50 protein-coding genes and 2 pseudogenes (1 of these 52 only partly in view) are annotated in these 57,671 nt (G+C 40.1%); 19 read left to right on the top strand and 33 right to left on the bottom strand.

Going from position 1 to position 57,671, the window contains the following annotated elements:
* Window positions 1-967, top strand: partial view of a tetratricopeptide repeat protein gene (locus tag ACSAZL_RS09160; RefSeq protein ID WP_440948371.1) — the 3' portion only. Its footprint begins 269 nt before the window's first position; 967 of the gene's 1,236 nt are visible here — the last part of the coding sequence; its start codon lies beyond the left edge, outside the window; it ends in the stop codon at window positions 965-967.
* A 377-nt stretch (window positions 968-1,344) separates the two neighbouring features.
* Here the strand turns inward: ACSAZL_RS09160 and ACSAZL_RS09155 are convergent, their stop codons facing one another.
* Both ACSAZL_RS09155 and ACSAZL_RS09150 read right to left on the bottom strand, forming a co-directional pair.
* The gene (locus ACSAZL_RS09155) at window positions 1,345-2,451 is read right to left on the bottom strand and encodes an inositol-3-phosphate synthase (RefSeq protein WP_440948370.1); all 1,107 of its coding nucleotides are present in this window, start codon (window positions 2,449-2,451) and stop codon (window positions 1,345-1,347) included.
* 402 nt (window positions 2,452-2,853) lie between these two features.
* On the bottom strand, window positions 2,854-3,126 hold the full coding sequence (locus ACSAZL_RS09150) for a DUF1294 domain-containing protein (RefSeq protein WP_440948369.1): 273 nt from the start codon (window positions 3,124-3,126) through the stop codon (window positions 2,854-2,856).
* Window positions 3,127-3,465: 339 nt separating this feature from the next.
* Between ACSAZL_RS09150 and ACSAZL_RS09145 the strand changes: the two genes are divergently transcribed.
* Window positions 3,466-4,533 carry a lysylphosphatidylglycerol synthase transmembrane domain-containing protein gene (locus ACSAZL_RS09145; RefSeq protein WP_440948368.1) on the top strand — a complete coding sequence of 356 codons (1,068 nt, stop codon included), beginning with the start codon at window positions 3,466-3,468 and terminating at the stop codon, window positions 4,531-4,533.
* A gap of 61 nt (window positions 4,534-4,594) precedes the next feature.
* On the opposite strand, the gene ACSAZL_RS09140 is transcribed toward ACSAZL_RS09145, so the two are convergent.
* The 3 genes from ACSAZL_RS09140 to ACSAZL_RS09130 all read right to left on the bottom strand — a co-directional run bounded on the left by ACSAZL_RS09140 (window position 4,595) and on the right by ACSAZL_RS09130 (window position 6,409).
* Complete coding sequence (locus ACSAZL_RS09140) at window positions 4,595-5,077, bottom strand: serine protease (protein ID WP_440948367.1); 483 nt, start codon at window positions 5,075-5,077, stop codon at window positions 4,595-4,597.
* Between the two features lie 96 nt (window positions 5,078-5,173).
* On the bottom strand, window positions 5,174-5,803 hold the full coding sequence (locus ACSAZL_RS09135) for a methyltransferase family protein (RefSeq protein WP_440948366.1): 630 nt from the start codon (window positions 5,801-5,803) through the stop codon (window positions 5,174-5,176).
* 201 nt (window positions 5,804-6,004) lie between these two features.
* The gene (locus tag ACSAZL_RS09130) at window positions 6,005-6,409 is read right to left on the bottom strand and encodes a DUF3795 domain-containing protein (protein WP_440948365.1); all 405 of its coding nucleotides are present in this window, start codon (window positions 6,407-6,409) and stop codon (window positions 6,005-6,007) included.
* A gap of 144 nt (window positions 6,410-6,553) precedes the next feature.
* On the opposite strand from ACSAZL_RS09130, the gene ACSAZL_RS09125 reads away from it, so the two are divergent.
* A complete protein-coding gene (locus tag ACSAZL_RS09125) occupies window positions 6,554-6,817 on the top strand; it encodes a hypothetical protein (RefSeq protein WP_440948364.1) in 264 nt (87 codons plus the stop codon).
* Window positions 6,818-6,836: 19 nt separating this feature from the next.
* On the opposite strand, the gene ACSAZL_RS09120 is transcribed toward ACSAZL_RS09125, so the two are convergent.
* Together ACSAZL_RS09120 and ACSAZL_RS09115 are read right to left on the bottom strand one after the other, a co-directional pair.
* Window positions 6,837-7,268 carry a PKD domain-containing protein gene (locus tag ACSAZL_RS09120; RefSeq protein ID WP_440948363.1) on the bottom strand — a complete coding sequence of 144 codons (432 nt, stop codon included), beginning with the start codon at window positions 7,266-7,268 and terminating at the stop codon, window positions 6,837-6,839.
* Between the two features lie 847 nt (window positions 7,269-8,115).
* On the bottom strand, window positions 8,116-8,361 hold the full coding sequence (locus tag ACSAZL_RS09115; protein WP_440948362.1) for a hypothetical protein: 246 nt from the start codon (window positions 8,359-8,361) through the stop codon (window positions 8,116-8,118).
* Between the two features lie 892 nt (window positions 8,362-9,253).
* Between ACSAZL_RS09115 and ACSAZL_RS09110 the strand changes: the two genes are divergently transcribed.
* Window positions 9,254-10,555, top strand: a complete 1,302-nt coding sequence (locus ACSAZL_RS09110; RefSeq protein ID WP_440948361.1) for a phenylacetate--CoA ligase family protein — start codon at window positions 9,254-9,256, stop codon at window positions 10,553-10,555.
* Window positions 10,556-11,008: 453 nt separating this feature from the next.
* Window positions 11,009-11,995 carry a tetratricopeptide repeat protein gene (locus ACSAZL_RS09105; protein ID WP_440948360.1) on the top strand — a complete coding sequence of 329 codons (987 nt, stop codon included), beginning with the start codon at window positions 11,009-11,011 and terminating at the stop codon, window positions 11,993-11,995.
* A 450-nt stretch (window positions 11,996-12,445) separates the two neighbouring features.
* Here ACSAZL_RS09105 and ACSAZL_RS09100 read toward each other — a convergent pair whose 3' ends face one another.
* Window positions 12,446-13,924 (bottom strand): hypothetical protein, encoded by a 1,479-nt coding sequence (locus ACSAZL_RS09100; protein ID WP_440948359.1) that lies wholly within the window; start codon window positions 13,922-13,924, stop codon window positions 12,446-12,448.
* A 375-nt stretch (window positions 13,925-14,299) separates the two neighbouring features.
* On the opposite strand from ACSAZL_RS09100, the gene ACSAZL_RS09095 reads away from it, so the two are divergent.
* From ACSAZL_RS09095 to ACSAZL_RS09085, 3 genes are all read left to right on the top strand, one after another.
* Complete coding sequence (locus ACSAZL_RS09095; RefSeq protein ID WP_440948358.1) at window positions 14,300-14,443, top strand: tetratricopeptide repeat protein; 144 nt, start codon at window positions 14,300-14,302, stop codon at window positions 14,441-14,443.
* 353 nt (window positions 14,444-14,796) lie between these two features.
* On the top strand, window positions 14,797-15,645 hold the full coding sequence (locus ACSAZL_RS09090) for a methanogenesis marker 8 protein (RefSeq protein ID WP_440948357.1): 849 nt from the start codon (window positions 14,797-14,799) through the stop codon (window positions 15,643-15,645).
* A gap of 185 nt (window positions 15,646-15,830) precedes the next feature.
* On the top strand, window positions 15,831-17,108 hold the full coding sequence (locus ACSAZL_RS09085) for a hypothetical protein (protein ID WP_440948356.1): 1,278 nt from the start codon (window positions 15,831-15,833) through the stop codon (window positions 17,106-17,108).
* A 1,327-nt stretch (window positions 17,109-18,435) separates the two neighbouring features.
* Here the strand turns inward: ACSAZL_RS09085 and ACSAZL_RS09080 are convergent.
* From ACSAZL_RS09080 to ACSAZL_RS09070, 3 genes are all read right to left on the bottom strand, one after another.
* Window positions 18,436-18,969: a cupin domain-containing protein gene (locus ACSAZL_RS09080; RefSeq protein ID WP_440948355.1), complete on the bottom strand. Its 534-nt coding sequence runs from the start codon at window positions 18,967-18,969 to the stop codon at window positions 18,436-18,438.
* Between the two features lie 684 nt (window positions 18,970-19,653).
* Window positions 19,654-20,085 (bottom strand): GAF domain-containing protein, encoded by a 432-nt coding sequence (locus ACSAZL_RS09075; RefSeq protein ID WP_440948823.1) that lies wholly within the window; start codon window positions 20,083-20,085, stop codon window positions 19,654-19,656.
* Window positions 20,086-20,301: 216 nt separating this feature from the next.
* Window positions 20,302-20,664 (bottom strand): PAS domain-containing protein, encoded by a 363-nt coding sequence (locus tag ACSAZL_RS09070; RefSeq protein ID WP_440948354.1) that lies wholly within the window; start codon window positions 20,662-20,664, stop codon window positions 20,302-20,304.
* Window positions 20,665-22,074: 1,410 nt separating this feature from the next.
* On the opposite strand from ACSAZL_RS09070, the gene ACSAZL_RS09065 reads away from it, so the two are divergent.
* Window positions 22,075-22,353: an Ada metal-binding domain-containing protein gene (locus tag ACSAZL_RS09065; protein WP_440948353.1), complete on the top strand. Its 279-nt coding sequence runs from the start codon at window positions 22,075-22,077 to the stop codon at window positions 22,351-22,353.
* 194 nt (window positions 22,354-22,547) lie between these two features.
* On the opposite strand, the gene ACSAZL_RS09060 is transcribed toward ACSAZL_RS09065, so the two are convergent.
* The 4 genes and pseudogenes from ACSAZL_RS09060 to ACSAZL_RS09045 all read right to left on the bottom strand — a co-directional run bounded on the left by ACSAZL_RS09060 (window position 22,548) and on the right by ACSAZL_RS09045 (window position 26,529).
* On the bottom strand, window positions 22,548-23,810 hold the full coding sequence (locus ACSAZL_RS09060; protein ID WP_440948352.1) for a hypothetical protein: 1,263 nt from the start codon (window positions 23,808-23,810) through the stop codon (window positions 22,548-22,550).
* A gap of 666 nt (window positions 23,811-24,476) precedes the next feature.
* Window positions 24,477-25,199: pseudogene (locus ACSAZL_RS09055) on the bottom strand (PGF-pre-PGF domain-containing protein); the annotation flags it as partial.
* Between the two features lie 375 nt (window positions 25,200-25,574).
* Window positions 25,575-26,123: pseudogene (locus ACSAZL_RS09050) on the bottom strand (NosD domain-containing protein); the annotation flags it as partial.
* Between the two features lie 283 nt (window positions 26,124-26,406).
* Window positions 26,407-26,529: a hypothetical protein gene (locus ACSAZL_RS09045; protein WP_440948351.1), complete on the bottom strand. Its 123-nt coding sequence runs from the start codon at window positions 26,527-26,529 to the stop codon at window positions 26,407-26,409.
* 89 nt (window positions 26,530-26,618) lie between these two features.
* Here ACSAZL_RS09045 and ACSAZL_RS09040 point away from each other — a divergent pair, with 89 nt between their 5' ends.
* The 4 genes from ACSAZL_RS09040 to ACSAZL_RS09025 all read left to right on the top strand — a co-directional run bounded on the left by ACSAZL_RS09040 (window position 26,619) and on the right by ACSAZL_RS09025 (window position 29,133).
* Window positions 26,619-26,807: a hypothetical protein gene (locus ACSAZL_RS09040; protein ID WP_440948350.1), complete on the top strand. Its 189-nt coding sequence runs from the start codon at window positions 26,619-26,621 to the stop codon at window positions 26,805-26,807.
* Window positions 26,808-27,170: 363 nt separating this feature from the next.
* Window positions 27,171-27,410 (top strand): MTH865 family protein, encoded by a 240-nt coding sequence (locus tag ACSAZL_RS09035; protein WP_011022202.1) that lies wholly within the window; start codon window positions 27,171-27,173, stop codon window positions 27,408-27,410.
* 297 nt (window positions 27,411-27,707) lie between these two features.
* Entirely contained in the window at window positions 27,708-28,559 is an 852-nt protein-coding gene (locus ACSAZL_RS09030; RefSeq protein WP_440948349.1) for a methanogenesis marker 8 protein, read from the top strand.
* Between the two features lie 406 nt (window positions 28,560-28,965).
* Window positions 28,966-29,133 carry a hypothetical protein gene (locus ACSAZL_RS09025; RefSeq protein WP_440948348.1) on the top strand — a complete coding sequence of 56 codons (168 nt, stop codon included), beginning with the start codon at window positions 28,966-28,968 and terminating at the stop codon, window positions 29,131-29,133.
* Window positions 29,134-29,597: 464 nt separating this feature from the next.
* On the opposite strand, the gene ACSAZL_RS09020 is transcribed toward ACSAZL_RS09025, so the two are convergent.
* From ACSAZL_RS09020 to ACSAZL_RS08995, 6 genes are all read right to left on the bottom strand, one after another.
* Window positions 29,598-30,368 carry a hypothetical protein gene (locus tag ACSAZL_RS09020; protein ID WP_440948347.1) on the bottom strand — a complete coding sequence of 257 codons (771 nt, stop codon included), beginning with the start codon at window positions 30,366-30,368 and terminating at the stop codon, window positions 29,598-29,600.
* Window positions 30,369-30,614: 246 nt separating this feature from the next.
* Entirely contained in the window at window positions 30,615-31,052 is a 438-nt protein-coding gene (locus ACSAZL_RS09015; RefSeq protein WP_440948822.1) for a potassium channel family protein, read from the bottom strand.
* 222 nt (window positions 31,053-31,274) lie between these two features.
* Entirely contained in the window at window positions 31,275-32,690 is a 1,416-nt protein-coding gene (locus ACSAZL_RS09010; RefSeq protein WP_440948346.1) for a hypothetical protein, read from the bottom strand.
* Window positions 32,691-32,757: 67 nt separating this feature from the next.
* Entirely contained in the window at window positions 32,758-33,054 is a 297-nt protein-coding gene (locus ACSAZL_RS09005; protein WP_440948345.1) for a hypothetical protein, read from the bottom strand.
* Window positions 33,032-33,796: an ABC transporter ATP-binding protein gene (locus ACSAZL_RS09000; protein WP_440948344.1), complete on the bottom strand. Its 765-nt coding sequence runs from the start codon at window positions 33,794-33,796 to the stop codon at window positions 33,032-33,034. The genes ACSAZL_RS09005 and ACSAZL_RS09000 overlap by 23 nt, the downstream gene beginning before the upstream one ends.
* A 276-nt stretch (window positions 33,797-34,072) precedes the next feature.
* A complete protein-coding gene (locus ACSAZL_RS08995) occupies window positions 34,073-35,134 on the bottom strand; it encodes an AI-2E family transporter (protein ID WP_440948343.1) in 1,062 nt (353 codons plus the stop codon).
* 332 nt (window positions 35,135-35,466) lie between these two features.
* On the opposite strand from ACSAZL_RS08995, the gene ACSAZL_RS08990 reads away from it, so the two are divergent.
* Window positions 35,467-35,985 (top strand): DUF4386 domain-containing protein, encoded by a 519-nt coding sequence (locus ACSAZL_RS08990; protein WP_440948342.1) that lies wholly within the window; start codon window positions 35,467-35,469, stop codon window positions 35,983-35,985.
* Between the two features lie 351 nt (window positions 35,986-36,336).
* On the opposite strand, the gene ACSAZL_RS08985 is transcribed toward ACSAZL_RS08990, so the two are convergent.
* The 5 genes from ACSAZL_RS08985 to ACSAZL_RS08965 form a co-directional block, all read right to left on the bottom strand.
* On the bottom strand, window positions 36,337-37,935 hold the full coding sequence (locus tag ACSAZL_RS08985) for an RNA-directed DNA polymerase (protein WP_440948341.1): 1,599 nt from the start codon (window positions 37,933-37,935) through the stop codon (window positions 36,337-36,339).
* 207 nt (window positions 37,936-38,142) lie between these two features.
* Window positions 38,143-40,857: a hypothetical protein gene (locus tag ACSAZL_RS08980; RefSeq protein WP_440948340.1), complete on the bottom strand. Its 2,715-nt coding sequence runs from the start codon at window positions 40,855-40,857 to the stop codon at window positions 38,143-38,145.
* Window positions 40,850-41,182 (bottom strand): HNH endonuclease signature motif containing protein, encoded by a 333-nt coding sequence (locus tag ACSAZL_RS08975; protein WP_440948339.1) that lies wholly within the window; start codon window positions 41,180-41,182, stop codon window positions 40,850-40,852. Before ACSAZL_RS08975 ends, ACSAZL_RS08980 begins: the two co-directional genes overlap by 8 nt.
* Window positions 41,183-41,194: 12 nt before the next feature.
* Window positions 41,195-41,833 (bottom strand): hypothetical protein, encoded by a 639-nt coding sequence (locus ACSAZL_RS08970; RefSeq protein ID WP_440948338.1) that lies wholly within the window; start codon window positions 41,831-41,833, stop codon window positions 41,195-41,197.
* On the bottom strand, window positions 41,830-41,970 hold the full coding sequence (locus tag ACSAZL_RS08965; RefSeq protein ID WP_440948337.1) for a hypothetical protein: 141 nt from the start codon (window positions 41,968-41,970) through the stop codon (window positions 41,830-41,832). The genes ACSAZL_RS08970 and ACSAZL_RS08965 overlap by 4 nt, the downstream gene beginning before the upstream one ends.
* 103 nt (window positions 41,971-42,073) lie before the next feature.
* Between ACSAZL_RS08965 and ACSAZL_RS08960 the strand changes: the two genes are divergently transcribed.
* The 5 genes from ACSAZL_RS08960 (at window position 42,074) to ACSAZL_RS08940 (ending at window position 48,763) form a co-directional block, all read left to right on the top strand.
* Complete coding sequence (locus ACSAZL_RS08960; RefSeq protein WP_440948336.1) at window positions 42,074-42,958, top strand: hypothetical protein; 885 nt, start codon at window positions 42,074-42,076, stop codon at window positions 42,956-42,958.
* Window positions 42,955-44,172 carry a CRISPR-associated endonuclease Cas1 gene (gene cas1, locus ACSAZL_RS08955; RefSeq protein ID WP_440948335.1) on the top strand — a complete coding sequence of 406 codons (1,218 nt, stop codon included), beginning with the start codon at window positions 42,955-42,957 and terminating at the stop codon, window positions 44,170-44,172. The genes ACSAZL_RS08960 and cas1 overlap by 4 nt, the downstream gene beginning before the upstream one ends.
* 844 nt (window positions 44,173-45,016) lie before the next feature.
* Complete coding sequence (locus tag ACSAZL_RS08950) at window positions 45,017-46,294, top strand: hypothetical protein (RefSeq protein WP_440948334.1); 1,278 nt, start codon at window positions 45,017-45,019, stop codon at window positions 46,292-46,294.
* A gap of 749 nt (window positions 46,295-47,043) precedes the next feature.
* A complete protein-coding gene (locus tag ACSAZL_RS08945) occupies window positions 47,044-47,601 on the top strand; it encodes a GyrI-like domain-containing protein (RefSeq protein WP_440948333.1) in 558 nt (185 codons plus the stop codon).
* Between the two features lie 118 nt (window positions 47,602-47,719).
* On the top strand, window positions 47,720-48,763 hold the full coding sequence (locus ACSAZL_RS08940; protein WP_440948332.1) for a hypothetical protein: 1,044 nt from the start codon (window positions 47,720-47,722) through the stop codon (window positions 48,761-48,763).
* An 881-nt stretch (window positions 48,764-49,644) separates the two neighbouring features.
* On the opposite strand, the gene ACSAZL_RS08935 is transcribed toward ACSAZL_RS08940, so the two are convergent.
* From ACSAZL_RS08935 to ACSAZL_RS08905, 7 genes are all read right to left on the bottom strand, one after another.
* Window positions 49,645-50,004 (bottom strand): TrmB family transcriptional regulator, encoded by a 360-nt coding sequence (locus ACSAZL_RS08935; RefSeq protein ID WP_440948331.1) that lies wholly within the window; start codon window positions 50,002-50,004, stop codon window positions 49,645-49,647.
* A gap of 117 nt (window positions 50,005-50,121) precedes the next feature.
* Window positions 50,122-50,598, bottom strand: a complete 477-nt coding sequence (locus tag ACSAZL_RS08930) for a MarR family winged helix-turn-helix transcriptional regulator (RefSeq protein WP_440948330.1) — start codon at window positions 50,596-50,598, stop codon at window positions 50,122-50,124.
* Between the two features lie 617 nt (window positions 50,599-51,215).
* On the bottom strand, window positions 51,216-51,866 hold the full coding sequence (locus ACSAZL_RS08925; protein ID WP_440948329.1) for a potassium channel family protein: 651 nt from the start codon (window positions 51,864-51,866) through the stop codon (window positions 51,216-51,218).
* A gap of 128 nt (window positions 51,867-51,994) precedes the next feature.
* Entirely contained in the window at window positions 51,995-53,476 is a 1,482-nt protein-coding gene (locus ACSAZL_RS08920) for a TrkH family potassium uptake protein (RefSeq protein ID WP_440948328.1), read from the bottom strand.
* Window positions 53,477-53,628: 152 nt separating this feature from the next.
* A complete protein-coding gene (locus ACSAZL_RS08915) occupies window positions 53,629-55,977 on the bottom strand; it encodes a hydrophobe/amphiphile efflux-3 (HAE3) family transporter (RefSeq protein ID WP_440948327.1) in 2,349 nt (782 codons plus the stop codon).
* A 310-nt stretch (window positions 55,978-56,287) separates the two neighbouring features.
* Window positions 56,288-56,647 carry a TrmB family transcriptional regulator gene (locus tag ACSAZL_RS08910; protein WP_440948326.1) on the bottom strand — a complete coding sequence of 120 codons (360 nt, stop codon included), beginning with the start codon at window positions 56,645-56,647 and terminating at the stop codon, window positions 56,288-56,290.
* A 116-nt stretch (window positions 56,648-56,763) separates the two neighbouring features.
* Window positions 56,764-57,249 carry a MarR family winged helix-turn-helix transcriptional regulator gene (locus tag ACSAZL_RS08905; RefSeq protein ID WP_440948325.1) on the bottom strand — a complete coding sequence of 162 codons (486 nt, stop codon included), beginning with the start codon at window positions 57,247-57,249 and terminating at the stop codon, window positions 56,764-56,766.
* Window positions 57,250-57,671: the final 422 nt, after the last annotated feature.

Genomic DNA, 57,671 nt, shown 5'->3' with positions numbered 1-57,671 from the left:
GATCGGAGACACATTCGGTGAACTTGGGATTCTCTACTATGTCATGGATAGGCCGGAAGAAGCCCTTCAGTGTTATAACCGGGCTCTTGAAATTCAAGAAAAGTTTCTGAGTCCTGAGAATCCGGGAGCTGTCAGGACGCTTAACAGGATGGCTCTTTTTTATAAAGGGACGGAAAAACCGGAAAAAGCGGAAGAACTTTTCAACCGCGCCCTCGGGATACTCGAAAAACTTGCGGAAAAGGAGCCTGAGAACAGAAAGATCCCGGCTTATACTGCCGGCACCCTGAACAATCTTGGCGTGCTTCTTTCGGAAATGGGCAAACTTGAGGAAGCCGAGGAAAGATACGGGCAGGCCCTGAAACTCCAGGAAAAGATATACGGAAATGAACACCCGCAGATAGCCCAGACCCTGAACAACCTTGCCCTGCTTTATTTCCAGACAACAAGGTATGAAAAAGCCATGATTCTCTATACGCGCTCTCTTGAAATCATGGAAAAACTGGGAAAAACCGAACATGCCGGCTTTGCCACGACCCTCAACAACCTAGCAGGAGTCTATGTCCAGAAAAACCGCCCTGAAAAAGCCCTTGAACTTTACACTCGAGCCCTTGAAATCCGGGAGCGAGTCCTCGGCCCGGACAATCCCGAAGTTGCCAAGACCTTAAACAACCTCGGCGAACTGCACAGAATCCTCGGCCAGCACAAAAAAGCCCTTCCTCTGTACTCCCGCGCCCTCAAGATCTATGAAAACACACTCGGCCCTACCCACCCCGATGTAGGCACAACCCTGAACAACCTCGCAGGCCTCCATGAAAGCATGGAAGAATATGAAACCGCAATCGACCTCTACGAAAAAGCCCTGGACATAATCGAGAAGGAATACGGGCCCGATCATCCATATTTCAAGATCACGCGAAATAACTTGCTGGGGCTGTACGAAAAAATGGAGAGGAGCTGGAGGAGCTGAATTTTTAAAAAATCAAAAAGAGGACAGAAAAACGAATAACCGGGATAAAAATCGAAGATGACGAAAAAGATTAAGAAAAAAGGATTAACAGGAAAAAATCGACAAGAGAAGAATTCGGAAGATAAGGACAAGGAAAAAGAGAAGGATAAAAAGAAATTTATCGAAAAAGATTACAGAACCAACTCTATTACAGGATCGGCCGATTACGGGACCAGCTGTATTACTGGATCAGCCGATTACAGAACCAGCTGTATTACAGGATCAGCCGATTACAGGACCAACCTATTACAGGACCAACCTATTACAGGACCAACCTATTACAGGACCAACCTATTACAGGACCACTTGTATTGCATTTATGCTTGGTGTTTCCTTAACTACTGTTTTCCTGCAATGAACTCCTCAATCATGCGGTATGCCTCATCGTCCGGATACTGCTTTGGAGGGTGTTTCATGAAATATGCGGATGGCTGATAAAGAATTCCGCCTTTTCCCCTATCAAGTGCAAGTTTGCAGCATCTGATAGCATCAATTACGACCCCGGCAGAATTTGGAGAGTCTTCTACCGAAAGCCTCAATTCAAGGTTCATGGGCACATCCCCGAAAATTTTTCCTTCCATCCGGAGGAAGCAGACTTTGTTGTCTTTCTGCCAGGAAACATAGTCACTCGGACCAACATGAATATTTCCGTTTTCAAGCCTCTCGGCAAGCACGGACTGTACGGCTTCGGTCTTCGAGATTTTTTTGGATGCAAGCCGTTCCCGGTTCAGCATATTAAGGAAATCGGTATTTCCACCGGTGTTAAGCTGGTATGTCCTTTCCAGCTTTACTCCCCTTTTCCTGAAAAGGTCGGCAAGAGTCCTGTGGACTATGGTCGCTCCGAGCTGGGACTTGATGTCATCGCCGATGATCGGAAGCTGCTTTTCTTCAAAGCGTTTTGCCCATTCAGGGTTGCTCGCGATAAAAACAGGCATATTGTTGATGAAGGCACAGCCGGCTTCAAGGGCACATTCTGCATAGAACCGGGCAGCCTCTTCGGAACCTACAGGCATGTAATTTACAAGAATCTCGGCTCCTGAATTCTTCAGGATGCTCACTATGTCCTCTTTTGTCGCCCCTCCTCCTTCCACAGGCAGAAACCTGCACTCCTCGGGATAATTGAAAAGATGCTCGGAACAGCCGTCCAGAACTCTGCCCACGCTTACCTCAATACCTGTCCTCGGTAAATCGGGACAGAAAGCAGTTGTGCAGTTTGGAGGAGAGAAAATTGCTTCGGATACGTCCTTTCCAATCTTCCTCCGGTCAATATCAAAAGCTGCTGCCACGGCAATGTCATACGGAAAGTAGCCTCCTATATCCTGATGCATCAGGCCGATTGCATCTGCATCCTCATTTTTTCTGTAATACTCAATCCCCTGCAGAAGTGAACTTGCACAGTTTCCAACCCCTGCAATGGCAATTTTGATCCTGTCTTTACCTGCCATTGAAACCCCCCAAATAAATTCAAAATAGTATCGGATAGTTTTACCCATTCATATTTATCAGTCTATCTTTATTCCCCGGTTATCCTTCTTTCTCAGTTGTCTTTACTCCCCAGTTATCTTTATTCCGGTTACTTTCATTTCCCGATTACCCAATTTCCAGGATCTCTTAATTCCGAGGATCTCTTAATTCCTCAGTCTCCCATTTATCCGCAGTTCCCAAAGCCAATCGCCGGAGTGTACCCCCTATCCAGGAGAAGGAATGAAAACTGTGATGCCTCTTATCTTATGCAGAAAATAGTATAAAAAACATTTTACAAAAAAATAAATTAATGTAACACTGTATCTCCAGCTTTCCAGCCAGCTTTCACCGATTCTATGAGGTCGTCAAGCCTTTATACAGGTTTACAGGTTTAGCCAGAGCACCAGCAGGAGATGAACTCCAACAAACCCCGGCACAAGATATCTAAAAATGGGTTTCTGGGTCTTATGTCTGAACTGCATCATTCCGAGCCAGGCACCGATCGGTCCGAAAAGGGAAATAGTCAGAAGGGTCTTTTCAGGAACCCGCCAAATTTTCTTTCTTGCTTTAGATTTATCCAGCCCGTACAGGGCAAATGAAACTGCATTAAGCGCAGCGTAAATAAAGAGAAAAATAATATATACAGTCTCTACCATGGGAAAGAATTCTCCGTAATAATAATTAAAGGCTGTGATTAATTAGAGACTGTGATTCAAGGGCTGAGTAATTAAGGGATGCGAGGATTTACAGGAAACAGTTTCATACTCACTTCATCTTATCCTGCCTCATCGCATTGCTTCATCTCATCTTGCTTCATCACATTGCTTCATCGCATGAAACAGTTTCGTCCTTAATTCATTGCATTTATCTCAGATATATTAAAGCTATCATCTCATATTTATGTCAGAAGCTCTGTTAGAAACATTTATGTCAAAAGCTCTGTTAGAAAATGCAAAATAAGATGAAAACGGATATTCGTGTTCAGGGGATTGTAAATGGAGATAAACGGACAGGAAGGTTTACAGATGCCGGAAAATAAGGATAAAAACTATAAAATCCTGGTTTCGTCTCCACCCTTTGTCCTGAAGGCAGGCCGTTACCTTCCAACCCTTATTTTTCTGGGGCTGGCTGTTCACCTGATCCTTCCACAGCTTGCTTCGGTTGAATCGTCCCTTCAGGTTATCCGGACGATGGCTTTATGGGCCGTACTGCTCGCTGCTGTTGCCGAGATTATAAGTTACATAGGATATGGGTACCTCATAAATTCGGTTCTGGCAATAGTTGACCAGCAACTCTCCGTCTTAAAGGGAGCTGGCATAACTCTCGCTGCAGCCAGCATGGGGATGCTTGCAGGAGGTACTTTAGGAAATGCAGCAGCTACTTACAGCTGGGTACGAAAATCCGGAGTAAGCGCTGAGGGTTCAGGGCTTGCAGGTACGCTGCCCACCATATTCAATAACGCAATTTTAACGTTACTGGCAGCCGCCGGAATAGTCCACCTGCTCTTAGTTCACGAACTCTCCACCATACAGTTTTATGCCTTTCTCCTGATTCTTGGCATATTGAGTCTGGGAGTTGCAGCAGTAAGCTGGGGAAAAAGCCACAGATCCAGATTTACAGCCGTAGCTCTAAGAATCTCGGCCTCATTTGCAGGACTTCGACACAAGCCTTACATCCCGACATCAACCGAGAATTCGGTAAACAGGCTCTTTGCAGCCCTTGATATACTCCATGAAGGAGGCTGGCAGTTCCCGGCACTGCTGGCAGCCTTTTCAATCGGTTTTGATGCGCTGACCCTTTACTTGTTTTTTATAGCCGCAGGGCATCCGGTAGGGCTCGAAGTTCTGCTTATAGGATACGGGCTTCCCCTGCTCTTCGGAAAAATGGCTTTTGTAATTCCCGGAGGAGTCGGAGTTGTCGAGAGCACGATGATTGCCCTTTATACCGGGCTTGGAGTGCCGGGGTCGTTAGCTGTCGTTGTCGTACTCGGCTACAGGGTGTTTTCTTTCTGGATTCCTACGCTGGTCGGTTTTCCTATCGCTTTTTATCTGCAGAGGACATGAAGTTAAGATAGAATATGAAGTAAAATAGAATGTAAAATTAATTTTCAGCATCGTAGCATCGTTATACTTCCAGGCTGCGGAGAATTTTGGAGGAAACTGCCATTCCCATGCAGGTGTCCAGTGTTGTCGAGGACATCAGCCCTATCACTTTCCCTCCCTGCACGATAGGAGAGCCGCTATCCTCCGGCTCCGGCATATCATGGCACTGGAAGCCCAGGAAAAGCAGTGAAGCTCCCGAATTAACCACCCTGCAGTAACGTATGACACGTGTATCGTTAATAAGCTCAGCCAGCCCCAGCTCGTCCGGGCTGCCAAATTCGGTAATTTCAACCTCGCTGTCAGGGGGGAGCTCTATCAGGGCTAAGTTATGGTCTTTCAACGTTCTGGTGACAACAAGTTTCATTCCATTAACTGTCAGATGGTCACCTTCCCCCCTGAATATATGGGAAACCGTGACCATGTAAAGTATCCCTTTGAGCGAGATTACAGCGCCGATAGTACCGCGTTTTCCATTGTGAAAAAAAGAACTGCCTGCTTTTATCATGAGCTTTAACCAACCTGCCAGTTTCTCCCGGGTGTGGTTTATGTTATTTTTGGGGTTTATGTTTAGCCGGGTTTCATTTATATTTCACACTTAGCTTCATATATTAACCGGGGGTTGAGAAGATTCTTTAACGCTTCCCCTTAATCCGGGGATTATCCTGTGAACCCGTTTCCGATACTCTCTGTATTCGTCACCGAACTGCGCCACCAGCCTTGTCTCCCAGTGAAGAGACCCCAGATAAAAGTATATGGTAGTCAAAACGTATATGAGGAACAGATTGACGGTCATAAAGGGAGTGAGCCAGATCATGACCAGCCCCGAGAGCAGGAATGGATCCCTTACCCACCGGTAAACGCCCCGGATCTTCAGGGAATCTGCTTCGGAAGCCCGCGGGCTGGACAGCTGAGAGCGTATTTTGAACCGATGCGGAGCATCCCGAAAAGCCATGGGGGCAAGCATTCCGGCAATTAACTGCCCTCCGACCATTAGCCAGCGCCAGGGAGAGGGTATTTTGTAGAGGACCCGCCCCGGATTTTTGTAGAGCTGATAGACAAGCGGCAATATCGTCAGCACCGCAATGAGGCTGTATGCCGGCAGATAGAGCGTTTCTGCTCTGGGACCGGCAACTCTCATGACCAGGCGTTTGAAGGGCAGGCTCGCAGTCAGGCTGTGAATAACTGCAAATGCAACCAGAGAAAAAACAGCAGTAATTTTGGAAGAAACCAATTCCAGCAGTCCCCCTTATTTTATTAATATAGCTTATATTTCCACGCCAGTATGAAAAGTTTACTTATAGTGACTTAAAAATATTAGAAGTGCAGGGAATTGCAGGCAATTGATGTGAAAGAGAATTGATGTGAACGAGAATATTTGATAAACTAGAGTTGGTCAAACCCTCAGGATGAAATTAAAAATAAAGTTTTCAATTCAAATTTTTCTCCCGCAGTTATAACAACTGCCTTTATGAACACAGATTATGCTTCCGCATTCGGTGCACGTCCATCTTATTTTTTCATTTTTTAGAAATTCCTCTATACCAATTTTTTTAATGTTTTCAAGGTTTTCAATCATACTCATATCGTATCTGGTACGATACCTTTTATCCAGATGCTTCAAATTTTTGCAAGGAAAATTTTCACATTCAAAACAAAATGTTAATTTGTTTTCTGTTAAAGCTTCACATGTTTTTATTTTGCATACAACTCGAGTAACAGGTTTTTTAGCGTCAATTCTACAGCCGGGACATTTGTTTTTCTTTCTTAAGTAAGCCGTGCAAATGCAACAATTCATTCCGCAGGGAGCAATGAGTAGAGCTTCGTTCAACAATATCATACTCCTGGATCTTACTCCTTCCTGGATCTTACTCCTTCCTGGATCTTACTCCTTTTATACTACGTGTATCTATTTAGATAGTAATGCTCATAAAGTTTGAGTGCACACCGACCTTAACGTAAATCCGACTTTTACTGTCAATGAATGGCAAAAATAGGATTACCGGCTCAAGAATATTTATTTTGCATTAAAAAAATAATATACATCGTGATGTATATTTTTGGAAAATTTTTCAGGTCCTATGCAGTTTTCGGTGTTAGACTCCTCAAAAAATTGGTGTATAAAGTTGGGAGGCTAAAGGTGAGGAGTTTTTTTGGAGGATATTTGTTGGGAGGTAATAATTACAGAGATTACATACAAACACGATGTACAAAAATTGGAATGGTAAGTAGATTTTTGACTTTTTAAAATTTATTTAATAATAATCTTATGCTTTAATAATAAGTGTCTTATGAACCCACAACCTTCCATTATAACCAGTGCACCTGATAGTCAGGCAACTAATATAATAACCGGTCTTTGCATACTTGTGTACCGGATTTTTTAGTTGTGGAGTAATTTTTGTTCCTTCGAGATATTGTCCATCTCCGAAGTCCCATCTGATATATGTCTCTGTACCTTTTGACAGGTCCTTGAATTGTACTAATCGCGGATCGGTAGTTGAAGCGGCTACCGCCGTATAATCAATGGAATTACCTCCACCGGTTAGACGGGCTGTCGCTGGAGGAGTTCCTGCACCAAGGGGGGTCGCGTATATAGTAAGTGATGCAGAGGCTGCTGAAGACAATAAAGTCAACATCATCAATATGGTGAAAACAGATAATGTTATTTTCCACATAAACTTTCTATTATTTTTCATTATACTTCCTCTTGTTTTTTTACTTCGTTTGATCCGGGAACATCCGTAATCAAAAATAACAGAGTAAATTTACTCAAAGACTACAGGATAAAATAATATATAAACATACTTATTTTCAGGAAATTAAATAAAAAACAAGAGGAGAGTTTAAAGCTTTATGATGCTTTATTTTATTACATAAAACATTATAACATTACAAATTCATTTAATAAAGTTCTCAATTGTCACAATCTAAAAAATGAGGATTGTGAGAAGGTTAAGGAGAAAGCTATATAGTACTATATCTTAAGAAGATCCTTTTATCACTACGGAAGTGTGAAGGGTCACGCATGCTCCGTCCTTTAAGCAGGGGATGAAGCGGAACCTCGCCTCATATTGGTTTTCATTAAATCTCTAAATTGTAGCTTCTTTGTAAAATAATAAGGATTGGAATAGAAAACCGAAAGCAGAGCTTTAGTCACTTAAATAGGGAAACCTTGTTAAACGGATACTAAGCTATTACCCAGAAACCGGGCAGGCGTCCCGAAGCATACCCCATCCTTTAGGGTGGCCGCCTGAAAGAACAAATGCATAGTTATAAAAAAGTTGGTTTTTTCACATAAATCATGCCGCAAAACCACGAAAATGAATACTAAAAATAGCTAAAATAACAACGTGATAAGTAGGAAGGTTGCTGTCGAAAAAATGATAGAGGCAAAGTGTTTTACATATAAAAATATTTTAGATTTGGAGTTTGAACAAGATCATCCCGCAAAAAAGCTGTTTTGCGATAATAACAAAAGTTCATTGACGAGTTCGTACACGTTCTGTTTAAATCCTTGTTTTGCTGATAGCTGTTTTGCAATTTTTAGCTAAAGAAAAGCCATTTAATTTCTATATATACGTTGGCAAGCACAAGGGTGATCAGAACTATCAAAGGCCAGCCTCGATAGTATTTCATGTCTGGTTTAAGTTCCTTATCCCAATCATCTTCATTTCTTTTAATATATTTTCCTCCTTTGTTTTTTATTGTTTCAATCCTTGTTTGCTGAAAGCTGTTTTGCAATAGGGTTTCAAAAAGCCCTATTTTGCTTTTGTTTTCAAAATAGAGCAATTTATAAGCAGATATTTTTTGACATTTTCCGCTGATTTCACTATTACACTGGGATATATAAATAGCAGCTACATATAAATATTTCGAAAATGAACTGACTGACGTTGATATTATATTTTTCTAATGTATGTAGTTGTATATTAAAGTTAATTTCTTTAAGATCTCAGGGTAGATCAGCAGAAAAAAACTGACTGTTTTTATTTGAATTCAAGCCGAATGATCAGGGAACCGGAATTGAAGGTTAAATTCCACCTGAACCTTCTTTTTCTTTAACTGATTCTAATTTTAATTTAAGTTGTCTTTGATAGATGTGACGCAATTTGAAAAAAGATAAGGGGGTAATCTCAACTATCCCGGCATACACGAATCTCCTGGACGGTATCTTTGTCCATAGCAGCTGATTTTCCTATTCCTATGTAGTCAGGGGTGCAGAAGTTTGTCATGAAGCCGCCATAAAAGGAGAGGAAATTTTTTGGCCAGAACAACTTTCTAAAAACATGTTTGTGCATTATTCATGTAAAACAGCGTGGCATTTTTTTGACATTATATAGTTGGCATTATAAAAATATCTTTTACCTGGGGCAAATTCCTAAAAAAATAGTGCTGTTGGAGTTTTTCAGTAGTGTACACTTTTTTGAGTTACCTATATCCCTTAATTTGGTGCTGGGAGATAGAATTCGAATCCGCTAAATTTACTAACCTCACTAACTCAAAACACCTCACCTCAACAATATTTATATGTGGGAAGGGTTACAGTACAGAAGGATTTTTCCAAACATTTTATATTACTCATAGGATTACTTGATATATCATGACATGCAGAGGCATGGCATTCGTGCATTAAAATTTACAACTGGAGAACGGATTTACAAATTAGAAGAAGGTCCTTTTAATGAAATACTGGCAGCCGAAATACGAAACAATGAATCCCGAAGAACTGAAGAGACTTCAGCTTAAACGCCTGCAAAACAGTACAAAGCTGGTCTATGATAACGTTCCTTTCTACAGGCAGAAATTCAAAGAGGCAGGAGTCACTCCCGAGGACATCAAAACCCTCGAGGACGTCCGGAAACTGCCTTTCACACGCAAAACAGACCTTCGGGACAACTATCCATTCGGGCTCTTTGCTGCAAAGAAGGAGGACATCGTACGCATCCACGCTTCCTCCGGGACCAGCGGAAAGCCCACGGTTGTCGGCTATACTGCAAAGGACATCGAGACCTGGTCGGACTTAATTGCCCGGAGCCTTACAATGATAGGGCTTTCAAAAGGCGACATTGTCCAGAATGCCATGAACTACGGCCTCTTTACAGGCGGACTCGGCTTCCACTACGGCGTTGAAAGAATGGGAGCCATGATCGTTCCCGCAGCCACAGGCAATACCGCCCGCCAGCTCGAAATGATGATCGACTTCGGGGTAACCGCAGTTCACTGCACTCCTTCCTATGCTTTCTACCTCGCAGAAACCGCAGAAGAGCTCGGCCTCATAGACAAGCTCTCCTTAAAAGCAGCGATCTTCGGCGGCGAACCCTGGTCGGAAAACACAAGAAAGCAGCTTGAAAAAAGGCTCAACCTCAAAGCCTACGACTGCTACGGCTTATCCGAAATGTTCGGCCCGGGAGTCGGTTTCGAATGCCAGGAACAGAACGGCCTTCACATCTGGAGCGATAACTTCCTTGTAGAAGTCCTTGACGAGAACGGCGAGCAGGTCGCTGAAGGCGAAAAAGGCGAACTTGTCCTGACCTCCCTCAATAAAGAAGGTTTCTGCAACATAAGATACCGCACAGGCGACATGACAAAACTTCTCGAGTCCGAGTGCGACTGCGGCAGGACAACCACAAGGATCTCCCGCCTTCTCGGCAGGGCCGACGACATGATGATCGTCCGCGGAATCAACGTCTTCCCCTCGCAGATCCAGGACGTTATCTCAAGAATCCCGGAGGTTGGCGAACACTTCCAGCTCATCCTCGACCGCAATAAACACATGCTCGATGAACTCACAATCGAAGTCGAACTCGAAGAAAACGCCTTCACCGGCGACCTGAAAGACCTCAAAGCCGTCCAGGATCATGTTCAGCGTGAACTCAAAGCCGTCCTCAACATCCGCACAAACGTCGAATTGCTTGAGAAGGGCAGCATCGAGAGGACTGCAGGAAAGGCAAAGAGGATCATTGACAGAAGACCTCAGCTCTGAGCCTTCGAGAAACTTTGAATTACTGTTCAGTAACTCAAAAAATCAGGGAATTCTAATTCTCTGAATTTACTAACTTTTTAACTAAGTTTATTAGCTTTTTTACTTTCCTTAAACTAAATTCAGACTTTTTTTACCAGGCAGCAAGACTAAAAATATTTCTTCTTAGAATGTCGAAGCTATCTAATAAAGCTCGAAGCTGTTTTTTTGCAAAATTCCTTCTATTGCAAAAATGAATGGAAATTAAAAACCTGTATTTAAAATTTCGCGATATGATCTTCGTCTTTAAAACGAAAAAATTTATCTTGTTTTAAAACGTTGTTAAAAAAAAGAAAGTGTAATTCAGATGTTCTTAAAAACAGTTATCAGGGAGAACACAGAGAAATCGGAAAGAAAAGTGAGCGGCTTCATCAACTATTAAAGAAAATATAATTTCCGTAAAGGGGGGGAACAAGTATGCGAGAAGCAAAAAACAGATCTATAAAATTTGGATTGACACACAATAATGCAGAAGAAAGCAAAAAAGCAATTGAAATTTGTGAGCTGGATCTTAAAAATTCCAGGGCAAGTGGAAATAGAAGGGAAGAGGGAAATAATCTTGGAAAATTGGGTTTGGCTTACAGCCATTTAGGAGAAATAAGAAAGGCTATTGAATATTTCCAGCAGGCAGCGGAGATTTTTAAAGAAATAGGCTACAGGCAGGGAGAAGAACTGGCTCTCGAAAATATGGGATTAGCCCATACTCGCCTTGGAGAGATAGAGAAAGCTATTGAATATTATGAACGGGCCCTGGAAATCTGCAGGGAAACAGGGGATATAGAAAGTGAAGGAACCGTTATCGGGAATTTAGGGATGACATACGCTTTTCTGGGAGAAAACGGAAAAGCAATTGAATTCTACGAGTATGCACTTAAAATCGCCAGAGAAACCGGTAATTTGACGGGAGAACGAAATAACATGGGAAACCTGGGAAACTTATGCTATCAGCTGGGGGAGGTAGGGGCAGCAATTGGATACTACGGTCAGGCCCTTAAAATCTCCAGGGAAATTGGAGATAAGCGAGGGGAAGGAGATCTTCTTCAGAACCTGGTATTAGCACATAATCGCCTGGGAGAAATGAAAGAAGTAGCAGAATATAGCGAACAGGAACTTGAAATCCTGATGGAGATGGGGGAAAGATGTAAAGAAGGACAAACTCTTGAAAGGTTAGGTTTGGCATATAGCTTTCTGGGAGAAAAAGAAAAAGCAATTGAATGTTATGAACAGGCACTCGTGATTTCCAGAGAATTCGGAAACCGGAGACAGGAAGAAATTATTATAGAAAAATTAGGGTGTCTGCAAGAAACAAAGAGAGCAGAGCGTTATTCGAGACAGAAAGCAGAGGTTTCAAAAGAGCTGAAAGAAAAAAACGGCTCTAAGCTATTTTGTGCGGGTCGAAAATAAATGCTTAGTTTGAAAGTTATCCGGCCAAAAGGAGAAATATAGAGTTTGAATTTGATCTCAAAAAAATCAAAAAAGTAGTTCCATCTCTCCCAGTTAAGGAATTTTCTTGCCTTAAAGCCATCGATTCTGTACCATAATATGTCTTGAGTTTAATTATTTACCTAAAATCGATACCTGCTCCAGCTCAAATTATCTGAATTCTTATGAAATGTTGTTCAAATATCGCATAGTTGGATACGAGGTCTGAAAGTTATATAAATGAAGGCTCATGTAAAAATAAGACTCATGTAAAAATAAGACTCATGTAAAAATAAGGCTCATGTAAAAATAAGGCTCATGTAAAAATAAGACTCTGGCTTTGTAGATATAAAAAATGAAGATATGTGTTTTCAGGTAACACATATCAACCAGAGCTTGAAACTACCTTAATATCCCATTTCTTTATTTATCTCAATTCTTTGGGTCGAATTTTATAGCCCTATCGTACACGATCTCTGAGTAGGCTGGCCCGGTTTTTGTTGTGTTTTCCAGGTAGGCTCTCCATGCAATGAAAAGCGGTTGATCCAGTTCGATACCATAAGCTCCACGACCATAAGGAACCTCGTAGCAGTATTGATCGTCTTCGCTGCAGTTCCTGGCTAGCTTGTAAACATACAGGTATTTAGCATTGGGATTGTCAGGAAGATATTCCTCAGCAGACCCGCTGAAATCTGCGTCTGTGATTGCTCTAACACCGTTCCACCCATCAGCTCCGTATATGCAGAAGTTCGAGTACGTCGCCTTTCCTGTGGCTGCATGATTGACCCCATAGACAATTATGAATTCACTGGAGTCGTTGCCCAGTGTAATTTCTGGCTCTTGCAAGAATGGATAGTACTGCGAGGTGTCAAAGAAAGGAGGTGTAGGCGAAGAGGCTGTCTGGTTTGCTGACCATAGATAAACTGCATCGTTGGTAGGACCTACACCATTGATTCCTCTCTGAATAGCATCACTCCCTATAGGAACTCCTTGACTGGTCGGAAGCTCTGTGGCATTTGACTCATTATATTTGTTGAGAATGGCAATCCTAAGCTCTTCGAGATCATCCATAAGGTTAAATTCTGTTTGCCCGGTTCCACGGACCCTCAGTTCCGGATAATCATATGGGTCAGGTTCCACAGTTTCGTTGGGAGTAATCCTGAAAACAGTTGCAGGTGGATTATTTATGTAATCGTCGCCAGCCTGCGTGTCATTAAATAGAGCTGGGCGGAAAAATAAGGCAAATGTATCGGAATCATTCTCCAGGCCCATGTTCAGCATGACTGAGGGCATCACCTGGGTATTAATTATATTGTCCGAATATCCTGCAGACTGGGCAGCGGCCCGGATGCGTTGATCAATGCCTCTGTCAGCAGTAAGGATTATTATTGTGGTTTGATTGAAAGGATTCCCGGAAGACCCGTTTGGAGTTCCTTCGGTTTTGATAACAAGGTTATTAATCGTATCTGCTATGTTAGCGAAGAGCCATCTCCTCTCGTCCCCAATTGTCCTGTGCATAATGAAACTGTCGTAGCTGAAGTACCTGCATTCCGGCGCCGTTCTTCCCACGAAAACAACAGCTTCATCAGGACCAAGGTTCCAGAAAGGAGTTGTATTCTCTTTTACTCCAAGCGTACTGGTTATTTGCTTAATTTGTTCATCTACTTCATAACCAGGTGCCGGTGGAACAAAATATATCAGATATTTTGTGGTGGGATTGTTTCCGTATGCAGAAGGCAGTACTCCTTCCTCAAATAGCTTGAGAAAATCAAAGTAACCCACTTCGCCTTCCTGTACGGTAAATCCATTCTGTTCTAAAGCCTGTTGAAAAGCTCCCGCGTCATACGTTTCATTCGCTGCGAAGCTGGTTCCTGTTAACAGTATAAAAGCAATGCCAAGTATTATAGCCATTATATATTTTTTCATATATAACCCCCAGCTTAATTTTTCATTAAATATATTAGAAACTTTGGTGGAGCGTTAATTAAACTAGGAGAGTTGATCTGTTGATTGTTCAAATGATTCCTTACTCCCATTCTGTTTTGACTTATCCCTATTTTGTAAAAATAATACCACAGAAATACCCAAAACGTATAACTAAACTTTAAAGCTCATTTTTCATGTTATATTACAAAAACCGATTGTAGATGCCGCTTTCAAAGATCCCGAGCAAGTTCCCTCTCGACGCCGGAGAGTGGCATTTCCCGTGGGGGCTGCAAAGAAGCTAAAAAAATACGAAGAAGCTGAAAAGTATGCGGAGAGGGAAATCATCTCGTAAATCTGGGGTTGGCATACAGTGATCTGGGCGAACCCAGAAAAGCAATTGAGTTTTTGAAACAATCCCTGGCTATAGGAAAAGCAATTGAAGACCCGAGGATAATTTGTTTTTGCGAGCAGAAATTGAAGGAACTTGAAGGGTCTGAAGATTGATTTTTGTTTTCTTTTTTTATTTTCATGGGAAAAGCCGTTTGCTTCGCAAACGGGACTGCTGCCTGGGAAGATGCAAATTTGAAATCCTGACATAAATTGGGAAGTAAATGAACAGTAACTTTCAACTCAGGCTACGATAATCAATAAAATTTACACTTCAAACCCAAAAAACGAGACGATGATTTTTAAAGCCACAAGCCAAGCAATAAAAATCCCTATAAAAACCCAGAAGTAGAATCAAAACCCTAAAACCAATAAACTATTAAGTAAACAACCACAAACCTTACCTGCAGTTTTTTCCTAATTTAAGTTTCTTAACAATCGTATTTTTGCTCAGCTTTAAAGGTGGAACTATGCCTCATATAATGGAATTGCTTGGAAAGACAAGAGTTGTCGTAAAAGATGGAAAGGTCATCGAAGTCGGAGAGCCTGAAGTTGATTGGTGTCCCCTTTTTGCCAAGATCCATGGGATCCAGAAGATCACCCCTGAAGAAGTTAAAAAGAATATGGAATTCAGGATCAGCGACTTCGGGATGTTTACGGAAAAGCGCAGGCTGGAACTCGAAGACTTTGTAGGGTTCGGAGCATCGGAAGTCATGATGACGGGCCTGAGCAGGGGTTTGCTTGACACAACAGTAACCGCCTGTGACGGAGCGGGGACAGTCATTTCCAACAACCCTACCCTTGTTCAGGGCATGGGAGGACGGATGTCCGGCCTGGTCGAAACCGAACCTATCGATGGCATCATAAACGGAATAGAAGAACGCGGCGGAATCGTGCTTGACCCCTCAACTGCAAAAATGGACCCTGTTGCAGGCGTGAAAAAGGCAGCCGAACTCGGGTACGAAAAGATTGCTGTAACCGCAGCTTTCGGTGAAACCGCAAAAGAGTTACGGAAGCTTGAAGCCGAACTCGGGCTTGATCTTATAGTAATTGGGGTACATGTTACAGGTTTAAACAGGGAAGAAGCCCAGGTCCTTGTGGAAAATTCGGATATCGTGACCAGCTGCGCTTCAAAGCCCATCAGGGACCTTGTAAAGCCCATCGCACAGGTCGGGACTGCAGTACCGCTTTTTGCCCTTACCCAGAAAGGAAAAGAACTTGTTATCGAAAGGGCAAAGGACATCAAAAGCCCGATTCTGATCAATACCATGGCCCTGCCTGTACTGCCTGAGCACAAACAGCCAAGGGATCTGATCTAAAACGAAATAAAAACGGCGTCAAAGCCTTTTTCATTTCCTTTTTCATTTCCTTTTTCAGTTCTTGCTCCTCTTTTTGCCTTCAAACAATCAGTCTGCAGTATTTTCTACGATAAGATTATATTTTTTAGAACTTATGAATGTTATAACTCTGAAAAGGTATTGTTTTAAGTTCCAGGGAAGATTAGATGAACACCATATCAAATGACAAGCCTGCCATAATGGATGACAAATCTGCCATAATGAATGACAAATCTATCATAGTGAATAATGAACATGTCATAATGAATGACAAGCCTGCCGTAGGAAATGAAAAAGAGAACAAAAACAGAACTCTTGAAGAGCGAATTATAATCGAAAAAAACAAGCTTTTGCGCTTTATAAGGGAAAGAAACGATTACATCAGAAATCTGCCTGAAACTGAAAAGAAAGCATTTATCGCATCAATACAGGACTTAAAGGAAAGTAAAAACAAAATAGAAAAGTTGTTGTTGAAGAAAGAAGTCAAAAAAGGCATTGATGACCTCCTTTTCTCTTTTGAAGACCTTCCTCTTTTCGGGAAAGAATACTGGTTTATGAAATTCACAGCCGATGACGGTTCCAGACGCCAGTTTTTTCTCACATTCGGCAGGAGCGCAGGGGATATCGAAGTCAACGGCAGGTATGTGGAAAACAGCAGGGTGGTTAACGATAGAACAGATGGATATTGCGTTGCCTGGGCATATGACGGGATGAAGATAAACCTCACGGATGACCCTGGGGCCATCGAAGTGGAAAATGATAGAGTGACCTGTTCCAGCAAAGATATGACAGCGGATTTCTATGGAGCTTTCCCGAAATATATGCTTGATATTTCAAAAAATGACGAAAAGGTCTGCTGTTTGGATATCAAAGAGCCGGCTGATGTTAATTACAACTCTGAGCTGTCTGAATTTTTCAGAGGCTTATTCGGGTACAGGTTCGCAAACCTCTACTTCGATTTCAAGGGTGAGCTGTTTGGGAAGGATTTCTCCGGAAAATGCTATGCTCAAAAAGTAATTGTCATCGGGCCGTTTATTCCCTGGAAGTGGTCGAGAATCATTTTCAAAAACGGGTCTGTCCTGACTTACTATATTCCGAATATCGAGATTATTGGGGTAGAATACAATATACACAACTCCATGGAATTTTACGATTCAGAGACCAGAAAGCTGCACCGCTTCAGGAAAGCAAAAGTGTACGAATACCCTTCGGAAAAAGGGAACAAACGATGGATCGTTACAGCTGAAGAGGGCCGAGTGTTCATGGTCACGAAGAGCTATTGTAAGGAGACTTTCAGTTTCACCAAAAATTTCAATTTCAGATACATAGAGAACCTTGTCGACGTCGTCGATTTCCAGGTTGAACTAGAAGATAGGGTCATAACCCTTGAAGGGACGGGCAGCGGATTGGGTATGGTTGAAGATACCTCAGGATTTGTAATCTGAATTTCGAAACTGAGTCAGAATTACCAACAGAAAAAAAATGTTTATTTGAGTATAAAACTATTTTTTACTCCCCTCACTGTGGAGGGGAAGGATAGACGTAGTACAGATGCCTGTGATCCGGGCCGTACATACTCATCTCAATTTTCAACCTGGTCATCAGAGAATTAGCTAACCTTCCAAAATAAATTAAAAAAGGTGAAAAGAAATTTAACCTATTCATAAATTTGAGAAAGTTACATATATGAGAAGGAACATTATGAAATATAGATTCTGCTTGGTTTGAAAAAGCAGAATTATGAAAGAATCCCAAAGGATTTGAACGCATCAGTGATTGAGAGAGCCACACCCCTAAAACTCTCAATCACACTCTTTTCTATTATATTTTATACGTATATCAAAGATTTAAAACAGATATTTTTCATTCCGAACTGATATAGAAGAAGCCTTGACCAGCTTCAATATTTTGTCAGGAGGGAATTGCCAATTTTGAAGCTGGTCATCAGATAAACAGTCATACATTATAAAAATTTTTTATGACAGTTCTTTGATTGTAAGTATAATTTGGGATGCTAGCGTTATTGTTCCAACTCCTCTAATTTCTAACTTTGTAACATATATAAATCAACATGTAAAAATGTTTTACTTGCTAATAAATTTGAGATACTTATATATACATAGACATAGTTAGGCAGAGTTGGGCATAATTAAACCGACGAATATATTAATTGAGAAAAATGGCAATTGAATGAAAACAAGGCAATAGTACAGAAACATGCCCAATAGTAGACAAGCACGCATCGTGATTGAATGGGGATATCCCAAATGCGGTATATGACCCTCCCCTCGAATTTGGGAAGAAAAAACCCTCTCCTTTCAATCATGATATTTTGCTTATATGAAAAGCGTTTTTTTCTCCCATCTCAATTTCCAACCTGACCATCAGATCACAGTAGTATGCAACTGCAACACTATAATAATTTTTCAGAATTATGTCTCGATATGCTCAGTCTAATATTACATTATTTATCTATAGATTCTATATTGTAATGGCAGGTTGAAGCTTTACAAAAACGATTTGAGCAAAAGTCTTCAAAAATAGTTAAATAGATTCAATCCCAAATGCCACCAGTCTAAAGAAATTAGTCTCTTACTTTAGTAATAAATTTCCCCTTTATACTGGAAAAGAAAGGCTCGTCTGAGAATTTAAAGGGCAAGAAAGCACATTTCAGAAAGTCTGTAAATTAATAGGATTAAACTTTTAACCCCATAATAATAAAAAAGAAAAACGCTTTATGAAAATAAAGCGTTACTTTTGCTTTTTGGGTTCTTATTCCGTAGTTACGCCATCAAATTTCGCTGGATTGGCTTCATCTTCTTCCTTTGTGGCACGCACGATTCCGTCCTTGTCAACAGGCGGCGAATAGATTGTATAGAATTTTAGAGGACCTGTTTTCAAAGTATTGATGATATTGTGCCGGGCACCTGCCGGCACCACAACCGCAGACCCGTTACCTACCTCGTATTCGTTACCGTTAACTATGCACTTCCCCTGTCCTTCTTCAAAGCGGAAAAACTGGTCGTCATTCTCATGCACTTCCATTCCGACCTCTTCCCCGGGCTTGAGGCTCATAAGTACCACTTGGCTGTGCTTTGCAGTATAGAGCACTTTGCGGAAATCGTTATTTTCCAAAGTGGCTTTTTCAATATTAATAGAAAATCCTTTCTTTTTATTATCTTCCATTGTTCCACATACATTTTCTTGCTCTCTAGCACTTACTGCAATCGCTGCCACTGACAGTAAAAAACAAACCACAAGCAAAATACTCAGCGTCTTTTTTATTCTATTAATTTGTGTTTCCATTAGTCCACACCCCAAAGTTATTTCAGAATGGATATCGTTGTTAGTGATATCCAATTATATTTGATTATTATTGGTGTATATTTAATATAGAGAAATATTATTTAGAACTAATATATAATAAATCTGAAATAAACCAACCTCATAACAAAAATTCTACTTTACCCATATATATTCAAGGCATATAAAAATAATAAAAATAATAATAAAATATTTTCCTAAATCAACCTCTAGTGTAAAATCTGTAGATATTCTAAAAGTTCTGTAATGCAGCTATTCTAAAAGTTCTGTAAAATCACAGTTCCCAAAAAATCACTAAACTAAATTAATAAGTATTCAGAAATTTCGCTTGTTTTCCCAGGTCAGCATCTGAAAGAGAGAAAAAGTACCTTTTTATCTGATTCCCCTTCATCGAAAAGTGTTTCCAAACACTTTTTTGTTTTGCTCTTTCCCCTTCACTGTGGAGGAGAAGGATAGGCATAGTACAGATGCCTGTGATCCGGACAATACATCCTCATCTAAATTTTCAACCTGGCCCCCAGATCACAGCAGTATGCAGCTACAACACTATAATATTTTTTCAGAATTCTACAAAGTTCCCTGACATCTATCCCATCATATACATATGTTTTCAGTCCGTGAAGTGCCCCACGGGCAAGTTCTTCACCGTAACCGTATCTGTGACTTTCATGTCCTTGATTGATAGATTCGTGAATGTTTCTTCCTACATTCTTTTAGTTTTTCTTCCAGTCTGTTTCGGGAAATGAAAAAACCAGACTGAGTTGCAATAGTCTCGAGAACTGTACACACGCTATCCGATAGCTCATACTCTACTCGTGAGGCAAGGAAAAAAGCAGCAATAACCCTTTTTCCGTATTTTACAGGGATTATTGCCATAGTTCTAAGATTTTCCTTTCTGAGTGCATCGTCTCTGGAGGTAAGAAGGAGATCTATATGCTGCTTGTAGACAGGTTGCCCTATCATAACGAGCCTGACATTTAGGGAATTTGCACTATAAAAAGAGGCATTCTCGACAAATGTAGGAGAGAAACCGCAATGAATAGCCAGAGTCATATCTCCGGTTTCTTCATCAACCAGGTAGATACCACCGGCATCGATTTCATCTATCTGAAGGCACGAGCCAAGCAGCCGATCGAGGGTTTCATCCAGGTAATTCGAAGTAATTAACTTAATTCCCAGGTCTCTCTGGATATAGAGCAGTTTCTCATTTCGTTTTCTTTCGGTAATATCCAGAACTATGCCTTTAAGATATTTTATGGCCCCATTATCATCGGCTTCGATACAGGTCCTTTCTTCAACCCAGCGTACTTCTCCCTATTTTGTCAGTATTCGGTATTCCTGAGAAAAATCAACATGATTTTTCTCAATCCTTATTGAAAGATCCCTTTCGAGCTTTTCAAGGTCATCCGGATGCACGATATTCCCATAAAGAATCTTTCCTGACATAAATTCTTCTACCGTATACTCAAACTGCTTTATGTTCTCAGAAACAAAATCTACAGGCCAGTATTTCTCTAGACGCCATAAAAAAATAATAGCCGGAGATTCATTGATTAATGAAACCAGTTCTTTTATCAATTCAAGCGCACTGCATAAAGCTCTCTTGTTAAGATATTCACAGGGCTTCTGCCTTCCATTATTTCCAAATTTAGCCGAACTCGAAGCTGCTCTAGTCATTTTATTCCCCATATAAAAACCTTTAGCAGGAGGCTATGAAAAAGTCCTACATATTTAATATTTTTGTTATAATTACATAGAAACATAACATAATTAAAAAAGATTGTGATTTGATCCTCATGAAACATCATGATAAAGAGACTCACTAGTGCTTGAATGAAGAAATATTTTAAGATGTAAATTCACAAAAAAATCAAATCTAAAGGGAAAAATATATAAGCCAAAATTGAACTGAGTTTTTTGTAGTAATATAAATCAAATTTATAATTTAGCTTCGACAGCTTTCCTGAATTCTCCTTGCATTCCGTATGATACTATAAATGGAAATGATCCCTAAGTATCAAAAACAGTGACCAGCTTCAAGGAGAAAATGAAGGCATCGTGCATGGAATTATGGGAGGCATATAGTCTTAAAGCTGGCAACTATTTATTGTCGCCTACTCATTAAATATTCTTTTAATCGCCTCTTTTGAAGATTAAACACATCTTAAATATGTAAGAAACAGTCAAGCTCTCTGAAAGTAAGCGAGAAATATCCAGTAAAAGACCATTTTAAGTATAAAAATAAAGCAAGCTTATTTATCGAATGCAGAGAATATTTAGTTTTGAAACTGGTCTACATAATAGAATAGTGTATATTAAAAAACTTTTCGGAAGAAATGAAAATTACGTTCATAATTATTTATTCAATCTTAGGGAGCAGGCAGAGAACTGGACTTGGGCCAGTTTTCAGCTTAAAATAGGAGAAACAAGGGTTTAAGATTCCAGTTACATTTCCAGTTTTCTCTATGTAATCGTTAGCTTTTTATGCACATATACTTTTTTATATCAAATTTTTTTCTAAAAAAGTCTGATTTGCACCATATTCACATTCACAAAATTTATGTCTTGTAACAGTATTTGACCTGTGCCAAGTTTGCATAGCTTGGAAAATCCATAAAAAACGAGATTCAGAATGGATTCATCTTCAATTCTTGCCACAAATATCTAAAATTAAGAGGAAAATCCCTTTCCTCTCAATTGGAACTTATTTGATATTTTTTAACGTAAACTGTTAAGTTTTCGGAATATTACTACACTTCCCCACAAATTATATATATTTTGGGATTATAATAGTTTATAATAAATTTTCATAGCTCAAAAAACGGAATGAACAATAAGAGCGGGTTAGATTCAATCCCCATACCACGCCACCACACTAAAATAGAGAGGAAAAACCCCTTTCCTCTCAATCTGACTCTCTCTACAACTTATTTTTAACAAGACCTTTAAGCCTGAAAAATAGATATTTTTTATCCAGAACAGATCCAAATGAGGCCACTGAGTAAATTAACTCTCTGAGTGATGTCATCAAATACGTTGAGGACAAATGTCCAGGATAAACAGACATTATCTTGATAGGGAATCTTAATGCCGATGGATCTTATTTCAATGAAAAGTCACGCCTATTACAGAGTTGAACCTGCATCCGTTTTCACGGCAGCGTCTCAAGTAACGCCATCTTCTGAACCAACTCCGACACCGAACTCAGCTAACGCAGAATATCAGGGTAACCCGGACAGTAAGGTTTTCCATGAAGCTGGATGCCGTTATGCACCAAAAATCAGTCCGGAAAGTCTAGTCATATTTTATAGTAGAGAGGAAGCTATAGCAGCCGGATATCGGCCGTGCGAAGTGTGTAATCCATGAGGGTTCTATATCTATCTTCTCATTTTCTTTTTTGTATTAAGATCTCAGTTCCGCAGCTAACCTGTAAGCCGGCGTGAGTTTATATGCCTTGAAGCATTTCCTTTTTGCCTGGGAATCTGGACGCTGGGACTGGATACATAGAAGATTAGAGGGTATAGATCTCTCTAATCCTTTCAATACTTTACCACACTTCTTCAGAATTCAATTTCCTTATTTATTATTACGGTCTTGCTCCGGGTATCTACTATTTTCAAATCGCATTTGTCTCTGGGCTTTATGTCAATCCAATTATTGGTTTCATATTCTTTTAGAGCAAGGCTCTTCTGACACCCTACATACAGAAGGCCGAGTCCTTCTGCATCAATCCGGTATGTGCCGGAATCAGTTTCAAGCATAACTTCTACGTAAGGAGAACTAAAGTTTAGCGTATCCCCCCCAAGGTGCTCGATAACTATTTTAGGAATCAAGATCGGAGAATACTGCTGTACGTTTGTTTCTTCTGTCTCATTTGCGAATTCCAGGGATACGAGTACTACAAGATCCTGGAAATCAGCGCCAGAGGAGCTTAAATCAGTGGTTCCCAGTTCAAAGAAGTATATGGCTTCATTTTCGCCTAGCTTCATCTTCCCGTCTTCAATGTAGGAACTGACAAATTCTTCCATAGAAGCCTGATCTGCGAATCCCTGTATGGGAGGAACCGAATCCCCATTTTTGAGTACTTTCATGTTAGGTGAATTGCCCGAGGAACTGACTTCAAGTAATTTAGACCGGCTTGAACCGTATTTCCTCCAGGAGCAGGCTTTTACCGTCACAGGTGTATCGCCTTGATAGGTTTCCTGAAACCTCCAGGTACGAGGGTTATTACCATCGTTTACGTTTCCACTCATCGGATTATCATAGCTTCCCCAAGGATCGGTTGAGTTGCCTCCGATAAGAATACGAGCAGTTACCTCGATAGGATCGCCTCCAGCTCCGTTTGTTATTGCAGCTCCTATCACGGTAGCACTTCCTGTAAATTCACCCTTAGGTATCACTTCTTTATCTTCAATATCGAATCCCACCCCGAAGTTTGCATATATTGTGTGGGCTGAGGATATATTCCGGAATTCGTAGCTTGTGATTGCTCCTACCGTTTCTCCGTCTATCAATACATCAATTATCTTGTTCCCGTCATCAGGTATGATCTCAAAAGTTTCAGATCCTCCCTCGAGGGCATAAATTGTTCCCTCTCGAGAAATGTGTCCTCCGATACCTGAAGAAGATTCAATAGCAAAACTTTCACTTCCAACGCTAGCTGGAGTTATAACTCCCTTTGCATCAATATATACCTGCAAAGGTTCAGGCTCCTTCAAGCTGGTACTATAAAGCACACCGGAGGCCATAAGAATCGTCATAAGTACAAGAAGTACGACACCAATTACCGGAACAACGGCGGAATCGTAGCCAGATATTTTCAATTAATCCACTCCCTTGCCCTTGATTTAATGAATTTGAAACTTTGCTTCCAGTTCAGTATATAAATAGAATATATATAGAATTAAATATACATACTTACACATTAATAATCTTTTCTTCATGAAAAACAAACAAAATCGTTGTGAAATTTTTCAAATGTTTTAGTCTCAAGTGTTGTTCACGGATTATTAACATTTTTATTTTTGCAGAAGAGTCAAAATCCTTCCAAAATGGAATTATCACATTTTGTTGCTTAAAAAAAATATTTCCAGGTTTGGAGTCAAAAATTTCCTTTATATTTCGAATCTTGAAGATGGCAAGCTCGACCCAGACGAAGCAGAAACTGTGATTACCCAGGTAAAGAACACCTGACAGGATCTCCTGACGTGAAATTACTGATGGAGGAACTGACCGCTTGAATAACTATCTCATGTTTCCTCCGATCCCTCCTTATATCAGTTTGAAAGAGTATCTTGATTCCTGTTTTGACGGCCTGGAAAGACTGATCGAAGTTCGGTTTTTGACGTCCCGGAAAAGAGAGCATTCCTAGCCTTGTTCATGAGTCCGGAGCTCCTGCAGCAGGCATTCCGGAAAAGTCGTTCATGAGGTCAGCATTTGAAGAAAATGGGAGGGTGTTGAAGAAGATCTTCGCACAGGCCGCGAAGTGATTACCCCTTCATACCCTTCATTACTACTCCAACGACTACCAGAGCACAGGTAACAATCCCCAAGCTCAGCACGGTATTCTTGTTCTTGCTTGACTCGGGTTCTTCAGTCTCATTTGTTTCCTGTATATCCCCAGCGGCTCTGCTCTCGGCAGTGATTTTCTCCTCTTCCTGGACCTGTGGGGTAAGAGCTCCGGAGATAGCAAACGAACCATATCCGAGAGTTTCTCCTGAGAAGTACAGGAACTTATCGTCTTCTCCTGTTTGGATTAGGTTAAGTTCTGTCCAGGTACCGTCCTCGTCGTCGTGCTCATCCTCATCCACATATCTGCTTAGAGTGATTGAGTCCTTATCTATACTTTCATCCTGGACCCAGGCCTTTTCGACCTTGAAAGTCAGGCTCGGATTTTCGATATTCTTGGAGGTCGCGTATCCGGAATTTCCAACCCAGACATTGAAGGATTTGTACGTCTCACCTGCAGGCAAATCGGGGACAAGAGCGGATTTGTTCTTCAACTGCTCGACAATAGTAGTGGCCTTGCCTACGTTTTTGATCGCATCAAAGCTCACTGACACAACACAGGTAGCATTCTTTGTGAAGTCAAACTCAACAGCCTTGCCGTTTGTGATAAAAACCTGGGCAAGTTCTTTCACTTCAACGTTCTTTGCCGGCTCTGGGGATCCTCCACCACCTCCACCACCGTTGGACGAACTTCCGGAACTCTTGTGGCTGCTGCTTCCGGAGCTGCTTCCACTGTCCTCAGTGGGAGTTTCTTCAGGAGTTGGAGTCGGCTCTGGAGTAGGTGTCGGTTCTGGTGTTGGAGTGACAGTCTCGTTAGTTTCATCCTCTGTTGGAGTAGGTTCGGGTTCCGGAGTTGAAGCTTTTGCAGGAGTTACCAGAGGGAAATAGTCAACAACGATGTCGGAACTTGCTTCAGCCGCGTTACCTCCGTTCTCATTAGGTATCCAGAATTTAATATTATACGCTTCTTCAGCTATCCCGTCACTGTTATTGTCATGATGAGTCTGTGAAAAGCCATCTCCTGCCGGAGTAGCCCAGTAGTTCCCGCCAATGTATGGGCCTCCTATAATACTAGTGCCTTTCACTAGAGAGCTCTTGTTCCAAGAGTCGACTTCAGCACCAACGCCCATTCTTACGTTCACGTCGTTTTCGAATTTGTTATTAAAAACGCTGTCTATCAAGGCATATTGCCTCATATCAAGTCCTACGTCACAGCCTGATATTTTGTTTCCTGAGATCTCCACGCATCCAGTCTGGTATCCTAGTTGAATTCCATATTCTGAATCATAGATCCCATTCCCGGTTATATTAATATTACTCCCGCCATAGCCGTACTCAAGTCGTATACCTCCACCGTGAAACTCATTATTCGCGATCAGGTCACTCATACCATACTCTTGGGCGCCTAGGGAAACGCCGCAATTGTTAAAACGGTTGTTTCTGATAGTGTTATGATCGCTATATTTTCCTCCCATTACAACTCCAACTTTTGTTATTGTGAAGCCGTTAATGTATTCATTCTCATTCCCGAAATCGCTAACTTCGTTCTCAACTATTACTGGAGTATTTACGAATCCATAGACTTCTGGATAACCTTCTCCCTTAAACGTCAGACCAGATTCAGACATATTAACAATTTCAGGGTAAGTTCCCTGTTTTACTACGATGGTATCACCATAAACAGCATCTTTTACGGCACTCTGGATAGTCGTATAATTTCCAGGCCCATCGTCATCAACCGTAAAGGTTGTAGCTGCAGCACTTCCAGCGAGGACTTGGAAAGTCAAGGCTACAGCGAATAGAATTGATAATATCCTTTTTTTCAGAATAACCACCCTACATTTTTTGCAACGCTGTTATTACAACAACATAAGTTGATTTTGATGTTATTCCTTCTCATATATGTCTATATCAGTCCGGTAGTTTTGTGAGTCCTTCTTCATCCGGAATGAACTTCCCACATTTACAAATCAATACGATCTTCACATATGTTATTTTTCCATCAATAGTCGCCTTTGCATAGGCATTCCTCATAAAAGTCTACTTTCCTTTAAATACTCGACTTCAAAACCCTCCTCCGTGGAGCACCCACATTCTCAGACACCAGAGGAAGACCCTCACGTTTGTCTCGATTCATTAGCGATCTACAGAAAAGAGAAGTTTTCAAAGCTATTCCTTCACAGGTGATTATCGGAGAAACGACAGTCACCGCATCAAAGATCTGGTCAAACCGGAAACTTGCCTCTTATCCTTCTATTACTCTCAACATTTCTCAGGACGGCCTCCCCGTCTTTACAGACGTCGCAATCTGAATTCCTAATCTTCCGGAAAAAACCTTCTTCAACACGTTTTTTTCTTTAACCAGCTTTTTATCCGTTCTTTTTATTTTCACTTCCTTTTTTCAGCAATGAAAAATTTTCGTTATCAAGAGGCTAATTCAACAATACATAGAGTCATCATGATAAACTTAATAGTTGTTGTAGTATACTGAAATGCCTCAACTACATTCCAATGCCGATTAAGTATATATCAATAACCTGCTAATAGATTATTGCAGGAAGAATTCTCCGGAGGAAATCAAACTGCAAAGAAGTAAAAAGTCCAGATGAAGAAAAACCTGAAACCCGGGAAGAAGAAATATTTTAGGAAAAAATACCAGATCAGAGGGATAAGAAATGACTGTAAGAGATGATATTCACGGACAGATTGTTGCAGGCCTTAAGGGCGCAAAGTTTCCCATAAACACACCCGAAGAATTACTCGCTGCATTCCCTGCCGGCGCAGACACCACATGCAGATCAGGCGACCTTGCAGTTACTGCAGGGGAAGCTGGCAAATTGCTAACAGCAGCCGATTTTCCGTTTAAAGATGCAAAACAGGTGGCAGACACAATCGTTGACAGAGCAGGGCTTTAAGTCCTGCCCTCCTTCTTTATTCATCGTTACTCATTATTCGCTCATAGTAGCTTATTGTTCAATCATAGTTGCTTATTGTTCAATCACAGCTGCTTATTGTTCTTTCATGTGTTCGCTGCCAACTCTTAATTTTAACTAAAATCCCTTACCTGCACAATTGACGCTTTTTTCCAAATATTGCTTATTAAGGCAAGAATAGCCAGAAAAAGAATCATTAAGTTGAGGAGCATTAAGTTAAGAAAAACTTATTTTGAACGGATTTAATAACTTTATCCAGCATTTAGAGGGTGTGTCTATATGCCTCATATAATGGAAATGATGGGGAAAGCCAGAGTAGTCGTAAAAGACGGGAAGGTCGTGGAAGTAGGGACTCCTGAAGTGGAATGGTGTCCTCTCTTTGTCAAGCTGCGGGGAGTCCAGAAGATGACTCCGGAAGAAATCCGAAAAAACATGGAGGCCCGCATAAGCGAGTTGGGAATGTTTACGGAAAGCCGCAAACTCGAATTTGAGTCTACCGTTGTTGCCTTTGGAGCCTCCGAAGTCATGATGAGCGGCCTTAAAAACAGCTTCCTTGACACGACCGTAACCGCCTGTGACGGCGCAGGAACCGTGATATCCAGCAATCCGGCACTGGTTCAGGGAATCGGAGGAAGGATGTCCGGCCTGGTAGAAACCGAGCCTATCAATGCGGTTATCAAAGGGATAGAAGAACGAGGCGGAACCGTACTTTCCCCCTCAACCGCAGCCATCGACCCGGCAGGCGGGGTAAGAAAAGCTGCCGAGCTTGGGCACAAAAAGATTGCCGTTACGGTTGCGGACGCAGAAACCGCCAGAAAAGTAAGGGAAATTGAAAAAGAACTGAAGCTTGAACTGCTGGTTATTGCAGTACACGTAACAGGCGTCAGCCGGGAAGAAGCTCAGGGGCTGCTGGATAACTCGGATATTGTAATCAGCTGTGCTTCCAAACATATAAGGAAGCTTGCAAAGCCCCTTGTGCAGGTGGCAGCTGCAATCCCTCTTTTTGCCCTAACGCAGAAAGGGAAAGAGCTGGTGATTGAAAGGGCAAAGGACATTGAGAGCCCGATTTTGATAAATACCATGCCTCTGCCGGTTTTGCCAGAGCATAAGCAACCAAAGGAATTGATTTAAGAGCGGTAACGGTCTAAAATCTCGCCCCACTTGCAGAGTAAGTAAAAGAATCTATTGAAAGTGCAAAACCGAAAAAATCCATTTATAGCTTAAGTTATCGGGTTGTCCGGACTGCTTACTCTTGCAGCCCGGATCCCGGAGATTTGATTGAAAAGCAGCAGCCTATCAATTTTAATTCCTAATCCGTTTTTTAATTCCTAATCCGTTTTTTAAATCTTAATCCGTTTTTTAAATCTTAATCCGTTTTTTAATTCTTAATCTGTTTTTTAATTCTTAATCTGTTTTTTAATTCTTAATCTGTTTTTTAGTCTAGAGCTCTCAACGTTACTAATTTTACTGTATTTTCAGTCGTAGGAAATCCTGTTATAGATAAACTGCTGCTTGGAGGGTTGGTTTCAGGTAGAGATTGGTTGATTATTACTTCTTTGCGCCCTTGGACGGTTTGCTGTCAGCTTTTGCGTCCTTTTTTGCGGCCTTTTCCGGTGCTGGAGCTTTTGTTTTACCACATGCAGCTCCTGCCTTTGGAGCTTTTTCAGTTGCAGCATTTTTTGCTATGAAAACACCTCACGTTTAATTTATTATACAAGTAAGAATTATACTCTTTTAAATATATATATTAGTTTTCAGCGAAAATGTTAACTTATTCAAGAAATTATTATAGAATTGAATTACCAAACTATAATTGAACTCACCAATCCAGAATCAGTATATTAAGAGAGAACATACCCTCTGATTCCTTAATCCAAAAAAACATGCTGTTAAAAAGAAACACCGGAAAAAAGATGAAATACCGGACTACGAAAAATAAGAAAAAATGCACCTGTAGTTTAGCTGCATTTGTAGCTTAACTGCATCTGTAGCTTAACTGCATTTGTAGTTTAGCTGCATCAATCCTTAATTCCGTAAAGTCGGTGGAAATAATGCTGGTAGGCATAAAGGCTCGACTGAGCCGGATCAAATATTCACGCTGAGACTATAAAATCGTCCTGAGCTTACTCGTCCTAAGCTTACAATCGTCCAGAACTCCCGTTATCCTGTTCATTCAGTGATGATGTCTACAAGTTCCAATTTCTCTGCTTCGCCTTTCACCGTCATCTCCAGAAGCAGCCCGGTCCCATGAGCATAATATTTGTTTTCCTCGATGCCGGGTTCAAGCGGGGTCCATTCTTTTGTTTTCAGGCAGTCCTCAAAAGAACCGTAGAGAACGGAAACCGATTCATTCAGAGAGATGACCTCAGCCATATCTTCCGCTTCGCCGACCAGGTACTCCTGCCGATAGGTATCGCCGACCTGAGGATTGCCTTTCATTATGATTCCGGGTTGAGCTCCGTTAACCCCGGCTTCCCAGGAGCCTTCCGTACTTACAACCTCACCCTCATCATATTCTCTGGAATCTTCCCCGAAGTACCAGACATTGCCGTCTTTGTCCTGAGCATACCAGTCAAAAGTCTCTTCAGCCAGCTCCCCGTCTTCAAATTCCCGGTCCCGGACAACAATTGTCGTCACTCCCATTACCATCCTTGTTTCATTGGTTACATAAACCTCATCTCTTATCGGTTCGCCTTCAGACTCCCCTTCATAGACAAAAGTTGTGCCTGGAGTCAGGGGGAAATAAGGATTGTCTATAACCTCAACAAAATCATCAGGATTTATGACAGGGCTGTATCCATCTTCCCCTTCTGTTTCCATTACCCCTTCGGTTATTTTTTCCGTTGCTCCTTCAGTCACTCCTTCCGTTGGTTCTTCTGTTGCTCCTTCAGTTGCTCCTTCAGTTGTTTCTTCGGTTACTCCACCTTCTGTTTCTTCCATTGTACCTTCTTCAGGTGTGTTTTGAGAACAACCGGAAGCAAATAACATTGCCGCAATAAGCACTACCGTTACAAAGAAAACGAATCTCTTAATGCTCCTCACCCCAATTGCTTACTTTTAAAAACTGTCGTACATATGCCCGATAACCAGCTATGCAATGACGCACTCATCAAATGGTGCAACAGTACATATTATTAATGACATATTTTATTAATCTGATGTAAGAAGTTTGGAGAAAAGCGAACCTCATTTCTTTCCCCTCAACTTTCCAACCACACCGGAAAAATCAAACTCGTTTTCAGATGTTTCTTTTTCCTGCTCTTTCTGCCGTACTTTTTCCAGTCTTCTATCCACTATGTATTCGCCGATAGGAGTGACAAAACCGACCAGGATACCCAGCCCTACAAAGATATAAATTATTGTAAAAAATTTTCCGATGTTTGTTTTGGGGGTAAAATCCCCATACCCCACAGTTGTTAGGGTGATAACCGAGAAATAGAGAGAATCAAGCCAGCCCCAGCCTTCAACAGAATGATAGAAAAAAGTACCTATAGCAAGCGTCAGCGCCGCAATATACAGGAGGGATCGGAACTTCTCGTCTTTGAGCATTCTTCTGAGCACTCTCAAAAATGCCAGTAAGGTTATGAGAAATGGAATCGTAGTCTTTTCCCCCTGAAAAATCACTTTATCCAATTTCAGATTCACCTGAGTGAGTAAAACCCTGAACTCTTCAGAATTAACTCAGTTGGCAAAAAATTGGCTTGTAACCTCTCCCCAATTATATATTTCCAATCAAGGGTTAAAAAGACATCTATCCGGCTAAATTCCTGATTTTAGATTTTTTTAATCGATTAATCTCAATATTCGAAACTACCGGTCAAATCCCGATACCGAAACTGCTTGCTTTCAAAAACACCGGCACTCATTGCCATCCCATTTTCTGAAACCTTTCTGAAGGAGGTACAGGGCAACAGGCACAAGCAGGAGGTCCACAAGTGCATAGTACGGCCCGAACATGGACAGGATTATGTTAAGCAGCAAGAGAGGCATTACTGAAAACGTATAAAGGGCAAAGGTCTTTCCGTTGTAGAGGTTAATGGAAGGGGAAAGCCCGGTCAGGTAAACAAGTACCGAAACCATGTACAGGGAGATCGTCAGGAAGAGCAGGAGGGAGGGGAGCAGAGATGAGGGATCATTTTTAAGGGCAAGCGTTATCAGAATTACAAGGGGGATCAGGTTAAGGAGAAGATAGCTGTTCAGCTTGCTCTTTATCATGTCCGAGACCCTCAGGGGGAGAAAAGAATAGGAAGAAAAAATATCGTACTCGGTAAGCCAGTTATACATCGAAGACGAAAGCACGCCGAGCACCAGGGCAAAAAGTGTAAGTGTGCTCAAAGCCGGCATGACCTTCCCGAGCGCGGAAAGCAGGGTCCAGACAAGCAAAAGCGGCAGCATGAAAGAGAAGATGACTTTCCCAAGCCCTCCTTCACTCCTTTTAAGGTCAAGGGAATCTTTTGCAATAAAGGCTGCATACCTGTACGAACCCAGATACCCGCAGAGCTTTGAAAAGGAGTTGGGAAAACTCTTCTTCGCCTGTGGGAATTCAATTTTCAGGAAAATAAGCGAGAGCGCGGAAGGGAGAAGGATCAGAACCCCGGAAAGCAGGAGCTGGTTATCGGACGGACCAAGGAAAAAGGAAAGGCTTGGCAGGCTGTAAAGTGCCTCCGGGTTAAGGTTTCCTGAGATATGAAGCAGAAAAAGGGAGGCAGCGAACAGGTAGAAAAGCGAGATCTTTCCTGAGTGGGCATAAACGGTCGACAGGAAGAATATTGCAGAAATCCCGATCATAAAGGAAAGGGAAAGGGTCAGGAGGAGAGTCAGAAGGGTTGAAAGAGCACCGAAATTGCCCGCCGGAACAAATTTTACAGCCAGAGCAAAGCCTGCAACGAAGGGCAGGATGTAGAGGATAAAATAGTATACGACATCTTTTCCCAGGAAGTTGGCAAAGATAAACCTTTCGGAAACAGGAAGCACTCTCGAAGAATATGCAATCAGGCTTGCCTGCCCGAAGCGGCGATTCATAAATTCGCGGCCCATAAGCCCGAATGCCCCCACCATCCCCCCTACGAGCAAGAAAAGATAATGCATCCCGAGAGCTATCTGAGCATCGGTAACGATCTCTCTGAACACGGGCAGAACCAGACTTACAAAAAATGTAAACAAAAAAATAAAGACCGGAAAGAGGGTAAAACCGCTGTGCCCGAAAAGACTTGAGTGCATCCTCCACTCTTCTTTAATCATGTTTTTAAAAATGTCAAACATATAATCCCTGCAGCTTTTTGTTTTTGGTACTTACATTCATCGTACTTGCTATTTTTCACACGTATTTTTATGCTTGCTTTCTCGCACCTGTTTTTGTGCACAGGAGAAACTGAAATCCATGTACGGAAGGAGCGTCCTCTATGCACATGAGGCTGTCCTCTAACATGTGCTGCCCTTCCCTGTGCTTGCTATCTCTCGTGCTGCTTATCATATGCGAAAGAACGGTACTCTCCCATGTTCCGCCCCCACAGGTCCGGAAAGACTCCAATACGGCACGTGAAGGGCTTAATGGTGTGAAGAGGCTAGGGAAGAAGACCTTCACAGTAATTTGCAGAGCACCCTCACACCAGCGCAGAAACCCCATTTGAAGGTTCTCCCAAAATATCCTCTGGAAATCCTTTCCACCTGCCAACAAGTTCCAGGAAAAATTCTTCAAAGTTTCTTCCCTGAAGAACATGGTCGTCAAAGCGACCGGTGTGAATCAGTTTTCCTCTGTAAATAATTCCGATACTTGTGCAGATTTCTTTTGCGATTTCCAGGATGTGCGTGGAAATGAAAATGGTTCTCCCACTCTTTACGTACCCCCGCAAGAAATCCTTGACTTTCTTCTGCATCACGGGATCAAGATTGATGAGCGGCTCATCGATAATGGCAAGTTCCGGCTCATGCAGAAAAGCCTGGGCAAACATCAGTTTCTGCCTTGTGCCTCTTGAGAGGTCTTTGCAGAGGGAGTTTCTCTGGTCCCCAAAATCAAAGAACTCAAACCATTTCTCACAGACTTCTTCATAGTGTTCCATTTTTCGCACTTTTGCAACGAAGTGCAGGTACTCTTCCGCAGTCAGGAAACTCGGGGGAGTCTCCTGTTCCGGAATTATGCCTACGAGTTCCCTGACCCTAAGGGGATCTTCCAGCACATTTATCCCGTGTACCTTAAGGGTGCCGGAGTCTGGCTTTATCTGGCCGGTAAGCATTTTGATCATAGTTGTTTTTCCGGAGCCGTTGGGGCCCAGGAGGCCGAAAAGTTCTCCTTTCCCTATAGAAAGGTCCACGCAGTCTACTGCTTTTGTTTGTCCGTAAGATTTGGAAAGACCCTTTACCTCAATCATATTTCAGGCTCCTTCAGAGCAGTATCGCTCTAACAGTCAAATAACTCTTCTTAAATACTCTTAATATATTTTTAAACCTTTCTATTTTACAGAGAAAATGAGAAGTATTCCGAAATTGCTAAGAAGAAGGATCCCGGAGTTTTTGAGAAAAAGGTGTAGAAAGGTCTCAAAATTGCTGGAAAAAAGGACTTCTGGAGTTTCTTCTCGCACCAAAAATCTTGCTTTATGAGGACGTTTTTTATGAGGACGGCTGGACTCCAGAGGCACAAAAGGGCATCAATCTTCATTATATATATTAATCAGTTCCCGATACGACTCTTTAATAATTATTTTGTAGATGATGTAGATAGGGATTGCAAGTACCATCCCGAGAGGGCCCAGTAGCTTGGAAGCGGCAAGAGTTAGGACCACACTCAAGAGCGGGTTAATATCCACTTTTTCCGAGATCATGAACGGAATGAGGTAAAGGTTGTCAATAAGCTGAGCAACTATGACCGTCATCACTGCAAAGAGAGCTGTCATGGGACTATCGATGTATCCCACAATAACCGGAGGAATTGCCCCCAGAAGAGGCCCGAGATAGGGAATAATATTTAAAAAACCTGCCAGAATTCCGAGGAAAAGCCACCCTTCAAGACCTCCCAGATAAAATCCTATACAGCAAATCAAACCGACAATAACCGACTCAAGCATTTTGGCACTGAAGAAATCCTCAAGCTCGCGGCCTATACTCTTTAAAGCCCTGACGATCCCTTCTGCATGTTCGGGCGGAGCGTAAGCCTGTATGTAGTTACCTATTTTATTATGGTGTTTGAAGTACACGCCAAACATGAGAGGAATTACCAGTATACCGGTAAAAAGATAATAAGAGACCTTCGAAACCAGATCGGTAATCCCGGAAAAGATGGTGTTTCCTATTTTTTGCAGGTCCTGGGGCTTAATGAGGCCGGAATCCGCAAGCTTTGAGAGCTCGGACTCGTGTTCGGAAAAGAGGGCGGAAGCTCCGCTTGCGTAGTCCTGCTGGATGTTACTGAAATCTCCTATAAGAACCCCAAGGGCCTGTACCCTACTGCTCACAAAAAGCAGAAAAACAAGCCCTGCAAATGTGAGAAGCACCAAACCCACCGCTTTTCGATTGCAGTTCGGAAACCTGTCCATGCACCTGTTGAATAACTGTATCGTTTTTTCCGCAATCAAAATCAGGATTGCACCCACAATAAGGACTATGAAAATGTCCTCAAAATAGAAGAGTATAGCAAAAAACAATACGAAAAGTACGGTTGTTAATGCCAGAAACTTCATAATATTATAGTAGTTATTCATTGATATATTTTCCATAATACACCACATAAAAGAGGATTTTTAAAAAGTGGTGATAAGTGATATTTAAAGGTTCCTATAAAATTATAACATGAGAAGTTGTTGAATAAATTTAGTTTGTCGATATTATAGTAGTTATTCATTGATATATTTTCCATAATACACCACATAAAAGAGGATTTTTAAAAAGTGGTGATAAGTGATATTTAAAGGTTCCTATAAAATTATAACATTAGAAGTTGTTGAATAAATTTAGTTTGTCGATTTTCCTGCTGAAGCTTTGAAGCTGTGGTTTAATTTGCGGAGTTTCTGCGGAAAGTCAGATATATTCAATCAGCGGAAATATTATTATGAAGACCATAACCAAGCTTAGGATTCTTTATCCACTGTGGACTGTTATAAGCATATTCTCATTGCTATACGCACCTACACTCACTAGCGAATCTATGTTTTTCAAACTTGGTCAATTAGGTCAGATAATTGTACAACTGTTCCAGATAGCGGTTGCATTATTGCTGTATGAATTTTTCGAGAAGACTGATAAGGTACAGGCATCGATGATTGTTATATTCGGTCTCTTAGGAGTACCTCTTGCATTGATGGGAATACTCATTCCTGAAGCATCACACTTAGCAGAGGTGTTCTGGGGACTGTGGCTTATACCCATTGGTACGCTAGTTATCAGATCAGGAATGTTCCCAAAATGGGTGGGATATTTTTTATATCTGGGATCTTTAGGATACTTAGGAGGAACAATCTCATTTTTCCTTATAGGATTTGTGCCAGCCTACGTTGAAGCCTTCACAATAGGTGAGCTTATTTGGGTGCTATGGATAACCATCATAGGTGCTAAAGAAATTCAGAAGTGATTGTGAATAGGGCTTGGACTTTCGGAGATGCCAACATAAAGACATTGCCCAATTCTACAAGCCTGGCTTAAACTTGCAAACGTATCTTTAATTTCGTTGGTTTACTTGTTGTCCTTGCTCAGTAGATTCTACGGGTTCGAATTCAACCCCTCGCACTAATCATGGGGGATATAGGTAACTCAAAAAAAGTGTACGCTACTGAGAAATACTTGCAGCACTATGTTTTCTCTAAAATTGCCTTATCTAAAAAATATTCATTAAATTACAGTTTATTCTGAATAAATGACAAAACAGTGTACGCTTGATTTTTAAAATATTTAGTATTAATTATATAAAAAAGTGGATGGAAGATTAATTACAACCACTTAAAACCCATTCTGCAATAATTTTCTCTAAAAATGTAGAATTTGAATCATGAATGATTGTACGCAACCAAAATTTTTTTTGCTCAGCTGTATATGTTGAAGCTCCTAAGATAATTGCTCTCTTTACCCAAGGTTCGGAACTATCTAGATCAGTTTTATTTGTATATAACCAGTAATTATCCCCAGCTTGAGTGGCTGCATTTAATATTTTTCTTTTTACCATTGGAGAAGGAGTTGAACCATAAATATTCTTTAATTTATCGATATGATTTAAATCTCTAATTTTGCTAAATAAATGTAGTATAGTCATTTGTAAGTATTCACAATGATTAACAATTGGTAAGTCCAGAGATTTAATTAGATCATCACCTAAATGTATCCACTGACCTGTGTATGTATTTTCTGTTGATATTAAATAGGTGCATATGTCTTCTATAGCGGGCATTAAATTTTCAAGATTTGACATCAAAAATGGAGTAGCATTTGGAGTACCTACCTGTGCTAATCTTCTTAACAGCCATCTAAAGCGTATATAATCAGGCTCTTCTTCATCGATATAGTTGGACAGTAACACTTGCATTTTCTCTAATGTAAATAATTCTTTTTCTGCAGGTGTAAGTGAATTATATCCAATTTTAACGTAAGGATTTCCAGAAGAATTTCTTTTAATTACATCTAATATTTTTCTTTCTAATTCGCCTTTTATCACATCTTCTATCTTTTGCCTTGCAAGCTCACAAAATTCATTTGAGGGCATGATTTTAGTTTTGTTTTTCTGCAAAACCAATCTACCATTCTGATCCAAATAATAAACTAAATCAAACAATGCAATTTGGGCATCTTGTTCAGTTTCACAAAAAATATGCATATCATCTGCATATCGACAAAAATGATATGAATCTTCAAGCAAATGATCAATTGAATTCAATGAAATTTCTGCGATGAGATGTGAGGCATGTGGTCCTACAGGTACGCCCCTCGATACTTTATCTGTTAACTTTTTGAGTAAATCAACTATGAAAACTCTTATTTCAGTGTCAACATTGGCTAAGTCTAATTCCTGTTCAACTGTATGGTGATATACTTGATTGTAAAAATCAGATATATCACTGATTAGGACATATCCTTCTGGTATTTGTTGTGCATATTCTAATGACTTCTCCCAAAAATTAATCCAATTTATGTTCTCATCGTAAAGATGACCATCGCTATCAGGTTTAAAACGATAACTAAACACTCTGTTTTTAGAGGTTGGTATTCTTCTGTTTTCTATTCTTTGACCGTATTGATGAATTAGAGATGTTAATACTAAACTGTCAATTGGATCCAATTGCGTAGCGACTCTAAAAGAGAGTCTCCCTTTTGGAATGATTGCACGTCTACCACCTACCCATTCATATTTCTTTTCTTTATCAAGTAGATGTCCTTTTAGAATCATATCCTTATTTAACAATTCTTCTCTGACTAAATTCCATTTATTGTTTATCGCTTCAATTTCAAAAGGTCTAGGAAAAAGATCAGAATCTCCTTGTTTTATTAGTGAATTCTTTGCCCAAAGGAGAGAGGATGCATTTAGTTGAACCATTATTTAACTACCTCTAAAAAATATACATCCTAAATATTGCTTACCATAAATAAACATTCTGAAAAAACCCAATTTTAATGTTGGAGTTTTTTACTTATTATTACAACAAATATGCTAATACTTATAGAAAATCTTCCTAAATATCTTCGATCTTTGATTATTTACCTTCAATATTTATTTAGTGTCCTTCTTTGTTCTTAATTACCATCATATTAAATTAGTTTCTAGTGATGGTCTTGCTTTATTCATATAGTAGTAATCAATTATCATCCTCATAACTTTCGTATTCATATTAAAATCACCATCTTTTAAGACTCTATCCTTCATCTTTTTTAAAGTACTCCTGTACTTTATTCCAAGTTCCTTAGCTTCTTTTGGACTTATGTTTAAAATTTTCTGTTTAATCTCTCCCTCATTAATGAAAGCCTGAGCACTAGTAATATCTAAAGGCTGATCCTCAATGTTGTTGGCTTCTTTCCCAATGTAAACCAACCCATCAGCCTGAATATGTTTTCTCTCTAAAACCCCTATATCTCCATCAAACTTGTTTTCAAGATGTTCAACATACTGTAAAATTGTCCTGCTTAATGGTTTAAAATATTGAGATCCTTCTTTAACTTCTCCTGATTCATAATCAATAAACGGTTCATAGACTATCTTCTGATAATCCTTAGTAAATGGAGCCAGAGGCTTAACAGCCTTATCATTTTCTTCAATTACTTGGAATCCTACAAGAAAGAAGTTAAAAGGTTTAATCTGCTCTTTCCAGGGTTTCCCCTCATTCAATTTTTTAAATCTGTTCAATACATTGGAAGTGCTAACAGTAAGCTGAGAAATTGAATAAAGGTTAGAATACTTCTCTTCAATATCCCTTTCAGTAATCTGCTCATAATGAAGTTTAAGAATATCTTGCCATATTTCAGCCTGCCAATCTTCAACCGAGTTAGGGAAGGGGTTTGTTAAATGCCCAAGTCCATGAAGCTTATAAGACCTTTCATCTTCCATGAATCTGATTTTTCCATTCTCATAATAGTACAGGGCATACCTTTTAGAAGCGATTCCATAAAACCAGAGATCCTTTTTCTCAGGTTTGAGCAATGGAATATCCATATTATAGGGGTTAAGGGGCTGAAAGAATTCTGCAAGCTCCTTAGCCTTTTCAGGTGGCACAAACACTGAATCAGTATCCATGTAAGCGTGAATTGCACCAAGCTCTTTTAACCTGGCTTCAGCCATTGTTAAGAAAAGTCTGGCTCCTGAAGTAATCATAACAGCCAGGAGAGGGTGAAAATACTTACCTGACTTCTCAAACCTGTTTTCCTTTGTAACGAATTTCTCAAGCCCATAGACCTGAAACTCACTTTTCTTATCTTCTGGGTTAAGTTCGATGAAGATCCCATAACTGAGAGCATTTACAAGGATCTTGATAGCCTGGGCTCTGCTTGATAGATGCTGATGTTCAGGATCATTCTTATTTGTCTCCTTCAGTTTTTGCTTAATCTTCTGCCTCTCTTCTACAAGAACCTGAACAATGTTATCCTTTGACGGATTAATATCAATTCCAAGAACCCTGGATTTCCTTAAGCCCTTCTGTACTCCTTCAGGAACAAATTTTACAGCCTCTTTGATCTTTGGAGCCTTGCCAGTAAGGAGATATGAGCCTATAACATCCGGTAAAGAATACCACATCTCAGAACCAGAACTCAGATAATTGATTCCTACGTTAAACCCTGTATTATTCCCCTTATAATCCATCCTTACAGGAAAAATATCATTATCAGGCTGAATCTTGACCATAACTACAAGCTTTTTCCATGTCTCCTGTTTCTGAATGTCTGAAAGTTTCAGATTTGAAATAAACCTCTTGACTTCCTCTGTAATGTCCTGAATTTCCAAGCTTTCGGCTATGATGTATTTCCAGAGGTTCATTAACATTGTAACTGTAGGGTACATGCTTGTAAAGTCAAGAACTGTAACCTTTGTTGGCGTTTTCCTGATTTTGCACTCTGTTCTTCCCCCAAAATAAGAAGTCATCATGTTTCCAATAATTGAATCTGGGAACTCTGGGTTCATTTCCAGGAACGGTTTAACCCCTATTTGCTCAAGAGCATGTTTCCCAATGGAAGCTGAGCTAAAAATCTTTGTTATAGGTATGTGAATCTGATAAACGTCAAGCTCCTTAACAAGCTTTTCGTAAACAGCCTGGGTAGTTTCAACGTCCTTTACCAGATACTCAATATACTTTTCAGTAACCTTGCCATGCTCAATCCCTTTCATCTTCTGAACAGGCGTGTTAAGCTTCTCTCCGGCTTTCTCAAGGGAAATATGGTTTGACTGAAGGAGAACTTCAGCTAATCTTTGAGTATCCAGGAAATAGCCTGAGAAGTAGCTCTCTCCTTTGTTTTGCTTGGTAGTGGTAAACTTAAAGCTGTTAGAGTATCCAAGTTTTCTGATGATTATAGGAGGGTTGAAAGGATCATCTGAGAGGGTAAGGGTAAAGCCTCCTCTGTTCCTTCCCCTTGAATCTCCTGATCTTTTTGATATCCTGCTTATATCAAAAGCCAGGTTATACCCATTGCAGAGGGTTTTAAGCTCAAAGACTTCAGGATAAAACACATTGTCTATGAACTCATCTAGGAGGTACAGGTTTATGTTATGTTTTCTTGAATAAGCTTCCAGAGTCTTGATTTCCCTTTCATTCAGGGTAGATGGATCATAGAATAAACCATCATGCTGAATAACTCCGTCCTGGTAGATCTGGAAGTATCCTATCTTAAAATTTTGATACTGGTCGATTGTGGTTTCAGTATCAAAGACCAGTACCCTGTTATGTCTAAGAGGAGTATCATAACGTCTAAAGCTCCCATACTCACCTTTTTTCTCAAGTCTTTGAGTATATCCCCTGACTGCAACCTTAGACATTTTGCACCATCTCATTTCCAACATCAATTAACTGAGTTCCTACTAACGTTAGCCAAGCGCCCATAGAAACTAACTGAAAAGCTCTCTTTTGTTCAGGAGAGGCATTTCCAGATCTGGCTTTTGGACTTAATTTATTCTGTTCCTTTGTTATCTTGGAATGGCAGTTTTTACAGAGAGGTTGAACCTGGTCTGAGTTGTTCCTACCAAAGATATGATGCATTTCAATAACTTCTGGGTCATCTTCTCCACAGGCAACACAGCAAAGAGAAGGTTTTTCTTTTCTTTTCTGTTTGTTCAAAGTTTTTTGATAGGTTTCTTTGTCCATAGTTTCAACTCCTCAGTGCTGATAGATTTCCAAAAACTCTGGCTCTTCCTGGGCTTCCAAGATTTCATAGAGCTTATTAAGGTCGGTTTCAAAGTGGTGGACTTTGCCTTTAGCATCCACTATTTGAACATCTTTGAACTTGGCAAGAACTGAAGGATCTTTGTTTGTTATTGCCTTCTGAACGTTGGCGAAATATTCTCCAATCAAAGATCTGTCCTTAGAACTGGCTGTAATAATCGTTTTTTGCCCTTCTGTGGAGTAGATCAGCATATTAACCTGGATAGTATCGGCTTTTGTAACCTTCCAGGTTCCTCCTGACTTGTACAGGTTCTTTCCAAGATGCTTGACTGCAAATTCTGTCCTTTTGCCTATCTTTTCAAGTACAGAAGAAAGATTTTCACCTTTTCTCATTTCCCTTAAAATTTGGAGAGATAGATTTCTGTCTCTCTTATCCTGGGCTGAAAGAGTTTTCCAGGCTGTCTGGCTTAGATCAAAAGCGCTTATCTTCAGATTTCTGAGCTGGCTGAGGCTTTTATCAGGGAAAAATTTGTGTTTCCTGATGATTTCCTTAGCATATTTTGTATTCCTGGGCTGAGCCTTGAGCCATTCTCCATAAGTCCTATGGTCTTTGGAAAACCTTGGTCTGCTCATCTGTCAGCCTCCATCATTCTGATAAAGGCTGTTCTCATAACTTCAGCCTGAGAGCATCCGTATTCTTTTGCTTTCTGTTCTAATTTCTCCTTGAGGTAAGGAGACAATGTTATCAAAACTTTTTCTTTTGTGGTCATGTAGCTCACAATAAACAACATGTAGAGCTCTTACTTATGAACATAATTGAGTATAACTTTAAGTATAAGTTTGATGTATATTTTGTATATATTTGGGATTGATATGAAGAATAAAGAGTATGATTTTGACACTGAAGTAAAGAATTATCTTATCCAAAAAGGGTATGCAAGAAGGCGGCAACTCATAGAAGACCTGATGAAAGCACATAAAAATGAAAGAGGATATAGCCTCAAGAGTATAAACCGTAAATTAGACAATTTGATTAATCAAGGAATTATTATAAGTCTTAAACACTCTGATTTTGGAAAATTAGGAATAGAAGATGTTGATAAAAGAGCCAGTTACCTTACCTTGAAAAATATATCCAAAATAAAGGATCATATGGATAAGATTTTAGAAAGGCTTGCTTCAGAAGAGCCAATGAAGCAAAAAATGGCTTTAAAAGAGATTGCCCTTTATGAGCAAGTATATGTTTTAACTCCTGAACAATTGGATTTAGTGGTAAAGCAATTTGACAAGGGTATTGATAAAGGAATTATAGATGATGACCTTGCTAATACGCTATTACTTTTATTAAACACATATATTTTGAAAAAAGGTATTGAACCAACGAATAAAACAAAAACAATCGACCTTTTAGTAAAACTGCTAGACAAGTATCCGGCTCCTGTTTCAAGGCAAGTAAATCTTAGAACACACATCATTTATCTTCTTGGGCATTATGGACATAAGGCTGTAATTGAAAGGTTTATAAAAGATGCAAGAACCCTACAAGATTTTTCTCTCATAGAAAACGTTTACAACACCGAATACACAGCTAATCTTATTGAAGAAAATAGAGAAGAACTTTACAAACTGCAAGAAGAATTAGCAATAGAAGGAAAAGAGAACGCTTCTCAGTTTGTTTCCAATATAAGAAGTGATGTTCTAATTTCCTTGGGCTTGCGTAAAAACCCTTTTACTAAAAAGGAGGATGATTCTTGGTGAAACTTCTTCTTTTGAATGGTCACGGCATAAATATGCATGTTGATGGAGCCAAGCTCCAAATTAAAGATGGAAGATTTTCAACTACTGAAGAGCCTCAAGAATATGTATTTTCTCCGAAAAGGATTGATATTGACGGCATTATCATATATGGCAAGAGTGGGAACTTCACCTTAGAGGCTATTAGATGGCTCATTAAACACAATGTCCAAGTTTCTATCTTAGATTGGAATGGCAAGCTTCTAACAACTATGCTTCCTCCTGAAAGTACCAATGTAAAAACAAAATTTGCTCAGTATCATGCTTTTGAGGATCAGGAAAAAAGGCTTGAGATCGCAAAGAAGTTTATTGAAGCTAAATTTGATAAGTCTAAGGTTGTTCTTGATTTCCTGAGCCAAAGGTATCCTGAAATTAATTTTGATATTTTAGATGGACTCACAAAACTAAAAGATGTGAAGAGCACCAGGGAAATTTTGGGAGTAGAGGGAACCTTAGCCGGTAAATACTGGATTGAGTTTTCAAAGGCTGTTCCAAAGGAGTATGATTTCTGTAACAGGATAGACCAGTTCAGAAGAGCTATGGGTTCAGGAGATATGGTAAATACCATGCTGAACTATGGCTATTCTCTGCTTGAGGCTGAGTGTTTGAGAGCCATAAATACTGTGGGGCTAGATCCTCATGTGGGGTTTTTGCATGAAATGACTCCAAGCAAAAACAGTTTAGCCTATGACCTTCAGGAGCCTTTCAGGTTCCTTGTGGATCTGGCAATTATCAGCCTGGTTGAAAGTGGAGCTATGGAAAGTAAAGACTTTATCAGGACAGAAAACTACAATCTGAGATTAAAGCCTACAGGAGCCAGAAAGGTTGTTAATGAGTTCTCCATTATGCTGAATAAAAAAGTAAGTTACCAGGGAAAAGAAAGCACATGGAGCTATGTTATTTTTCTGAAAGTAAGAGAATTAGCCCATTACCTTACAAGTAAAAAGGAAAAACTGGATTTTATTAAGCCTGAATATGAAATTGAGAGAATTGATTCTTACGACATAAGGCAAAAGATTCTTAATATTTCTTATGTTGATTGGAAGAAGTTAGGGTTTTCTAAAGGCACATTGCATTATATGAAGCAAAATGCTATGTCAGATAAACCGTTTACTCTTAACTCTCATGTTCTGGATAGAGTAAATAAGTGGGAAGCATTGGTTTCACGTCAAAAGTAAAAATATGTATGTTTTTACATGTAAAATGTAAAAATGTAAAATTTACAGTAAAATAGTAAAACGGTATCATGAGGAAGTGTAAATTTACAGTAAAATAGTAAAACAGCTTAAGTAGAGGGAATAAAAGGATTGAATCAAATTAATTTTACATCTAATGGCAAAATTCAGTTATCTTTTACCCTAAGTTGTAGAGACTAAACCTAGTGGATATTCTGGTGAGAAGTGTCAATTTTATTTTGAGTCCTATTTTGCTTCTGATTAAATAATAAAACAAACAAATTAATTTCGAAAAGAATTAATATTATCTTAACAGTTCCAACAATAAATGAGTTCACGCACACATAAAATTAGAAAAAAAAGTGATACTAAAAAGGGACACCTTATTAGACATAATAAACTCTCTTCAATTTATTGTAATTCAATTATTAAAAATGTGCTAAATCGTATCCTATACTTTTGTTTAATTTTGGTCTTTTCAATTATCGCTTTTTTAATAGTAGGTAGAGTGTTAAAGGGAAACATAAATTATCTACAAATTATAAGCGTATTTTTTTTATTTATTGTAAACTTAATACTATCTGCAAAAATCATATCCCTAAGATCTAATTGGAAGACACTACTTTTTAAGTATCAACATGCTTTATCTTGGAAGTATATATTATTAAAAAAGAAAGCTTTTTTGCTAAATTTCACTCTGTACAGTAGTATCGGTATTTATATATTAACATATAATAATTTTAAGATGGCTGTTAATAGCCCTCATTTTTGGACTAATCCTCTAATAGCGAACTTCACAATAACAATCACAGCATTGAGTATTCTATTTCTATTTGAGGGTTTTTTTATGGCGTTTTTATTATGGGAAAAATTTATTTCTCGATTTTTTAAAAATGTCTCAAAAACTAACAGCGCTGACTTCGATGAATCGAGTAATAATCAATTAGTATCTGCCGATTCAGCAACATTTCAGGTTACAAACTCAAAAATAGTACTGATTGGAGTTTTAATTGCTTCTATATTTTTTGCAAAGCTCGGATCTGATCAAATTGACGATTATTTCTTGAATTCAGCTTCCTTTAATTTTGATATATTCTTTTTTAACCTTGTTATTACTCTACTTTTCTTCACATATTTTATAACTTCTTTAAACAATATGGTATTTAAACACTTTAAGTGGGAACATGATATTGATATTAAAAGCCACATTTACATATTATTATGGAGTTTTTTCATTTTTATCAATGCGATTTACTTTACAAAGTATTTAGCAATAGCTATGTTTTATTATCCAATTGAAGGCAATGACCCTGTTACTATGTTGTATTTATCAAATGTGATAACGCCAGCAGGAAAGCCCCCTCTTGAAGATCCATTTTTTATCGCTATAAGTACGTTTATAGATTACTTGATTTTTGCAATAATTTCTGCAGTACTAGCATATATTGTGTTTTTCGTCCAAACATCTAAAAAGCATATATTGGAGGTTCTGGAAAGAATCAAGAAAATTGTACTTAACTACGATAATGAATCTGCTAGTTCTAAAAACCCAATATCAGATGTGATCGAAAAACGATTCTCGAAGCAATTCAAAAACGAAATATTTGTGAGATACTTTAGCCTATTTTTCTTTATCTATTGCATTGGTATTCCCTTTCTTTGTTCATTGGTTATAATGTATTTATTAGTAAATGATGTAAGGTTTAATACTGGAGCATTTAGTATTACTGTAAATAAATATCAGTATGTATTCGGAGCATATATCTTTTTTATGCCTGTATTTGGAGCTATTCATGGACAAGCTGAAAAACATTATAAATATCCATTAAGTTATTTTATAAAAAGAGACGTTTGGCATACATTTGTCAAGTATTCATCAATTCATTACTCAATCGTAGATGCATGTCTAATTGACATTTTTATGAGAGGGGTTTATCAACTATCTAAGGATCATGGAAATATTGCCCCTCCTGAAAGTATACAGACGATACAGTCTATTTTTTTCTCTGTTTTTGTATTAGGGTTTCTGTCAATAAGCATTTCATCAAAACTTGAAGAGCTTTTAATTAACGCGTATGATTATGATTTTAATGAGAATTATAAAAAAGAAAAAACAAGTGTTTAAACCCCAAGTTTATTTATTTAATTATTTGTTATAAAATACAAATTAATACTAGTTAGATGAACTTCACAAAAAATATAACTTTTTTTAGCTAAGGCAACTTCTAAAAATACAGTGCTGTTGGGATTTTTCAGTAGCGTACACTTTTTTTGAGTTACCTATATCCCCGCACTAATCATGGGGTAATAGGGATCTCAAAAAAAAGTGTACGCTGCTATAAATTATTCTACCAACTCAAAAAAAGATATGAAGATCCCGATGGGTCTTCAACTATCTCAGTTCTTAAAACGTATAATTAAAAATCAAATAAAGATTTTGTTGGCTTTCTTATCATAACAAACATTATAATTCTCATTAAGCCAGCTTATTGGATTTCCTAACATATTATAATCAATAAGAACTCTACTCAATAAAGGTGCTGTAGAATCCGCATTCGCTTTAGTAATTATTTCATTCAGGTGATTTTTTAAAGTTCCAATAGACACTCCCAACTTATTGTATCTCTGTTATGCTGAATTAGGTGTGTACAGTCTTCCATAGGTCTTGAGACGACGTCCTATAGTATAGGTTTGCCTCCAATGTAACCCACATATTTGGTGTGAGTTTTCGTGTATTCAGTACATTTAATCAAATTATTTCAAAGTTGTTCGGAGATGTGAGATAAGAATGCAATCTTGCCATGATTCTTAATGAAAGCCTGATATATATGAAATTGTACTTCTTTAAATAAATTATCATAGAGTTTTTCGGAGATGCTGAAAAAAGAAACCAGTATATATTATACAATCTTTGAGTTTGTTGAAGTGATTAAAATGAAGGTTAGAATTGTAGAAAAAGGTGCATTTCGTATAGTTGGTTTAAAGGAAAGAGTTGGTATAGTCTTCCAGGGGGCAAATCCCGAAATTGAGGCAATGTGGCAGCAAATGAATGAAGAATTATTAAAAGAACTATTGTCCCTCTCTAATATAGAACCATCTGGGATTATCAATGCATCTGCAAATTTCTCAGAGGGCAGAATGGAAGAAAAGGGAGAACTGGATCACTATATTGGTGTAGCAACAACCAAAGAAGGACCAGATAACCTGTCACAACTTGAAGTCCCTGCTTCATCGTGGGCTGTGTTTGACACAACTGGGTTATTTCCTGATGCCGTGCAAGACATGTGGGGGCGCATTTACTCTGAATGGTTTCCCTCTTCGGACTATCAAGTAAGCGAAGGACCTGAGATCTTATGGATAGGTGATAAAGATCTAACTATTCCAATGGTGAAAAGTGAAATCTGGATTCCAGTCTCAAAAAAGCAAGACTAAGGAAAGAAACCTCATAATGGATAGATATTTGCAAAATACGCAAGCTTGAGAATATTTCAAAAGTTGATCGATTCAAGGAGCACCATATTCCTTCAATTAATTTGGTGATATTATGACGATGGATTCAAACCAGTGTTTACTAATATTAAATAACTTGGATGCTTTCATTGATCATTCACTTGGACTGAAGCCTGACGACAAGTTTTTATCAGGTTTCCATTACAACCAAGACCTTCTCAAAGCTTCTATTGCTAATACATATGTTGAGACAATTGGAAACAAAGCAGATTCATTGCACCTTGCAATAAAGAATGTACCGACTTCTAATATATACTGGGAATACCTCGAAATTGTCAAGACTTTAGGGGCAAAGTTTGAACTTCAAGAAAAGGATGTTGTGCTTGCCTTTAATTATACTGACGAAGATTTTTATGGAAATTCTCAGGGGTTTTTGATACCTCGATGGAAAGGAAGGGATGGAGGAACTAAAAAGTTCAAGTTTGTAACATGTTCAATTGTGAGTTCAGATATTCCGCAGAACATTCCTCTTGTATCCATTCCTGTCTGGATGGGACAAAATATAGCCCATGCTATAACTTGGTGTCTTACAGTTATTGAACCAATGCTGAAATCGATTTCCTTAATTTTGTTAAATAAAGGATTCTATAGTAAGGAATTAATGTTAACACTTTCCGACTCAAAGTACCCGTATTTGATTTTTGTTCCCAATATTTCCAAATATAGGAATGAATTGGCTCGAATGGAAGAAAAAGAAAAAGAAAAAATACATTCCAAGTTTAAATTTGATATAGATAAAACAACATTAAAAAATGAAAATACACTATCATTGTTGCAGCAAATATTCAATGAACAAAACGAAAAATCTTATGACTGGGCATTCGTTACTAATCAACCTGAAATTGACTTTGACCATATAATTAATTCATACAGAAGAAGGTGGAAGTTGGAAGAAGGTTTTAGAATTAAGGATGAAACATGTATAAAGTCCAAATCTACTGACGTAAATATTCGTTTTTTTTACTTTGCTTACGAACAGGCATTACAATTAATATGGGTTACCCTATATAAGGAAAGAGTAAGTTTCAAGATTTTTATGATTAATCTATACGAGGAATGTTTAAAAAGACAGAAAATGGAATAATTTCTGTTTTTGATGATTGATCTTTTCTGCCTAAAGAGAAGAGATTCCAATGGCGGAGACGAATTGTTTTTGCATTTGATTTTTTCTACTTTCAATTTCTCACTACTCTATCCCATAGGGGGAAAATATGATGATGAGCAGCAATAAATACTCATTCAAGGCTCAAAAGTGAGTGTCTTATTCTGATGGAATATTCACCAACTTCATAAAAACCATCATGCAAAAATTAGTGGTGTTAAAACAACACTAACAAGATGATTATCTAGTCTATCAATCTCAAAATAAAATGAGAGGCCCCCTTGGTAATTGGTTCTATACAATCATTGATTCAAAAAGTGATGATGCAACGGTTCTGAGTACAATTGAAAACATTGAAAACTTCAAAATAGGAAGATATAACCCACTTTCCGCAGTAAATTTTTGCAAATTCACAATTTTTCCTGCTATCGATTTTCAATAAAACTGGATTTATTGGAATTTTATGCAGGAGGTAAAGAAGCTATACGGTGTATTATAGAGACCAAAAAACGATATCATTCAATTTTCACCAAGTTCCATTAAAAGTCCAAATTAATTTGATTTTTTCAAAAACGCTATCAGAAAAAATATTGATTTTCGAAAAAATACTGCGGAATGTGGGATAAATTTTAGGATAAAGTTTTTAGCGTCCAAATAGTTCTTAAAAAATATAAATAATAGTTCCTTTCAGTCCGTTGAAGTCCAGCAATTAGAAGTTGAAAACATAAGATATTAAGAAACACAAGGAACCGAAACATATGAAACCGAGAAACATAAGATATTGAGAATATAAGATATTGAGAAACACAACAGACTTGAAAAAATTTACATAGGTTAAAAAATTTTTTCTCCTTCTCTTCTTTTCAGACCCTTATCTGTTCTCCATAGAAACTTTCTGAAGCAAAGCTGTTGCTTCCCGGAGACAGGGAATTCAGTTCACTGGCGGTTTCACTTAAAGAAAGCATGAAATCCGCCCTTATCCTTAAAATGAGCACATCTGGCTGCACACAGCAAAAAAGAGTCGGTTCGCCTTCAATTATCCAGATGTAGCCTTTTTTCTCCATCCCTCTCAGAGTCCCATAGATCTTGGGTCTCGGAACTCCCGAATTTTCGGCAATATCGCTTGCTTTTGCCTGCTTCAGGCAGACGAGGGAAGCATAAACTTTGGCTTCGTTGCCGGTAAACCCCAGTTTCTGCAGGTTTTCAATAAGCTTAAGAGTCATTCCGGTTTCCTCCTTCTATCATGTGCTGAGATCTGATCCAAACGACACTCTCCATCATCTGAAAGCTCCGGGTACTCAATAGTTTCATATAGCTAGAATTCCCAGAACCAATAGCATTCACCTTACTCCTGCAGACAGGCTGGCGTCTACTTTCCGCAGGATTTTTACCATGGTCTCAAGGCTTCGGAGAAAATCCTCAACGTCCTTATCATCAACAAACTGAAGGATTTCATCAGCCATTTCAGTGGTAATCTGGCTCAGGCAATTGTAATATTCAAGCCCTTTTTCAGTAAGGGAAACAAGCACCTTTCTCCGGTCTCCGGGATCGGTTTTCCTGAAAACAATCCCTTTCTTTTCGAGATCATCAACCATCCTCGTCAGGCTGCTCTTTTCCAGACCAGTATATTTTCCAAGCGTGGAAGGCATGATTTCTCCTTCGATCCCTATGATTTTAATTACCAAAGGCTGGTTCTTGCTCAGTTCCCTGAACTTGCCTGCAATTTTTTTCTGAAAAGTTTGCTCAAAAACCAGGTTATCGAGAGCATCCCTTTCCATTGACAGGAGAATTATCTTACTAAGTGTTGCCTCATCCATTTCCTTTATCATCCCTTTTTACCGGATTCCGTCGAACCCTTTCCCGAAAAACTGGCTTTTAATTTCCAGAATATAATGATTTATCATGCAATAAGTTGAGTTTTCAATTATACTAAAAATAATTATTGATATATCAACCATTGATAAATCAACTACTGTATGATTGTATATAAATATTCCGACATTTCCATATTAAAGCATAAAAATGGAAAAAAATTCCCGGAATATTTACACTTTATAAATATCCCTTCATCAACCCTCTGGCAAGGCTTCTCAAAGGGAAAAAGAAATAGAAGACGAAAAAACAAACTTGAAAAACAACACAAGAAGACGTGGGAATAATTAGTTGTCAAGTAGGATTTAACTCAGCTTTGTTTGCATTTATCTATTTTTCCACCGCTTTTATCATTTAAATCTTATTTGTTCCGTTTCTGTCTTTTTGGGGAAGACCGCTCTCCTGCGTCGAGCGGACAAAAACAGTTCAATGTAGCGAATAATGTTGTACGGGTTAGAGAAATCGCAAAGAGCCCACTTGAGTGAAGCTTGCTCTCCAACCATAAGTTAGTCCTCCTGAGCGAGCGGAGAGAGTGAAAAGGACTGCATGCAGACTTGCAGACTTAAGTTTCTCGAAGTTTCTCGTAAATCCTGTCAATATGTCCGGAACGCGTGATTATGAGAAGTTCGTCCCCTTCTTCAAGCCTTGGGTTTTCCCGCGCAAGGATAAAGTCATTGTTTCTGTAAAGCCCGATACATTCGGTATTTTCCGGGAACTGGACTTCAAAAATCCTTTTGCCAGCATGCTGTTCCCCTGTTCTGAAGCTGATTACGCGAACATCAGCCCTGATAAGGTTGCTCAGCTCGATAGTATCAATTCCGCGCAGGGCATCGGAAATAATTGTTGAGGAGATGCGGGGCGGGTTAATCGGAGAGCTGATCCCCAGCTTCTTTGCAATTTCCATAAACTTCATATCATCGGTTTTGACAATAACCCTTTCCACTCCTGCTTCCTGTGCGATCAGCCCTATCAGGATATTGTCCTGGTCATGGTTGGTGCAGGCTACAACCGCATCCGTAGAGTCCATTCCTGCTTTTTCAAGGATATCCGGGTGGGTGCCTTCGGCATTGATTACGGTGCAGTCAAGCTCTTCAGCTAGCTCCCTTGCAACTTCCTCGTCCTTTTCTATAAGAACAACCTCATTTCCCTGCCGGATCATCGTGCGGGTCAGGTGCATTCCAAGGGAACTCGCTCCAATAATGATTACTCTCATTTTTTCTTTCCTTTCCTGTGACTTCTTTCCTGTAGCTTTTTTCTCTATTTGACTATCTCTATGTTTTTCTATTCTTTTCTTAATTTGTTTATCTTATTTCTCTCTTTTACCCTCTATGTATCCGAATCTTATTCGGGCTGTTCCTTAGGACTCTTTTTTTCTCCGTTTTTCCTGTTTCTCTCAAGCCATGTCCTGGGCAGGAGCAGGATTAAGAGTGGAACTATCTCCACTCTCCCGAGCAGCATATCCGCACAGAGCACAAGCTTGAGCAGAGACGGCATGCCTGGAGTTGTCACACCTGTTGACAGGCCTGCGGTAGCCAGGGCGCTCGAGGTCTCAAAAATAGCATCAGCCGAATTTATTCCGTAAAGCATGAAAATGAAAGCCGAGAGCACGAGCACAGCCGAATAAAGCAGCACATAGGTCATGATTCGGTAGAAATCGTCAGGATCAACCACCTGGGATTTTACTTTAAGAGGGGTAATTGCTTCCCTTGGGAGGAAAAAGCGGTAAAAGACCAGTCTTATGAGCTGCACGATTACAATCAGCCGGAAGAGCTTGATTCCGCCTGTGGTTGAACCTATACTACCTCCTATGCACATAATTGCACTGAGAAAACCTTTTGAAGCATCGGAAAGGGGAGCCATGTCTATAGTGGAAAAACCGGCTCCTGTAAGGGCTGAAATGACTTGAAAAGCAGCATTCGGTAGCATATGGAACATTTCAAGCCCGCCCGTTCCTCCCGAAAGGGTTAGAGCAAAAAGGACTGTCCCTAGTGTGGAAAGCCCGAGCAGGTACCTTACCTGCGGGTCTCTAACAAGCGTTCCGGGTTCCTTCAGGACTTCCGGATAAAGCGAAAAACTGATTGCACCCATTATGCAGGAAACCGTGATCAGGAACGGGATCATGAAGCCCTTATACGCTCCGATGCTTGCAGCCTGCGTTGAAAATCCGCCTGTGGAAATAGAACTCAAGGTGTGGCAGACAGCTTCATAAAAAGGCATGCCGCTGAAGAGCAGGAGCAGCAGTGAGAGGAGGGTCAGGACAAGGTAAACCGTACCAAGGGTCCTGGCAGTTGTAATTACACTGGGGCGGATCCGGCTTTCCCCGAAGTTTACCCTGTAAAGCCTGAAAGCCGTAGTCCCGGGGCGGATAAGGATTCCAAGCACAAGCACGATTATGCCTATTCCCCCTATCCACTGCAGCCAGGAGCGGGTAAAGAAAAAGAGCCGGGTGGGAGAAGGCGGGGCAAGGCTCAGACCGGTTGTTGTCAGGCCCGAGACACACTCAAAGTAAGCGTCCAGAAAGGGCATCCCGCTTGAGAGCGCCATTGGAACTGCGCTAACTAACGAGCAAAGGGGGAACGTAAGAGCCGCAAGGATTAAGGCTTCTTTTATTTCAAGTTCGAAGTCAGGAAGTACTTTCTGGAGTAAAAAACCCGTCCCTGCAGTTACAAGGGCACTGCTCCCATAGATTATGGCTGCATCGGTTTCCCCGAGAACAAAAGCAGCAAGTACAGGGACTAGCAGGACTGCTGAAAAGACCAGCAAAAGATGCCCGGTGTACCTGAGGACAGCAAGGGGGTTTACTGGAGAGACAAGCTCATACATAAAAGCCAGTAATATTTTTTTATTTATTTAAGTCTGTTTCACTCTGGAAGAGAGGTTGGAGAGAGGTTGGAGAGAGGATTAAAAAAGAGAATTTCTCTCTCCATGTCTTAGTTCCCTCTCCATGCCGTATTTTTTACAGGACTCCTGCCTGCTCAGGTATTGATAAGTTCTGACTGACATTTTTTCCTGAGCCCCTGTAATTTCTCTAAAATGTCCAGTTTCTTTCCCCTGTGGCTGTCCATCAGGACTATCAGGGGCGGGAAAATAACGAAGGTGACAATCATTGCCAGGAGGACATCTATGACCGTTACCAGCCCGAAACTGCTAATCATCGGGAACGGCGAGGCGATCAGGGCAGAGAAACCAAATACGGTTGTGGCACCCGAAGCAATAAGGGCTGTACCTGTAGTAGATGAGGCCTGATAGATGGCATCCACAGGACTCATTCCTGCATCCCTTTCCTCGAAGTAACGCTCCATCATCAAAATCGAATACTCAGACCCGACCCCGAGTATCAGAGCGCCCATAACTGCAGTCATAGGGTTATACGCGATATCCATGGCAGTCATCACCAGGCCTGACCAGCCGATAACGACCAGCATCGGGATAATTGGAGAAAGAGCCTTCACAATGTCCCGGTAAACTACCAGGAGTCCTATAAGAACCAGGAAGACCCCGAGCAGAGTCATCATACTTCGGCCTGTTGTAAGCCCGGCAACCATATCAATGATAACTACAGAGTTGCCAGTTATTGTAACCGTGACACCTGGGGGCGGCTGCATCCACTGGATGTCTTTTAGGACAATGTCCCGAAGCTCTTCTATGCCTGTAATTTCAAGGTCTGCCATGGCGGTTCCTATATCCAGGTCAATATGAAGCAGCTGACCCCCTTCGATATATTCCCCTTTCTCGCTGGCGGGGATTTCGTCGTATATCGCCTGTATTTCATCGGAAGTCTCGGGAATTGTTCCTCCGTTTCGTTCTTTTACAAGATCCACTATGCTTGTGGCACTGTAAACATGCCCTCTGTTTGTAACTTCGTGCTGGGAGAACTCATCCATCCACTCAAGAAGTTCCGGGTCACTTGCGTCGTCTACTTTCAGGATGATATTAAGGTGATCTCCAGATCCCGAAAGGAGACTCTGCATGTTTTTGTAGTTGATCAGGGAAGGCATGTCTTGAGGAATGAAGGAATTGGTATCAGTCTGGATGGGGATTGACTGGTCGGCATAAAGCCCTGCACAGCAGGTCAAAAAGGCAACTACAAGGATAACGGAAGAGTGTTTGATGGTAAAACCGGTAACTTTTTTCAGGGTTTTTTCAATTGCTCCGGGCTCATGAGTCGGGATATTTCCTGCACATAGTGAATTTTCCAGGTCGCTTTTCGGCCCGTTTTTACCATTTTCACCTGCTTTACCCTCTTCGTCCCCTTTTTTTCTGAACAGCCCATACGGGTTTTTCTGGGCAATCCAGTCAAAACTATAGAGAGTTACCAGCCCGAAAAAGAGCGAGGAAAGATAGCACATGATTACCCCGATGAGCAGGAGTTTGCCAAAGTCCTGGATCATGGGGACAACGGAAGTAAAAAGCGAGACAAAACCTAGAGCTGTCATTGCAAGCGCGATCAGTACGGCAGGTGCGGTATTCTTGACCGTAGAGACAAGGGCCTGCGAAGAAGTTTTGCCACAGTGAATTTCCTCTTCCATACGGTTGTGGAACTGAATTGAATAATCAATCCCTATCCCGATAAGTACCGGAAAAGCCGCCATGGAAACCATTGTCATGGGCACGCCGAGATATCCCATTGCCCCGAAAGTAAAAAGGACTCCAAGAAGCACAACAGGAAGTGGAAGCAGCCCCCACCTGACATGCTTAAACACCAGGAGAAGAACGACTACCATCAGGATACCTGCAATTCCTAGCAGCACGCCCATACTGGCTCCCATTTCGCTCTCAATGTCAAGCCTCAGAGAAGGGCTGCCTGTAACAGTCAGTTTGTAGCCGGGAGGAAAATCAACTTCTCCTAGCGTTATTTCAATATTATTAATAATGTCTTCCTTCTGCTGGTTAGTACTGCTCCCTTCGATCTGGATAATTATAAGCGTGTGGGTTTCATCAAGTACAAGACTCTCAAAATATTCCGGGTAGCTCTCAATCAAATCCCGGACTTCCCTATCCGAATCCGGGATTTTTGACCTGCCGGACTCAGCATAGTTAATTTGCTTCATTATGGATGCAGCACTTGAAACCTTGGTGACTCCCGGAACCAGCAGAGCCTGCTGCCCCAGCCTGTCGGCAGCTTTCACGACGTCCTCGGTTTTCACATCGTTTCCTTCAACCATCACAATGACGCTCTCTGTACTGAAAGTGTTTAGAAAGAGGTGGTCATAGTCCTTGTACAGCTGCGAATCTTTTGATACCTGGGTCTCGGTTCCGGATGCCATTTCAATATATTGGGCACCCTGAAAAGATAGCAGAACCAGCAAAAGCACGACAGCCATTATGAAGGGACGGTTGTTCAGAATAAAAATTCCCAGTTTTTCAAAGACGTTTTTTATAAGGAATCCCCCTTAGGAGGCTTGTTTTTCAGTCAGGTCCGTTTTTCAGTAGAGTTTGCTTTTAAGTAAGGTTTGTTTTTAAGTAAGGTTTGTTTTCCAGCCACTTCATTTCCAACCTATCAGTTTTCAGTTAATTTTTCATCCAGTTTTTTGAATACAATCCCGTGACAAATGTAGCATAATAACGGCTTGCAGGATTGATTTTGATGCAGAAATAGTCTGAGCAGAATCGGAAAACTGCCCTGAAATCGTTTTAACACCCCATCCCGAGTTCCGCAGATTCTCCGGAACTGAGGGCTTTCCCTTCAGGGCTCAGGGCATGGAGCCCACAGAAGATTTCGTTCAGGGAGAGCAAAAAGTCGGTCCTGATCTTTGAGATCAGTTCCTCAGGACGTATGCAGCTGAAACGGATTGGCTCCCCTTCGGTTATCCGTACGTATCCTTTCTCTTCCATCCCCCTCAGGACTTTGTACACCTTGGGTCTGGGGACCCCGCTCGTCTCATAGATTTCCCTTGCAGTTGCCATTTTCATACAAACAAGGGTAGCATAAATCTTGGCTTCATTTTCAGTAAAGCCAAGTTTCTGCAGATTAGTAATAAGTTTCAGAGTCATGCTTTCTCCTCATGAAAAGAAGTTAAAAACGAAAGTTTTGCATTGTTTCGGTATAATCTCATGTTAGTATTGATGCTCCATTTAGGGCCCCGATTTCGAAGCTTCCGGTCCCGGGCTCATTTTTTGCTTTCCATTGCAGAATCGATTTTTCTCAGGACTCTCAACATTGTTTCAAGGCTCTTTTCAAAATCCCTGAAATCCTGCTCTTCACCCAGTCCAAGGATCTCGGCAGCCATCTCCTCAGAGATTTTATTCAGGAACTCGTAGCACCTCTCACCTTTTTCGGTTAGGGAAACAAGGACTTTTCTCCGGTCTTCAGGATCGTTTTTTCTCCGGACAAACCCTTTTTCTTCCAGGGAATCCACCATTCTCGAAAGGCTGCTCCGGTCCATACCCATATAAGTCCCGATTGTAGAGGGCATGATTTCCTTTTCCATTCCTATCAACATGATAACGAGAGGCTGGTTTTTGTTAAGTTCCTTGAGTTCGGCGTTTTGAGAGGCGGCTATTTTGTGGAAAAACCGATCTTCAAATATTTTATTATAAAGTGCCCGAAATTCGAGGTTTATCAACCTTACTTTTCTAGTGCATTCAGGGTCCATGTTTCCTCCAGGGAGCTACAAAACAGCAATAGTTGAGATTTCAATTGATGAAATTTCAATGGTTAATATGTGGATAGTTTGAATACAGATTGATGCAAAATCAACAAAGCTGTGATAATCGAGATGACACAATACTATTTAAAAATATCCATCAACAAAATTTGCTTGCGTTTTCAAGAATTTGCCCTAAAATATAACAATTTCCCGAAAATTCGACTGCGATTCTTTTCACTCGCTTCGGTTCCCGAATTGAGACTCGGAAGTACGCGGTCTGTTTCGGCAGAGTTGCGGCTCTGCAGTACGCCGCCCTTTTCGCTTCGCTCAAGAGGGCAAATTTGGGGATATAGTAATGAGCTGCGCTCAAGCAGACTATTTATGAGTCCAGAAGTAAGCTGAGCTCAAGCGGACCAACTTAAAAGAAT

It is taken from the genome of Methanosarcina mangrovi, assembly GCF_052057765.1.
GTDB lineage: Archaea > Halobacteriota > Methanosarcinia > Methanosarcinales > Methanosarcinaceae > Methanosarcina.
The sequence above is the reverse complement of the archived record's forward strand: the minus strand, read 5'-3'. Positions and strand labels throughout refer to the sequence as shown.

What these genes read in the sequence shown, in the direction of transcription:
- ACSAZL_RS09155 (WP_440948370.1), bottom strand. Translation starts at nt 2,451, where the DNA reads ATGGCAGGTAAAGACAGGATCAAAATTGCCATTGCAGGGGTTGGAAAC.
- ACSAZL_RS09150 (WP_440948369.1), bottom strand. Translation starts at nt 3,126, where the DNA reads ATGGTAGAGACTGTATATATTATTTTTCTCTTTATTTACGCTGCGCTT.
- ACSAZL_RS09145 (WP_440948368.1), top strand. Translation starts at nt 3,466, where the DNA reads ATGGAGATAAACGGACAGGAAGGTTTACAGATGCCGGAAAATAAGGAT.
- ACSAZL_RS09140 (WP_440948367.1), bottom strand. Translation starts at nt 5,077, where the DNA reads ATGATAAAAGCAGGCAGTTCTTTTTTTCACAATGGAAAACGCGGTACT.
- ACSAZL_RS09130 (WP_440948365.1), bottom strand. Translation starts at nt 6,409, where the DNA reads ATGATATTGTTGAACGAAGCTCTACTCATTGCTCCCTGCGGAATGAAT.
- ACSAZL_RS09125 (WP_440948364.1), top strand. Translation starts at nt 6,554, where the DNA reads ATGGCAAAAATAGGATTACCGGCTCAAGAATATTTATTTTGCATTAAA.
- ACSAZL_RS09120 (WP_440948363.1), bottom strand. Translation starts at nt 7,268, where the DNA reads ATGAAAAATAATAGAAAGTTTATGTGGAAAATAACATTATCTGTTTTC.
- ACSAZL_RS09110 (WP_440948361.1), top strand. Translation starts at nt 9,254, where the DNA reads ATGAAATACTGGCAGCCGAAATACGAAACAATGAATCCCGAAGAACTG.
- ACSAZL_RS09105 (WP_440948360.1), top strand. Translation starts at nt 11,009, where the DNA reads ATGCGAGAAGCAAAAAACAGATCTATAAAATTTGGATTGACACACAAT.
- ACSAZL_RS09100 (WP_440948359.1), bottom strand. Translation starts at nt 13,924, where the DNA reads ATGGCTATAATACTTGGCATTGCTTTTATACTGTTAACAGGAACCAGC.
- ACSAZL_RS09090 (WP_440948357.1), top strand. Translation starts at nt 14,797, where the DNA reads ATGCCTCATATAATGGAATTGCTTGGAAAGACAAGAGTTGTCGTAAAA.
- ACSAZL_RS09085 (WP_440948356.1), top strand. Translation starts at nt 15,831, where the DNA reads ATGAACACCATATCAAATGACAAGCCTGCCATAATGGATGACAAATCT.
- ACSAZL_RS09080 (WP_440948355.1), bottom strand. Translation starts at nt 18,969, where the DNA reads ATGGAAACACAAATTAATAGAATAAAAAAGACGCTGAGTATTTTGCTT.
- ACSAZL_RS09070 (WP_440948354.1), bottom strand. Translation starts at nt 20,664, where the DNA reads ATGACTAGAGCAGCTTCGAGTTCGGCTAAATTTGGAAATAATGGAAGG.
- ACSAZL_RS09065 (WP_440948353.1), top strand. Translation starts at nt 22,075, where the DNA reads ATGCCGATGGATCTTATTTCAATGAAAAGTCACGCCTATTACAGAGTT.
- ACSAZL_RS09045 (WP_440948351.1), bottom strand. Translation starts at nt 26,529, where the DNA reads ATGAGGAATGCCTATGCAAAGGCGACTATTGATGGAAAAATAACATAT.
- ACSAZL_RS09035 (WP_011022202.1), top strand. Translation starts at nt 27,171, where the DNA reads ATGACTGTAAGAGATGATATTCACGGACAGATTGTTGCAGGCCTTAAG.
- ACSAZL_RS09030 (WP_440948349.1), top strand. Translation starts at nt 27,708, where the DNA reads ATGCCTCATATAATGGAAATGATGGGGAAAGCCAGAGTAGTCGTAAAA.
- ACSAZL_RS09020 (WP_440948347.1), bottom strand. Translation starts at nt 30,368, where the DNA reads ATGGAAGAAACAGAAGGTGGAGTAACCGAAGAAACAACTGAAGGAGCA.
- ACSAZL_RS09010 (WP_440948346.1), bottom strand. Translation starts at nt 32,690, where the DNA reads ATGTTTGACATTTTTAAAAACATGATTAAAGAAGAGTGGAGGATGCAC.
- ACSAZL_RS09005 (WP_440948345.1), bottom strand. Translation starts at nt 33,054, where the DNA reads ATGGGGTTTCTGCGCTGGTGTGAGGGTGCTCTGCAAATTACTGTGAAG.
- ACSAZL_RS09000 (WP_440948344.1), bottom strand. Translation starts at nt 33,796, where the DNA reads ATGATTGAGGTAAAGGGTCTTTCCAAATCTTACGGACAAACAAAAGCA.
- ACSAZL_RS08995 (WP_440948343.1), bottom strand. Translation starts at nt 35,134, where the DNA reads ATGGAAAATATATCAATGAATAACTACTATAATATTATGAAGTTTCTG.
- ACSAZL_RS08990 (WP_440948342.1), top strand. Translation starts at nt 35,467, where the DNA reads ATGAAGACCATAACCAAGCTTAGGATTCTTTATCCACTGTGGACTGTT.
- ACSAZL_RS08985 (WP_440948341.1), bottom strand. Translation starts at nt 37,935, where the DNA reads ATGGTTCAACTAAATGCATCCTCTCTCCTTTGGGCAAAGAATTCACTA.
- ACSAZL_RS08980 (WP_440948340.1), bottom strand. Translation starts at nt 40,857, where the DNA reads ATGTCTAAGGTTGCAGTCAGGGGATATACTCAAAGACTTGAGAAAAAA.
- ACSAZL_RS08975 (WP_440948339.1), bottom strand. Translation starts at nt 41,182, where the DNA reads ATGGACAAAGAAACCTATCAAAAAACTTTGAACAAACAGAAAAGAAAA.
- ACSAZL_RS08970 (WP_440948338.1), bottom strand. Translation starts at nt 41,833, where the DNA reads ATGAGCAGACCAAGGTTTTCCAAAGACCATAGGACTTATGGAGAATGG.
- ACSAZL_RS08965 (WP_440948337.1), bottom strand. Translation starts at nt 41,970, where the DNA reads ATGACCACAAAAGAAAAAGTTTTGATAACATTGTCTCCTTACCTCAAG.
- ACSAZL_RS08960 (WP_440948336.1), top strand. Translation starts at nt 42,074, where the DNA reads ATGAAGAATAAAGAGTATGATTTTGACACTGAAGTAAAGAATTATCTT.
- ACSAZL_RS08950 (WP_440948334.1), top strand. Translation starts at nt 45,017, where the DNA reads ATGGCGTTTTTATTATGGGAAAAATTTATTTCTCGATTTTTTAAAAAT.
- ACSAZL_RS08945 (WP_440948333.1), top strand. Translation starts at nt 47,044, where the DNA reads ATGCTGAAAAAAGAAACCAGTATATATTATACAATCTTTGAGTTTGTT.
- ACSAZL_RS08940 (WP_440948332.1), top strand. Translation starts at nt 47,720, where the DNA reads ATGGATTCAAACCAGTGTTTACTAATATTAAATAACTTGGATGCTTTC.
- ACSAZL_RS08935 (WP_440948331.1), bottom strand. Translation starts at nt 50,004, where the DNA reads ATGACTCTTAAGCTTATTGAAAACCTGCAGAAACTGGGGTTTACCGGC.
- ACSAZL_RS08930 (WP_440948330.1), bottom strand. Translation starts at nt 50,598, where the DNA reads ATGGATGAGGCAACACTTAGTAAGATAATTCTCCTGTCAATGGAAAGG.
- ACSAZL_RS08925 (WP_440948329.1), bottom strand. Translation starts at nt 51,866, where the DNA reads ATGAGAGTAATCATTATTGGAGCGAGTTCCCTTGGAATGCACCTGACC.
- ACSAZL_RS08920 (WP_440948328.1), bottom strand. Translation starts at nt 53,476, where the DNA reads ATGTATGAGCTTGTCTCTCCAGTAAACCCCCTTGCTGTCCTCAGGTAC.
- ACSAZL_RS08915 (WP_440948327.1), bottom strand. Translation starts at nt 55,977, where the DNA reads ATGGCTGTCGTGCTTTTGCTGGTTCTGCTATCTTTTCAGGGTGCCCAA.
- ACSAZL_RS08910 (WP_440948326.1), bottom strand. Translation starts at nt 56,647, where the DNA reads ATGACTCTGAAACTTATTACTAATCTGCAGAAACTTGGCTTTACTGAA.
- ACSAZL_RS08905 (WP_440948325.1), bottom strand. Translation starts at nt 57,249, where the DNA reads ATGGACCCTGAATGCACTAGAAAAGTAAGGTTGATAAACCTCGAATTT.